Genomic DNA, 47,374 nt, shown 5'->3' with positions numbered 1-47,374 from the left:
AACGATGACCGCTGCTCCGCATTCTATCGACCCTTAAACCTATCTGGATGATTTGCTGGCCGAAGCGTCACCGGATTTGATGCGGCAGTGAAGCGTCCTGGGTTTGGTTCCGATCGTTTCTAGAGAAAGATTGGGATCATGCCAAGGAAGTACAGTGATGAGTTCAAGGCCAAGGCGGTGCGTCTGGCTGGGGAACTTGTTGAGCTTGAAGGGTGCTCGAAGTGAGGTGCGGCGGTTGAGGTCGGTGACAAGCTCGGCGTCTCCGCGCACACGCTTAATAATTGGTTGAAGCCTTCAGGGCCGTCACACGGCGTCGAGGTCAGCTCCGGCGAGTTAGTAGACGATGAACTGAAGCGTCTGCGGCGGGAGAATAAAGAGCTGCGCAGGGCGAACGAGATTTTAAAGACCGCGTCGGCTTTTGTCGCTTAACCCTCCAAAAACAAAAATCTCGAGACAGCGTAGGAACGATGTCTCGAGACAACACATTGTGCCCCGGGTGATGTCTGGTTCCGTGACATCGTTCCGCATGTCTCATGAGATCGTTCCGGTGTCGAGAGCCATTATGTCTCGTCACATCGTTCCGGTGAGAAGCGAGGTGTCCGACAACACACCACAGTTGCCCCACACACGCTGAAACTGATGTCTCGCGACATCGTTCCTCCATGCTGAAGCCATGGAGAAACCAACGCCAAAAATCATCATCGAAATCATGCTCGCCACCGGCATGACCCAAGCCGAAGCAGCCCAACACTTCGGCGTAACAACGCGTTGGATCCGAACACTTCAAAAGCGCTACAACGAAGGCGGCCTGGAGGCACTAACCCCCAAATCAAAACGTCCCCACACAAACCCACGCGCCACTGCCCCCGAAGTAGTCGACCGCATCCTGCAACTACGCAACGAACTAACCAACCGCGGCACCGACGCAGGAGCCCACACCATCCGCTGGCACCTCGAACAAGAAGACACAACCCCGCTGCCAGCAGCAGCAACAATCCACCGCATCCTCAAAAACAACGGACACGTCACACCCCAACCACAAAAACGTCCCCGCAGCTCATGGATACGATTCCAAGCAGACCAACCCAACGAAACATGGCAAATGGACTACAGCGATTGGACCATCGCCGGCCACCAACGCGTCGTCATCCTCACCATCCTCGACGACCACTCCCGCTACGTCCTACGATGCCAAGCCTTTACCAGCGCAACCGTCACCCACGTCATCGAAGCCTTCACCCACACAGCCGCCACCCACGGCTACCCACCATCAACCCTGACCGACAACGGACGCGCCTTCACCACCAGCCACGACCGCACCAACCCAGCACGCAACGGCTTCGAACAACTCCTCCTCGACCTTGGCATCGAACAGAAAACCTGGGACACTTCAGTACAACACCGAACGCATCCAACAACGACTCAAGGGCCTGACCCCGATGCATTATCGGAATCAGACCCTTGAAGCCCTAACCACCTAGAATTAAACCAGTCCAACTTTCGGGGGCCAGTTCATCGCCGTGGCGGTGGTTTTGACGTGTTGAAGCTGTGTTCCGTCGGTGCTCCAATTAGCCTTTCGGCGAGATAGAGTGCTCTCAGGACTTAGCGGGGGTAACCGAATACCAGGTCACTGCTGCATAAACAGCAAAAGCGAAGACCAAAACTAGCGGAACGAATGCCCCTATAGCAATGCAGACCGCAAGCAGGCCGACGGCCTTAAGGCCGCCTTTCGGCTCCGACGATGACCCAATTAGTAGTGCTGTTGGAATGGTAGCGACGAAGAGAAGAGCTACCAACAGAAGCGGAGGAGCTTCTTTTACATACCCCGCAAGCAAAGTCCCGACGCCCGCGCAAATCCACAGGAATTTTCGTAGGCTCATAGAACGGCTCCTCTAATTACTCGTTAGGTGCAATCGCGACAGGAGCGATATTCGCACCAAGGATCGCCGCGGCGAGGCTAAATGCGCCGACTTTCTTGAGGGCGGTGGCGATCATTTGCTAGTTATTCATAATGACTTGAACGAGCTTAGCCTGCTGGGCTCCGGGAATGCAGCCAGTGAGCACACCTGCGAGAGCCCACACAGCACTGTTCGGGTCCTCCCACGATTTTGTAAAGACTGCGCCCCCGATCCCTACCGCGCATCCGATCGCAGCCACGATGACGAGCGGTGCAACCCTCGGAGCTGGTCCGTCGTTGCGCTCAAGCGATTGGAGTTCGGCATCCAGTTCATCCGCCGGTAGGCTAGAAAGGTATTCAAGCTCAGAATCCAGCTGCTCATGGATCTCTTCGGTTTCAGTTTCGGAGGCACCAGAAAAATTTGGTTGCGAGAGGGTTTCGGAGGCTGGTTTGGCGGCTCTTGCAGCGGTGATTTCGGGCGTCGCTGCGTGGGCTGGTTGCATGGCCGCCACTGGCATGGCCACGACAAGACAGAGTGCGAGTAGTCACTTGTACATTGCGGTTTCCCTTCAATCTGGGCGTATTGGCATGGTGTTGGAATACACCTGACATCAAGATAAAGCCCGATGTCTAGTATTTCAGCGCGACTGCTACTCGAAGCACTTTCGTTCACACCTAGATGGGGGCGGGATGTGAACCAATCCCCCCGCCGCTGGTATCGCCCTGGCGGGGGTTGCGTCGTTCTTCACCTACAGCCGCGCGACCACCGCCTCCGCCACCGCGGCGTGACCCACGCTGGTCGGGTGCACCGGGACTGCTTCATCCCCCGTCACCGGCCCCAGCGCAGAGACCCGCCGCGAGCCCGCAGGTGCGCACACGCCGAGCCCGTCGTCCGGCGGGGCCCCTCCGCCGCGGCGGAAATTTGTCAGTTCGTGGCCGGTGAAATTTGTCCTCGGCGAAGGCGAGCGGGGCGGCATTGCTTTCTCCACGCCGCCCGAGGTCACGCTCGATCGCTGGCGGAAAGCACTGCCCGTACTGGAAACGATGCTCGGCGTTGCAGACCTCGATGTCAGCCGCAGCGCGCCCGGCGAGGTCGTGCTGTGGCTACCCCGCGAGATCCGCGTCCGCTTTTGCTACTTAACCCCGTTATACGCTCGGGGAAGTGCTTTATACCAGTAGGTTGCGTCACTTCTTGCTGAAAATAAGAGTGGAGGGGGTTCCGGTGACAGTTTTCCGAACTCTTTCGGAAAAGTTTCCCGAAAACCCTCTCCCGAGATGGTGCCCCAGGTGAGACTCGAACTCACACTGGACGGGTTTTGAATCCGTTGCCTCTGCCAATTGGGCTACTGGGGCGACGCGCGAAAGTGTATCGCAGTTCACCCCGATGTGTGAAATCGCAGGTTGATTAGGTGCGGAAGGTCGTGTCGTGGCGCCCGCTAGACTGGCTGACCGTGACTACAACATCGGAAAAATCCAAGCGTTTGCTGTTGATCGACGGCCACTCGATGGCCTTCCGCGCGTTCTATGCGTTGCCTGCGGAGAACTTCTCCACGTCGGGTGGGCAGCACACGAATGCGGTGTACGGATTCTTGTCCATGTTTGCCAATATTCTTTCCGACGAAAAGCCGACGCACGCTGCCGTCGCGTTCGACGTGGGCCGAAAGACGTTCCGTACGGAGCGTTTCCCGGAGTACAAGGCGCAGCGTGAGGCTACTCCACCTGAGTTTAAAGGCCAGGTTCCGCTGATTGAGGACGTGCTGGGGGATCTCGGCATTGTGACGTTGAGCAAGGAGAACTTTGAGGCGGACGATATCGTCGCCACGCTTGTGACCCAGGCTCGTGCAGATGGTGACTACGAGATTGTTCTGGTCAGTGGTGATCGCGACTACATCCAGCTTGTCGACGACACTACGACCCTCCTGTACCCAATGCGTGGCGTGTCTACGATGACGCGCTTTAACCCGGCGGAGGTGGAGAAGAAATATGGCCTGACGGCTGAGCAGTACCCGGACTTCGCGGCCCTGCGTGGCGACCCGTCAGACAACCTGCCGAATGTGCCGAAAGTGGGGGAGAAGACCGCCACCAAGTGGATTACGCAGTACGGCACGCTCGAGGGGCTTATCGAGCATGCGGATGAGTTGAAGGGGCAAGCAGCCAACAACTTCCGCGAACGCATTGACCAGGTGCGATTGAACCGTGAACTCACCGCAATGGTCACCGATGTGGAACTGCCCGTGGCGCCGGGTGATCTCGAACTCAAGCCAGCCGATGTCGCCCAGGTTGCGGCGCGTTTCGACGACCTCGAGTTCGGCGTGAATCTGCGCGAACGCGTGCTCGCCGCGGTACCGACCGATGGCAGCGCACCCGAACCTGAGACGGTGGAGCTGGCTGACGTGACGGTTGATAACGAGTCTCTGGACACCTGGCTGAAGTCTCATGAAGGTCAAGGCCTTGCCCTGTACCTTTCCGGTACGGCGACGCCTGGATCGGGTGATCTGACGGCGCTGGCTATCGTCGATAAGCAGCGCCACGGCATTGCGAAACTTGCCGCCGATCTGTCGGCTGATGAAGACAAGGCGCTGAAGACCTGGCTCGAGTCGGATGACCCGAAGTTCCTGCACGAAGCCAAGGCTGCCTATCACATGCTGCGTGGCCGCGGCATCGAGCTGCAGGGGATTGCGCACGATACTGCGATCGCTGCCTATCTGTTGCGTCCCGGCCAGCGCACGTATGCGCTCGAGGATGTGTACCAGCGTCACCTGCAGCGCCAGCTCAGCACCAGCTCTGATCAGCTGAGCTTGCTGGATGATTCGGGCGACGTGGATGCGGCTGCGGCGATTCTGGAGCTTGCCGCAGAGTTGTCCAAGGACCTGCGCGAGATCAACTCCTACGAGTTGTACGCGAACCTCGAACTGCCACTGGTCACGGTGCTCGCGGAAATGGAGCACATTGGCATCGCCGTTGATCTGGACGTTCTGGAGGGGCTGCGCAAGGACCTGACGCACAAGGTTGAGCAGGTCGAAGAGCAGGCGCGTCAGCTGGTCGACGAGCCGGACCTGAACCTATCTAGCCCGAAGCAGCTCTCTGTCGTGCTCTTTGACAAGCTTGCGCTGCCGAAGACGAAGAAGACGAAAACGGGTTACTCGACTGCTGCGGCGGAGATTGAAGCGCTCGCAGAGAAGAATCCGCACCCGTTCCTTGATTATCTGCTTGCGCACCGTGAGCACCAGAAGATGAAGTCCACGGTGGAAGGCTTGATTAAGACGGTGCAGCCGGATGGCCGGATCCACACCACGTTTAATCAGACTGTGGCCTCGACGGGGCGTCTCAGCTCGGCGGAGCCGAACCTGCAGAACATTCCGGTGCGTACTGAGGCCGGGCGCAAGATCCGCTCTGCATTTGTAGTTGGCGAGGGCTACGAATGCCTGCTTACCGCCGACTACTCGCAGATTGAGATGCGTGTGATGGCGCACCTCAGCCAAGACGAGGGCCTGATCGAGGCGTACCGGGCTGGGGAGGACCTGCACAACTTCGTTGGCTCCCGCGTGTTTGATGTTCCGATCGATCAGGTCACGCCAGAGCTACGTCGCCGGGTCAAGGCAATGTCCTACGGCCTCGTCTACGGCTTGTCTGCCTACGGCCTGTCGCAACAGTTGTCGATCTCTGCCGGTGAGGCGAAGGGCATTATGGAGAACTACTTCGAACGATTCGGCGGGGTAAAGCGCTACCTTGATGAGGTCGTCGAGCAGGCGCGTCGCGACGGCTACACCTCGACGGTGTTCGGTCGCCGCCGCTACTTGCCGGAACTCACAAGTGACAACCGAATCGCGCGGGAGAACGCCGAGCGTGCGGCGCTGAACGCCCCGATCCAGGGCACTGCTGCGGACATCATCAAGGTTGCGATGCTTCGTGTCGACGACGCCTTGCGCGACTACGCATCACGTGTCCTCCTGCAGGTGCACGATGAGTTGGTGCTCGAGGTTGCCCCGGGCGAGCTAGACGCCGTCCAAGCGATCGTGGAGCGCGAAATGGACAAGGCAATCGAACTCCTCGTCCCGCTAGAGGTGTCTGCAGGTACTGGCGCAAACTGGGAAGAGGCGGCGCACTAGCCGCGAGTACGTTTCGGGAAAGCACGAGGCGGGCATCACGTGAAGCACGCAAACTTCATCTGATGCCCGCCTCGAGTACGGCGTCCCCAGTTACCGTATCCCCCGACGTGGCCCAACCCCCCAGGCCATTTCCTCTTTCTATTTTGTTACCACCTAGCGGCGGGGTTCTCGATTAGGTACCGAGCCTCAGGCAGTGCTTAGATTTCACTCTGTTCTGGGGCTATTCCTCAAGAACCAGGTAAAACCTTAATTGCTACTGAGCGGGCGCACAAGCAATACACAGTAACTGTTAAGCATGTGACGGAATGTCTAATAAGCCGCAGCTTATGTGGACAGGTGAACGGCTTTTTGGATCCTTTAGTTACGTGGGGGTAAGTGCCAAAATTCTACCCCCGACACCTACCCCCGCTGGGGTGTTAGCGAGACCTGATTGGCCTACACGTCACTGACGGTTTTCTCGTCGGAGGCATCCTCGACGGCGTCTTCAACTGCTTCTTTAAATTCATCCTCCTCGAGATTGGAGTCTTCAGCGAGATCTTCAATCTCGTCCGAGGTGTCGTCGTCAAGCGCGGCCTCAACAGCTTGAGCGCGGCGCTCGCCTTCTTCTTTCAGGCGGGTGCGGTGGCGGAAGTAGACGACGGTCATCACTGTCATCACGAACAGGCCGAGGTAGCCCAGGATCGGGTACAGGTTGGAAACGAGCGGCTGGAAGCCGGCGAAGGAAAGGCCAAAACCGACAATGCAGGCGATGGCATAGACCGGGTAGAAGCGCTCTGGGTTCTTTCTGGTGAGTCGCTTTGCCAGCGCGTAGAACATGCCCAAACAGGTGTTGAACACCATGAGGAAGATCACCCAGGTCATGATGAAGCCCAGGACTGGGTGGACGTTATCCAGCACGGTCAAAAGTGGCATGTCGTGGCCGTTTACTGCCTCGACCTGCATGAGCAGCGCGGCTACAAGAAGGGCAAGAAGTGCCACGTAAATGAGTCCACCAAGGACTCCGCCAATCCGCGTGCTCTTAGTGTCAAACTCATCACCGGCCATCACGATCGCCATCGAGACACCGCATAGGGCGTTTAGTCCCGTGTGGTTGAGTGCACCCAAGAACCAGTACGGGGTGCCGTCAGCGCGGTTTACTTCGTTGCGCGCAAAGTTATCCACCTCAGACCAGTCGACGCTGATCTGGGTGAACGAATAGATCGCGCCGATGAGCACAAAGATCACCAGCAGGGGAGTTGCCCAAGCGATGACAGAGGCGACGCGGTCAACGTCGAATCGGCCGACGATAAGCATCAGTGCAAGCATGAGTACCGCGCCCACCCAAATCTGCCAGTCGAATGCTTGGTTCAGGTTCGAGCCTGCGCCAGCAAACATGACGAAGCCAACGGAGAACATGCAGATAACCGCAGACCAGTCCATGAGGAACGCGGCAGGCTTCGATGCCACCTTGTAGAAGACTTCATTGTGTTCGTCGGCGAGGAAATACGACCCGAATGTGACAAACGCGGTGGCGGCTAGCAGCATGGTCACGCCAGCAACGATTACACCCCAAAAGCCCTGGGTGCCGTAGGCGACGAAGTATTGGAGTGCTTCCATGCCGGAGGCAAAACCCGCTCCGACGACGATGCCGACGAACGATGCTGCGACGGCAAGGCTGCGTTTCCACATAGGGTGAACACACTTTCTGAGTTGTAGAGTTATGGACTTACGTCATGGTAGTCCCTTGCTTATAAACTGCGTTGCAGTGCCCGGGATCCAGATCATTTGCTCTAGCTGCGGAAAGTGTCTACACTCGTGCGGGCGTGTCTACGCGCGAGCTTGGCGTCCATCGTAATAGGAGGGTGTGGCGACCAGCCCGCTGCGAGATCAGCACTCGCGAGCGTTTCGGCGCTTACGCTGCTGAGAGAGACGCTTCTGTCCAATCACGATCTCCTATTTTTTCGGAGCACATACTACTTATGCGCACTACCAACGCACCCCAGGTTGCCATCAACGACATCGGTGGCCCTGAGGAATTCCTCGCCGCAGTCGACGAGACCATCAAGTACTTCAACGACGGTGACATCGTCACCGGCACCGTGGTCAAGGTTGACCACGACGAGGTCCTGCTCGACATCGGCTACAAGACCGAGGGCATCATCCTCACCCGCGAGCTCTCCATCAAGCACGACGTTGACCCGGAGGACGTGGTCGAGGTCGGCGATGAGATCGACGCGCTTGTCCTGACCAAGGAGGACAAGGAAGGCCGCCTGATGCTGTCCAAGAAGCGTGCTCAGTACGAGCGTGCTTGGGGCACCATCGAGGAGCTGCAGGCCAACGACCAGCCGGTTACCGGTACCGTCATCGAGGTCGTCAAGGGCGGCCTCATCCTCGACATCGGCCTGCGCGGCTTCCTGCCGGCATCGCTGGTCGAAATGCGTCGTGTTCGCGACCTGGATCCGTACATCGGCCAGGAGCTCGAGGCGAAGATCATCGAGCTGGACAAGCACCGCAACAACGTGGTCCTGTCCCGCCGCGCTTACCTGGAGGAGACCCAGTCTGCGGTCCGCTCCGACTTCCTGCACCAGCTGCAGAAGGGCCAGGTCCGCAAGGGCGTTGTGTCCTCCATCGTCAACTTCGGTGCATTCGTTGACCTTGGCGGCGTTGACGGCCTCGTCCACGTCTCCGAGCTGTCCTGGAAGCACATCGACCACCCGTCTGAGGTTGTCGCTGTTGGCGACGAGGTCACTGTCGAGGTGCTCGACGTCGATCTCGACCGCGAGCGCGTCTCCCTGTCACTGAAGGCGACCCAGGAAGATCCGTGGCGCGTCTTCGCCCGCACCCACGCTGTGGGCCAGATCGTCCCGGGCAAGGTCACCAAGCTGGTTCCGTTCGGTGCGTTTGTCCGCGTCGAAGAGGGCATCGAGGGCCTCGTCCACATCTCCGAGCTGGCTCAGCGCCACGTCGAGGTTCCGGACCAGGTTGTCAACGTCAACGAAGAGGTCATGGTCAAGGTCATCGACATCGACCTGGACCGTCGTCGTATCTCCCTGTCGCTCAAGCAGGCTGACGAGGACTTCGTCGAAGAGTTCGATCCGTCCCGCTACGGCATGGCCGACTCCTACGACGAGCAGGGCAACTACATCTTCCCGGAGGGCTTCGACCCGGAGACCAACGAGTGGATGGAAGGCTACGACGAGGCTCGCCAGCAGTGGGAGGCTCGTTACGCCGAGGCAGAGCGTCGCCACCAGGCACACGCTGCCCAGATCGAGCGTCACCGCGCCGCTGCAGCCGAGGCTGCAGAGCAGGCTGGCGATCAGGCCAATTACTCCTCTGAGTCTGCAGCTGCAGCTCCGGCAGCTGACCAGGCTGAGGAGAACATCGGCTCGCTGGCTTCCGACGAGCAGCTCGCTGCTCTGCGCGACAAGCTTGCTGGCAACTAATCCACGACGAGTTCGTGCTTAGGGATTGCCTTTAAGCAATCAGCGTCAGCGCCCCGCATCACCGTCATGGTGGGCGGGGCGCTTTGCTATCTTCACATGCATGAAGAAAGCTGGACTCACGGGCGGAATCGGCAGCGGCAAATCCACAGTCGCACGAATGCTGGCAGACGAAGGCTTCCCAGTAGTGGACGCCGACCAGATCGCACGAGAGATCATGGAACCAGGCTCACCGGTGCTCGCACAGGTCGCGGAGGTTTTTGGCGAGGACCTTATCGACGACACCGGCGCCTTAAACCGCGCAGAGCTGGCGAAACGCGCTTTCTCTTCGACGGAGCAAACGGAGAAATTGAACGCTTTAACGCACCCGGCCATCCGCGCTGAATCCAACCGGCGATTCGATGAGGCAGAGAAGGCAGGCGCTCGCGCGGTGATTTACGACATGCCGTTGCTTGTGGATCTCGGCCTACACCACGACATGGACATGACGGTCGTCGTCGATGTTGATGTGGACGAGCGGGTACGCAGGCTCGTCGACAAGCGGGGGCTCACTGAAGCGGACGCGCGGGCGCGCATCGCGCAGCAGGTTGACGACGACACCCGACGGGCGGCAGCCGACATCGTTGTGGATAACAACGGGCCGCTCGAGGCACTTGCAGCACAGGTAGAAAAGGTCGTACGGATGATTGACGCGTGAGTTTCTCACTGGAAATACCGCGGAAATTCACTCTATGGCAATCATTGATTTACCTACGCCTTTTAGCGTGACGCGGTATGGGAACTTGGGATACAGGGCCGTTTGATAACGCCCCCGCAATCGAAGCGGTTGACGCAGTGGTCAACGGCACATTCGACATTGCCCAATTCCGTTTCGATTGTGGGCTTGGGTCGCTGGGAACTGATGAGGCTGCATCCGTCATCGCGCTTGCTGCCATGCTTAACGGACATCTCCCCGAGCGACATAGTGGTGCCGGCGTCGATTCGCCGTTCACATTCGACGATCGGCAGTGGATCAGACGGCGCGCCCGTTCGATTCTTCGACCAGGTGGCTCGGAGCTCTACTCCATGTGGGAGGACGCAGGCGAACTTGACCAGTGGCTTGCCGAAGTGCGAAAGTACGCCGTCTGACTGTCCTTACTCAGCGTTTGTGCTCAACGTAGCGCAGAACTGCCAGAGCAACTCGCCGGCCTTTGTCAGGTTGGCCAGGAACTCTTCCGGCTGTTCGGCAGTCGCTGCGTTCCAGGAGACGCAATACTCCGTATCGTCGTGCAGCGGGGTATACGCGATGCCGAACCCTTCTGGCAATGCCGGTGCGAAGCAGTAGCGAACGATCTGAGCTGCGCCGCCGATCGAGGTCGTGGATAAGAAATCGCGACGAGCAGCGGTTACACGCGTGTCGTTGAAGAATGCGTGAGTGTCGTCGATAGTCGCCATCATCTGGATATGTCGGTCGAAGCCGTTGCCAGACTTGCACCGCTTCACCCATGCCCGATGCGCGTTGATGGCGTCCTCGAGGCCAGCCTGTTCAGCCGTACCCTCCACAAGCGCTCGCGCAAAAGCAGCAGCCTCGGGTGTGGCGGCGCGCAAGCACTCCGTGCGTCCGGCACGGAACTCACGCATGTCAACGGCCTCATATGCCGCGCGTACTCGACCGTAGGTCAGTTGCTGCGCGATAGTCATCATTAACTGCGCTGAAGCATCGCGGCTGAACTTCAACGGCAGGTCCGCAGGCTGGTCAAACGGCACGTGCACGATGCGGGTACGCAATTTCTCCGCCGCGCCCGCAACCTCGGCAACGCTCTTCTCGATGCGCGTGGTGAGCGCGTTATCGAGATCCCAGCGCAGTTCCTGCGGCTTTGCGACGAAATCTGCGCCGACACCGATCTCCGCTTCTTGCATGCGCGTGATCGCGGTAACGAGGGTTCCGCCGTCCTGGCACGAGTGCTCAACGTGCACTGCACTCCAGGGATCTGTCAGGCTGAACTGGTAGCTCAGCGGCTTGTACGTCCATGCACCACGGGGGAGGAAGGTCAGTTCGTTGATCCGCTCCTCGTCGGAAGCGTGTGTGGTTACTCCGTAGTCGATCAGGTCGACGGTGAAGAGGAACTCCTGCAGACGTTTGTACACATCGCCGTTGTCGCCCTGTGCCAACATGTCCGGCAGTACTTCTGCAAGCGTTTCGGAGCCGAGCAGCGATGCCGCGTTGAAGTCCACGCTCTGCTTGCGCGGGGCGTCCAGAACCGTCTCAAGCGCGTTTCGCAGGTTCGGAGCTGCAATCGGCTCGCCAGCCTCGTCGGTCACGGGTACTGCGTAAAGGTGCCCATCGACAAACACGCCGATCTCGCGGTTGGCAGTGCCTGCGGTGGCGACGATGATCTCATCCTCACCGGCACTCGGGTGGCGCAGCCCTCCGCCAAAGACAAACCACTGGTCTTGGGTAATGCGGTTGCCGCGCGCGTCCACGTAGTCCGGCAAGTCATCTCCCGCAGCTTGGAGGTGAACAACCAACGCTCGCCGGATGCCGTCAACCACACGGTCCAAGCCAGTCTCCTCAGATGGCAGCGCCAGCTGGAAACCCACGTTCGTCGTCAGTGTCAGTGGCCCACGGGTTGCCAGGTAGCTCGAATACCACTCGTCGGAAAGCCAGTTCGTGCCTTCGGCCTCACGGGTTGCTGCGCGCTGCCGCAGTGCCTCGTCGAGACGCGGGGCTTGCGACTGCGCGAAGTCAGCGACGATCGCCTTCGCTTCTGCAAGCTCGGTCTCGTCGAGAACCGCCTCAAGCGCATGAATGTAAGCCTCGAGCGTGGACGAAAGATCCGGAACTGGCAAAGCTTTCAGATCGCGCGTCAACGGGTGCGGAGTAATGGGCACTTAAAAGCCTTTCTTCAAAGAGAGTTAAAGTTCCGGGATATTTGCTAACAAGGACTTGGTGTACTCGTGCGTTGGCCGCTCAAGAACATCATCGACTGGCCCTTCGTCCACGATAACGCCCTTGTTCAGCACCGCAATACGCGTGGCGGTGTGACGTGCCAGCGCAATGTTATGGGTGACAAACAGCATCGATAGACCGCGCTCTGCGCGAAGGTCTGCAAGAAGCTCGAGGATCGATGCCTGGACCGACACATCGAGAGCCGACGTGATCTCGTCGCACACCAACACGTCAGGAGCATTCACGAGCGCACGCCCAATCGCAGCGCGTTGGCGCTCACCACCGGACAGATCACCCGGGCGACGGTCGTAGAAACTCCGGTCGAGCTGGACAGCTTCCAAGACGTCCTCGACGACCCTGCGGTGCTCCTTCCGCGACAACTTGCCCGACATGACAAGTGGCACGCTCAGCGACTCACCGATCGTGCGCCGCGGGTTCAACGAGGAAAACGGCGACTGGAAGATGTACTGAACGTACTGACGCTGATCCACGGTGCGCTCGCGGCTGCCGTGCTCAAGCAGTTCGCCCCGCAGGCGCACCTCTCCGGTGTAGCCAGGGTTGAGACCTGCGATTGATCGAGCCAACGTTGTCTTGCCGGAGCCAGACTCGCCGAGCAGAAGAATCGACTCACCCTCCTCGAGCGTGAGATCAATGCCGTGGAGGACCTTGTTGTCGCCGTAGGCCATCTCCAGATTGTTCACCTGCAGCAGCGGGGCAGCGCTATCGCGCTCCTCAACCTGGACGGCAGAGGCGATGCCGTGGCCGGTGATGTTCTTTCGACCCGGCAAATCTGGAATCGCGGCGAGAAGCTTTTGAGTATACGGGTGCTGTGGGTTGTACAGCACCGCCTGCGCAGGGCCTTCTTCGACGATGTCACCGCGCAGCATAACCACGACACGGTCCGCCAACTCAGCCACCACTGCAAGATCGTGCGTGATGTACAACGAAGCGATGTCGTTCTTGTGCGTCATCTCGCGCACGGTGTCCAGCACGTGGGCTTGGGTGGATACGTCGAGGCCGGTCGTAGGCTCGTCGAGAATCAGCACGTCCGGGTACATGGCGAACGCCATTGCGATACCGACGCGCTGCTGTTGGCCACCAGAGAGCTGGTGCGGCCAACGGGCCAAGTATTCGTCGGTGTCCGGCAAATCCACGTCGCGCATGACTTCGCGGACACGAGCACCAGCATCGCCATCGAAGGAGTGCACGTCGAGCACTTCACGGATCTGTTCACCGATACGCATCGTCGGGTTCAAACTCAGTGCCGGATCCTGCGGCACATACGCGATGCGGCTGCCGCGAAGTTCCCGCAGATCAGCTTCGCTGAGGTTGAGGACGTCATAGTCGGTTCCGTTTGCGGAATGGAGGGTCACGGTGCCGTCGAAAAGCATCAGTCCCGGGCGAAGATGACCCATAGCAGCCAAACCGGCAGTAGTTTTGCCCGAGCCGGACTCGCCGACTAGACAGACAATCTCGCCCCGTTTCAGCGTGTAGTCCACACCGTGGAGGATCTCAGCGCCTTCCAACGTGCCCAGGCGAAGGTCGCTCACGCTGAGCACAAAATCATCTGACGACTTGGTGTTGCCGTCTTGGTTCGCGGATATCGCGGTAGTCATTCGTCATTCCCCTTTGCTGCTATCCGTTGTGGCGGATGGGCTCGTGCTTCGGCACCCGTTCCGGGTCGATGGTCTGGTTGCGGCCGCGCTTTGGCGGTGTAGCAGTGGTTGCGGTGGCGCGCGCTGTGGCGTCGGCCAACATGTTGGTGCCGATAGTCAGCACAGCAACCGCAGCCACCGGCAGAAGCACGCCCCACGGCTGCAGCGATAGTGCGATGCGGTTCTCGTTGATCATCAAACCCCAGTCCGCAGCCGGCGGCTGGATGCCAAGGCCAAGGAAGGACAGCGAGGCAATCGAACCAATGGAGTAGGTCAGACGCAGACCCGCCTCCACAGCCAGCGGGCCGGTGATGTTGGGCGCGATCTCCTGGATGAGAATTCTCCAGTGCGGCACCGAATACATCTGGGCGGCGCGGATGTAGTCCTCGTTTGTCACGGACATCGTCGCAGCACGTGCCACACGGGCAATGCGAGGCGCGTGCGTCAAACCAATGACCAGGACGAGCACGGTTGCTGAGGGGCCAAAAATAACGATGGCCAACATGGCAAAAATTAGCTGTGGGAACGCCAAAATCACGTCGTTGAGCCGCATCAGCACCGAATCGACTTTGCCACCTGCGTATCCCGCAATCATGCCGATGATGGTGCCGACAACCATGCCGAGGACCGTGGCCAAAAACGCGGTCACCAACAGGATGAGGCCACCGGCAACGAAGCGAGACAGCACCGAACGGCCAAGGTTATCGGTGCCAAACACTCCGATGTCCGTAAATGGCAGGCCGATGAACTCCGTTGTGCTGCGACCGGTGATCTGCTCGGCGAAGAAATACCCGACGACCGCCAACGCGATGACAAGCCCCGTCAAGACGAGTCCGACCTTGCCTTCGGACTGTGCCCAAATTCGGGACAGCAATGGTTCCGGCTTGGACACCGACGTTTTCAGTTCAGAATCGTCGACCACGGGTTTCGGGGTTTTCCCTGGTTCTTGGGGGTGTACTGGTGCAGACATCAGTTACTCCTCAACTTCGGGTTAGCCGCAATGCTGACAAGATCCGCCAGTAGGTTGACCACGACATATACCGCGGCGATCAGCAGTGAGACAGCCTGAACAACTTGTACGTCGCGGTAGTTCACCGCATCGATGAGCGCGACGCCGAGGCCGGGGTAGCGGAACAGATACTCGACGACCACAATGCCGCCAGCCAGCCACGCGAGCTGGATTGCGACGACCTGTGCAATGGGCCCGACCGCGTGGGGCAGCGCATGACGGAACACCACGCGACGCTCGGGCACGCCTTTCAGTCGCGCCATCTCGACGTAGCCCGATTCCAGTGCCTCGATCATCGTTGCGCGAGTCATACGCGCCACATAAGGCGTGACGACGAACGCGAGAGTCAAGGTTGGCAACACCAGCTGCATTGGGAACTCCCACACACGACTGCCCGGAGGTGACATGGTCACTGCCGGCAAAATTTGGAACACCGAGGTAGCGAACAACGTGACCAGTGCGATACCGATGACGAACTCCGGCAGCGCAGCGAGAATCAACGTCACCCAGGTGATCGCCGAATCGCGCTTGTAACCGCGCCACCACGCCGCATACACACCCAGGAGCACGCCGACAGGGATCGAAATTGCCGCGGCGAGCAGCATGAGTACCAGCGAATTCACCAGTGGCTCGCCAAGCAGTTCAGAAACTGGGCCACCGGTGGACGTCGATGTGCCCAAGTCACCGGTGAAAATGCCTCCCAGCCACAGCAAGTAGCGGGTGACCGGAGGCTGGTCGAGATTCATTTCTGCCTCGAGCGCCGCGATACGTTCCGGCGTTGCCTGCTGGCCCAAAATTGCCGTAGCCGGCGAGCCAGGCAGAAGCAACGTCGCGCAGAAAATGATGACGGATACAGCGAACAGGATGAAGACACTCACCCCGAGCCTGCGAAGAATGAACTTGCCCATGTGTGCTTATGCCTCCGCAATCCAAACTCGCTCGAACATGGCCTGGCCCAGCGGCATACCGCCGGGGTGGGTTTGAAGCCCCACCACGTATTTGTGGTACGCGTCAATCTGGTTGGCAAAGCCCCAGATGATGTAGCCGCCGTCGTCGTAGAGACGCTGCTGCAGCTCGTGGATCATTTCGCTGCGTTTTTCGTCGTCGACAATCGTTCGGGCCTTGTTGGCCAACGCAGTGAACTCCGGGTCCACCCAGTGGGTCTCGTTAAACGGTGAATCCGCCGTTGCACACTGGTTGACCTGCTGGAGGAAGTTTCGCGTGTAGTAGAACGACAACGCGAACGGGTACTCCAGGTAGTTGCCGTCGGCGAAGAATGTCGAGGAATCAACCTGGTTAATAGTTACGTTGATGCCAGCAGGACGGACCTGCTCTGCGTATACCTGGGCGCTACGTAACGCGCCGGTCTGGATTTCAGCGGCGTTGAGGGTGACATCGATACCGTCCGGGTAGCCCGCCTCCGCGAGAAGACGCTTGGCCTCCTCGATATTCTGCCCACGCTGGGGAATGTCCTCCGGGTAGGCGGGGTCGTACGGGCTGAACATGTCGTTGCCCACTTGACCTTCGCCGGAGTAGACCTGGTCCACCAATTGCGGGCGGTCCGCGGCAAGGCGCATGGCGCGGCGCACGCGGACATCATCAAACGGTGCAACGTCCACGCGCATCGTCAGCGGCAACCACATGCCGGTCTGCGAAATGAGGGTGTCCAAGCGCGGGTCTGCATCGATCACACGTGCAAGCGAGTGGTTCAGGCTGCCGATTGCGTCAACCTGGGAAGACAGCAATGCGTTGAGCATGGCGTCCTCCTCCTGGAAGTCGATGATGACAACGCTGTCTAGGTAGGGAGTCTCTCCCCAGAAGTTCTCGTTGCGCACCATCTTCGTCGACTGGCCGGGGGAGAAGTGCTCAAGCTTGAAAGGGCCGCTGCCGATCGGGTTCTTGGGATCGTAGTCCTCCGGCACGATGCCCATTTGATACTCGGCAAGACTGTCAATGAGCGTCGCGTCCGGGGCATTGAGGTAGATGCGCAACTCATTCGGTCCGGTGACCTCCATCGATTCGATGTGGTTGATCGATGCAGCACCGGACTTCGGGTTGTCGGGATCGCGAATACGGTCGTAGGAGAATATGACGTCCTCAGGGCGCACCGGTCGACCGTCTGAGAACTGCACACCATCGCGCAGCGTGATGGTCCACACCGTCGCGTCGTCGTTTGGCTCAATAGCCGTGGCGAGGCGGTACTGCAGGTCGTAGTTGGAGTCGTAGCGTACGAGCGAGTCGTACATGTTGATCAAACGCGTGCCGTCAGAAGCACTCGTTGGAATGTGCGCATCTACGGTGTCGGTGGAAGAACCTCCGACGAGCCCCACCCGGAGCCTGCCGCCGCGACGAGGTGGACCAGAGGTGTTTATCTCCTCGACGGGGGCGGTGGTACACGACGCCAAGGCAAGGGTCGCTCCACCCAGCACGGTCGCCCGCAGCATCTGTCTTCGAGTCATCTGCATAGAACGCTTCACCTGTACTTTCCGACGTGCGCTGGTAGTGCGCTGTTAAATCTATAAGTACAAAGGTATTGTCTTTAGTGATTGCCTGCAAGCAGATTTACTTATAGATCCAGTTTTTGGTTTCGTCGATACACTGGCGAGCATGGCTTTTGCTGCTGAACATCCAGTCCTCGCGCAGTCCGAGTTTCGCCCTGTCGGTGAGATTGAGCGGCGCGAAAAACCATTCGAGGTGGTGTCAGAGTTCCAACCCTCTGGCGACCAGCCGCGCGCCATTGCCGAGTTGGATGAACGCCTCAACCGCGGCGAGCGCGATGTCGTGCTACTGGGTGCGACCGGTACCGGTAAGTCCGCAACTGCGGCATGGCTGATCGAAAAGCAACAGCGCCCCACCCTTGTGATGGCGCCGAACAAGACGTTGGCTGCGCAGTTGGCCAACGAGCTTCGCCAACTGCTGCCGAACAATGCGGTGGAGTACTTCGTGTCGTACTACGACTACTACCAACCGGAGGCCTACATCGCGCAGACGGATACCTACATTGAAAAGGATTCGTCCATTAACGACGACGTCGAGCGCCTCCGTCACTCCGCAACCTCCGCATTGTTGTCGCGCCGCGACGTCGTCGTGGTGTCCTCGGTGTCCTGCATCTATGGCTTGGGTACCCCGCAGTCGTACCTGGATCGCTCCGTTGTCCTGCGCGTCGGGGAAGAGGTGGAACGTGATCGCTTCCTCCGCCTGCTTGTCGACGTCCAATATGAACGCAACGACATCGACTTCAAGCGCGGTACCTTCCGCGTCAAAGGCGACACCGTGGACATTATTCCGGCCTACGAAGAAGTCGCGGTGCGTGTGGAGTTCTTTGGCGACGAAGTGGATTCGCTTTACTACATCCACCCGTTGACGGGCGATGTGCTCAGCCAGGAAGACGAGGTCCGGATCTTCCCGGCAACGCACTATGTGGCCACTGACGAGCGCATGGAAAAGGCGATCGAGGCGATTAAAGAAGAGCTTGCAGACCGCCTCGAGGAGTTGGAGAACAAAGGAAAGTTGTTGGAGGCTCAGCGCCTGCGGATGCGCACTGAGTATGACCTGGAGATGATCCAGCAGGTCGGGTTCTGCTCCGGCATTGAGAACTACTCGCGCCACATGGATGGTCGCCCCGCGGGCTCTGCGCCGGCGACACTGATCGACTACTTCCCGGAAGACTTCCTCACCATTATCGACGAGTCGCACGTCACCGTCCCACAGATCGGTGGCATGTTCGAGGGTGATATGTCGCGAAAGCGCAACCTGGTGGAGTTCGGGTTCCGTTTGCCGTCCGCGGTGGATAACCGCCCGCTGACGTTTGATGAGTTCGAAGCGCGCGTCGGCCAGACGGTCTACATGTCCGCGACCCCGGGCGACTACGAGCTTGAGGCAGCGCAAGGCGAGTTCGTCGAGCAGGTCATCCGCCCGACTGGCCTGGTAGACCCGAAGGTCACCGTGAAGCCGACGAAGGGACAGATCGATGACCTTATCGACGAAATCCGCGGCCGCACGGACAAAAACGAACGCGTGCTTGTGACCACACTGACAAAGCGCATGGCCGAGGATCTCACCGATTACCTGCTGGATAACGGCATCAAGGTCCGCTACCTGCACTCGGACATTGATACCCTGCAGCGTGTCGAACTGCTACGCCAGCTGCGCCTTGGCGAGTTCGACGTCTTGGTCGGCATTAACCTCCTGCGTGAGGGCCTCGACCTGCCTGAAGTTTCGCTCGTCGCCATCCTCGACGCCGATAAGGAAGGTTTCCTGCGGTCGACGAAGTCGCTCATCCAGACGATCGGTCGTGCAGCCCGAAACGTCTCCGGCGAGGTCATCATGTACGCGGACCAGATCACCGAATCGATGCAGGAAGCAATCGACGAGACCGAGCGTCGCCGCGAAAAACAAATCGCATATAACAAGGAACACGGCATCGACCCGCAGCCACTGCGCAAAGCGATCGCCGACATTTTGGATCAGGTCTACGAGAACGCGGATGCGGACGCGCCAGCGTCGCTGAGTTCAGACACCGCTGTCGCGGAGAAGCCAGATGTGGCGAACATGGCCTCTGACGAGGTGCAAAAGCTTATCGACGACCTCACCGTCCAGATGCGCGACGCCGCTCGGGAACTGAAGTTTGAGCTGGCGGGACGCCTCAGGGATGAGATCGCTGACCTCAAACGCGAACTGCGTGGTATTAAAGACACAGGAAATTAGCGAAAGGACAGAATCCTCATGCACACCTACACTTCTATCGCCGTCGGTACTGACGGTTCACCGACTTCCATGGTCGCCGTGCGTGCCGCCGCAAGCCTTGCACGCGTGTACGACGCGAAACTCACGATTATCTGCGCGCACTACACGGCGTCTGGGTCGATGCTGAACTCCACCAACGCGGAGCTCAGCCGTGTCGACATCGTGACGGAGACGAACGCGCGCAACATTTTGGCTGAGGCAAAGAAGATTGCTGAAGAGGAGCAGGCGAAGGAAATCAACCTGGTCTCCTCAGGCGGCCAACCCGCGACCGTGCTGGTGGAATCGGTGCAGGAATATGACGTTGATCTGCTCGTTGTAGGTAACAAGGGCATGCGTTCCATGGCGGGCCGGATCTTCGGCAATATCCCGGGCAACGTGGCGAAGAAGGCGCCGGTGGATGTCATGCTCGTCGATACCCGGTCTGAGGGACACAATTAAATCCTTCGTGGGTAGAATGTCCCCGATATCCGCGCCGTAATCTTGAAAGGTGATTTCCACATGGCCGATTCCCCGTACAAGACCATTGTTGTTGGCTCCGACGGGTCCAAGTCGTCCCTCCTGGCCGTAGAGCGTGCCGCTAAGTTGGCTGCTGCATTCGGCTCCACCCTCGTTATCGGCACCGCCTACTACGAGAACGAGGATGAGGCTGCCAAGGCCCTGCGCCAGGACTCCGTGACCATCCTCGGTGACCAGAAGGCTCTAGAGAACCTTGAGGGTGCCGCTGAGCACGCACGTTCCTTCGGTGCACCCGACGTCCAGACCGCGACCCGTCCGGGTACCCCGGTTGAGGCGCTCATGGCGATCGTCAACGACAACAACGCTGACCTGCTCATCGTCGGTAACCGTGGCATCAACTCGCTGACCGGCCGTCTGCTCGGTTCGGTGCCGGCTGACGTCGCGCGTCAGTCCAACTGCGACGTCATGATCGTCCACACCGTGAACTAAGCGGTTTCTCGCTTAGTTCCCGATCACCGTCAGCGTCTGCGTGGCGCGGGTGACAGCGACGTAGAGGTCTTGCCACCCTTGTGGCGAGGCCTCTACGATTTTTTGTGGCTCCACCACGGTGACGTGGTCGAATTCGAGGCCTTTCATCTCGTCGACGTTGTGCACATCGATCACCGCATGCAACCCATCCCGCTTGTCGACGACCTCCGCACCTGCCGGAAGAAAATCAACCGGAATGCCGGTGGATCGGATTGCCGTCGGTGCAGTCGCCTCCGGATCAATTTGTGTCAGAACTTCCGCCGCATAATCTGAGATTTCCTTCGGCGTGCGGTAGTTCACCGTCAGCTCGTGGAGACGGAAGCGCTGACCCACAAAGCGTTCGAGTGCTGCGGTCCAATCGTCCACGCCCGCTGGCGAGGAAGTCTGCGCGGTATCTCCGACAAGGGTCATCCACCTTGCCGGGCACCGGCGAAACACCATGCGCCATTCCATTGGGGATAACTCCTGCGCCTCGTCGACGATGATGTGTCCATAGGCCCATGTTTGATCCGCACTGGCGCGCTGCGCGGTAGAACGATTATCAGTGACCCGCTGACGAGCAGCGAGCGTCTCTGCGTCGATCACGTCAGCCGCAGAAAGAATCTCCGCCTCAAACTGGTCGTCATCGTTATCGGTGGACTCGGACGAGGCAAGGATATCCAGCGCGTCTTCGGCCTCCTCCACGAGTTCGCGCCACTCGGCTTCTTCCTTGCGGCGGGCTTCTTCCGGATCGACGGTGCCGATCAGCACCGCCAGTTCGTCCACAAGTGCAGTATCGGCGGGGGAGAAGTCCTCCTCCGGGGAGCGCAGCAGCGCCGCACGTGTGTAGTCGTCGTAGTCGTAAGCAGCGTGCGCAATCGCATCCTCATCGGTGAGGAACTCACCGAGTACGTCGGTGGGGTCGAGCTCGGGGAAGTGCTCGTCGATAAGCGCTAGCACCTGTGGCTCATCGGCGAGGTCATCGTGGAGCTGATCTATGTCTGCAGCAGACAGCAGGTTGGCACCACCGAGGGGATCTTCACCAATCTTTTGGGCCAAAGCCTCCGCCAGCGATTGGGTGAGGTGTTCTGCAAAGAACGGACGCGCCTGATTGTGCGGCCGGCGGGAGCGACGTGCGCGAGTGCGCGCGGCCTTGATCATGGCGGGCGTGGCCTCAATGGCTACTGAATCAATCGTCAGCACGACCGGCTTGTCGGGCACGGTTTCGTAGGCTTGCACGGCGCGCTTGAGAATCGTCACCATCTCCTCCGACCCCTTCACCTCCCGAGCCGCGATCGAATCGCTGCCCGTAGGCGTAAACCCGGGGACGAGTTGATCAGCAGTGGAAAGCACTACGCCAGTCTCGCCGAGCTCCGGCAACACACGGGAGATGTACTCCAAAAACGCCGGGTTCGGACCCACGATAAGCACGCCGGTGCGGCTGAGCTGCTCGCGCCACGTGTACATCAAATAGGCAATACGGTGCAGGGCAACCGCAGTCTTGCCCGTACCCGGACCGCCCTGTACAACCATCACGCCGCGGGTTGGATCGCGGATGATTTCGTCCTGCTCGCGCTGGATCGTCTCCACGATTGAGCGCATATGACCCGTGCGCGCTTCATTCATCGCACGGCGAAGCGCAGCCTCAGAGCCAACCCCGGCCACCGATGTGTCTGCGTTGTCGCCGGACAGCACCTCGTCATCTACCGCAGTAACCTTGCGCCCCCGCATGCGGATATTTCGGCGCCTCTCCACGCCCTCTGGGTGGGCGGTCGTCGCAAGGTAGAAGGGGCGTGCGAGCGGGGCACGCCAATCGAGCAACAACGTGCGGTAGTTATCCTCGCGGTCGTCAATGCCGAGTCGACCAATGTAGCGCCGGTCCAAATCCTCACGCCCCGGCACTGGATTTTCGGGCTCATCGTCTGCAACGTCAATGCGCCCAAAGACAAGCCCGGCTTCAGCAACGCCAAGCGTGTCCAATTTGGCATTGAGGCCGTGGTACTCAGTTTCTCGCCGCACAAGAGCGTCCGAATCCGGGTTGTCCGGATCAACATCACGCTGAACCTCTTCGAGCCTCGCACGGGCACGAGCCACCTCGGCGTCGAGGTGTGCGAACAACGTATCCGCGTGAGACTGCTCGTCGGCGACGGGGTCAGGTGAAAGATTGTGCTGTAAATCCTGCATCCCCGAAACAAACAACCCCGAGGCGGGAAATATTCCCAACGCCTCGGGGCCGTAACGTTCAACTAAGTTCAGTGCTTAGCTGAGCTTCTTCTGAGCCTTCTTCACCAGCTTCTTCGCGCGCTTCTCAGCCTTCTTGGCCTTACGCTTCCACTTCAGCTTGGTGATCCAGGACGGATCAGCATCGAGCTTGTCCCAAGCCTTCTCCAGCTTGTCGATGGCACCCTGCGCCTTGTCCTGAGCCTTCGCGGTTGCTTTGTTGACCTTGCGCTTCGCCTTGAACTTGTCCAGAGTAGACGGCTGCAGATCGTTGAGCTGATCCTGCAGGTCACCAACAACGCTGTTGACCTTGCGCTTCGCCTTGAACTGCTGGATCTTCGACGGCTTCAGGTCATCGACCTTGCCCTCTGCCTTGTCTGCAGCGTCATCGAGCCAGTCACCAGCGTCGGAAAGGAAGCTCGAAGCCTGCTTCTTAGCGTCGTCGAACCAGTCGCTAGCGGTATCGCCGGCCTTGGAAGCGGCCTTCTTCCAGTCGCCCTTGTTGTCGTCGATGTAATCGGCAACCTGGTCGGTGCGGTCAGAGAACCAGTCACCAGCCTTGTCAAAGGCCTTCTCGGTCTCAGACTTGGTCGGCAGCGCCTGCTTGATGTTCTTCTGCGCAACGGAAGCGGCGTTCTGTGCACGCCACTTCATGTTCGGCTTGCCAGCCGTATCAACAGTTGCCAGCAGCACGCCACCAGCAAGACCGAGGTCGGTCAGGGCGCCACTGCGACGACGAGCCTTCTCTTCCTCGCTGTCGGCCTCCCAGAATGCGTGGCGGCCGATCACCGTCGGGATCGCGGTTGCAGCCAGCAGGGTGGCGGACAGGCGCGGGAACTTGCCGATTGCGAACAGGGAGCCAGCGCCAGCCTTAACGCCGCCGACAATCTTTGCGGCGGATTCCGGATCCTCCGGAACGAAGCCGCGGTACTCGGCTGGAACAGCGGTGCGCAGCTTCTTCAGGACAGTATTTGCGGAGTCCTTGTGGGCTGCCGGGTTCAACAACGTCTCAACGCCGTCGATCACGTAGACCGATGCCAGCATTGGGCGTGCGATTTTGCGAATCATATATGTACCCAAATCCTTACGTTTTGTAGCTGATTGTGCTCCCACCGAGTGTAGCGATTTTGCGCCAGGCCAGCTGTGTCCTATTGCACAACGCCACTTACCAGCGACGCTCCCACCACTCGTCAAGGTGCGGCCGTTCTGCGCCCAGCGTGGTGGGTTTTCCGTGGCCAGGGCGAACGATTGCGTCGTCGGGGAAGGCGTCGAAAAGCTTCTGTTTCACATCGTTGAAGAGTCGCACGAAATCACCCTCGGACTGGGTTTTGCCCAAGCCCCCCGGGAATAGGGAGTCGCCCACGAAAAGGTTCGGGGTGCCGTCGATGTCTACCGCGATAAACGCGCCGCCGGGAGTGTGCCCGCGCAAGATACCCACAGGAATGCGATGGCCGGCGAACTCGATGGTGTCACCGTCGCGCAGTTCCACATCGGGGGCGACGGGAAGTGCAGGGGCATCCAAAAACGGTGCGTAGTGTGTGGCGCCGGTTGCCTCCAGCACTGCTTCCAAAGCGCGAGTGTGGTCGTGGTGGCGGTGTGTGGTCAGTACAGCGGTAATTTCCACACCGGCGTCGCGGGCCATGGCGTGGAGGGTGTCGGGCTCGTCGGCGGCGTCGATAAGCAAACCTTGCTCCCCGGAAGAGAGAAGGTAGCAGTTGTTGTCCATGGCGGATACGGAAACCTGGTGCAGCTTCAGCGAAGTACTCATGCCCGCCACAGTAGTAAGGAATGTTTGTATAGCGCGCGACGTTGGTAGTTTCTTGGGAGTACGAATCGACGAAAGGCGAAGACGTGGCCGACAAACTTATTGTGCGTGGTGCTCGGGAACACAACCTCAAGGGCGTAGATGTCGAGTTGCCCCGCGACAAAATGGCGGTGTTCACCGGACTGTCGGGCTCGGGCAAGTCCTCGCTGGCCTTCGATACCATCTTCGCCGAAGGCCAGCGCCGCTACGTTGAGTCGCTGTCGTCCTATGCCCGCATGTTCCTGGGGCAGATGGACAAGCCCGACGTCGACTACATCGATGGGTTAAGCCCAGCGGTGTCCATTGACCAGAAGTCAACCAACCGCAACCCGCGCTCGACGGTAGGCACGATTACTGAGATCTACGACTACCTGCGTTTGCTGTACTCGCGTGCGGGTACCGCCCACTGTCCGGAATGTGACGCTGTGATTGAGCGACAGACCCCACAGCAGATCGTTGACCGGATCCTGGAGTACGAAGAGCGCACGAAATTCCAGGTGCTTGCGCCGATCGTGCGCAAGCGTAAGGGTGAGTTCCAGGACCTGTTTGCAGACCTCGCCGCCCAGGGTTATGCGCGTGTGAACGTGGACGGGGAGACCTACCAACTCACCGACCCGCCGAAGTTGGAAAAGCAGATCAAGCACAACATCGACGTTGTGGTGGACCGCTTGATGGTCAAGGCGAGCCAAAAGCAGCGTCTCACTGACTCCGTGGAGACAGCGCTGAAGCTGGCGGACGGCCTCGTGGGCTTCGACTTTGTGGATCTCGACGCTGACGACCCGGAGCGCGTACAGATCTTCTCCGAGAAGATGGCCTGCCCGAACGGGCACAAGCTCAACGTGGAGGAGTACGAGCCACGTGCCTTCTCGTTCAACTCGCCATTCGGCGCTTGCCCGGCCTGCGACGGCCTTGGCGTGCGCAAAGAGATTGATGTTGACCTGATCATTCCCGATCCGGATGCGCCTGCGGTTGATGCGTTCCAGCCGTGGAACTCGAGCCCGAACAAGAAATACTTCACCAAACTCATCGAGGCACTGGCGAAGGAAGAGGGTTTCGACGCAAGCGCTCCGCTGAGTTCGCTGACGAAAACGCAGCAGAAACACCTGATTCACGGCTCGTCGACCAAGATCAACGTCCGGTACAAGAACCGCTTCGGCCGTCAACGTTCCTACACCGCCGCCTACGAGGGCATTGTGGGCTACATCGAGCGCAAGCTTGAACAGGCCGAATCGGATACGCAGAAGGAACGGCTTCTCGCATTCACCCGCGAGGTGCCGTGCCCGACCTGTAAGGGTGCCCGCCTGAAGCCTGAGATCCTCGCAGTGCGTCTCGCATCAACGACGCACGGCGAGAAGTCCATCGCGGGCCTGACGGAGCTTTCCATCGAGGACGCCTCCGAGTACCTGGACAACCTCGTGCTGGGCTACCGCGAGGAGATGATTGCTGGTGCAGTGTTGCGAGAGATCCAGGCGCGCTTGCATTTCCTGCTCGACGTCGGCCTGAACTATCTGACGCTCGCGCGCTCTGCCGGCACGCTGTCCGGTGGTGAAGCACAGCGCATTCGCTTGGCGACGCAAATCGGTTCCGGTTTGGCCGGCGTCCTGTACGTGCTTGACGAGCCGTCCATTGGACTGCACCAGCGAGACAACCAGCGCCTGATCGCAACGCTGAAGAAGCTGCGCGACCTCGGCAACACGCTCGTTGTTGTCGAGCACGACGAGGACACGATCCGTGAGGCCGACTGGCTCGTCGATATCGGACCCAAGGCTGGCGAGTATGGCGGTGAGGTGGTCTACCAGGGAGATCCGGCAGGCATCCTGAAGGCGAAGGACTCGCTCACTGGTGATTACCTGGCGGGACGTAAGAAGATTGAGGTTCCGGAGCAGCGACGTGTCGTCGATAAGCAGCGCATGCTCAAGGTTGTTGGTGCCCGCGAGAACAACCTAGACAACGTCGATGTGAGTATCCCGCTGGGCGTACTTGTGGCTGTCACGGGTGTATCGGGCTCGGGCAAGTCGACGCTGGTGAACCAGATTCTGGCGAAAACCCTGCAAAACCAACTGAACGGTGCGCGCCAAGTGCCCGGGCGCGTGAAGAAGGTCGAAGGCCTGGAGCACCTGGACAAACTCGTGCAGGTGGACCAAAGCCCGATCGGGCGCACGCCGCGGTCGAACCCCGCGACATACACGGGCGTGTTTGACAAAATTCGTAACCTGTTCGCCGAGACTCAAGAGGCGAAGGTTCGCGGCTACAAGGCCGGGCGATTCTCCTTCAACGTCAAGGGCGGCCGCTGTGAGGCGTGTCGTGGCGACGGCACGATCAAGATTGAGATGAACTTCCTGCCGGACGTGTACGTCCCGTGCGAAGTGTGCCAGGGTGCACGTTACAACCGCGAGACGCTCGAAGTGCGCTACAAGGGCAAGAACATCGCCGAGGTGCTCGACATGCCGATCTCCGAGGCAACCGAGTTCTTCGAGCCGATCACCTCGATCCACCGCTACCTGCAAACGCTGGTAGATGTCGGTCTCGGCTACGTCCGACTCGGGCAGAGCGCAACCACGCTGTCCGGCGGTGAGGCACAGCGCGTGAAGCTCGCCGCGGAGCTGCAGAAGCGTTCTAACGGTCGCACGATCTACATTCTCGACGAGCCGACCACCGGCCTGCACTTCGAAGACATCCGCAAACTCATGCTGGTGCTCAACGGGCTGGTGGAGAAGGGCAATACCGTGCTGGTCATCGAGCACAACCTGGATGTGATCAAGTCCGCTGACTGGATCATTGACATGGGTCCGGAAGGTGGCTCAGGCGGCGGCACCGTGGTTGCGCAGGGCACCCCGGAGGACGTGGCCAAGGTCGAAGGGTCCTTCACCGGCGAGTTCCTCCAGGATGTGTTGGCAAAAGGGTAGGAGAGCTCGATTTGGTGCACGCGTGTAATGCGTGTACTATTCACTTCGCACCGCCCAGCGTGTCCGTTTGACGGGTACGCGGGCCACAAGAGGAGTGAATCCCACCCCAAGCCGCTGGCGTTGAGCCGAGTTGGATACGGGTCAAACGGTGTGCCAGATGTTGGCATGCCTGGACGATCTCCCGCCACCGTTTTTCGGTGAGCGGGTTTTTCGCGTGAGATCACCCCGAATGTGACCCAGAGCGGCAACGACATTGTTTCTCGAAGTCTCTAGGAGTTCTCATCAGCGCTGAAGCTCGGATTAACGATCGAATCCGCGTCCCCGAAGTTCGCCTTGTCGGCCCGTCCGGCGAGCAGGTCGGCATTGTCCGTACGGATGATGCCCGCAAGCTGGCGTACGAAGCGGATCTCGACTTGGTTGAGGTGGCGCCGAACGCTAAGCCGCCTGTGGCCAAGATCATGGACTACGGCAAGTTCAAGTACGAGCAGGATCAGAAGGCCCGCGAGGCCCGTAAGAACCAGCAGCAGACCGTGGTCAAGGAACAGAAGTTCCGTCCCAAGATCGATGAGCACGACTACCAGACCAAGAAGGGCAATGTTGAGCGCTTCCTGGAGAAGGGCAACAAGGTCAAGGTCACCATCATGTTCCGCGGCCGCGAGCAGTCCCGCCCTGAGCTGGGCTACCGCCTGCTGGAGCGTCTCGCTGAGGATATCGGCGAGTTGGGTGTGGTCGAGTCCCGCCCGAAGCAGGACGGCCGCAACATGACGATGGTCTTCGGACCGGCTCGCAAGGGCAAAAAGTAAGTTTTGAAATAACCGACACTCTGAAGGGCTTTCACCATGAAGCAGAAGACCCACAAGGGCACCGCAAAGCGCATCAAGGTCAACGGCAAGGGCAAGCTGCGCCGCGAGCAGGCTGGTAAGCGCCACCTGAACGAGAAGCTCTCCTCGAAGCGTCGCCGCAAGCTCTCCGGCACCACCGACGTCGCTAAGGCTGACGTCAAGCGCGCAAAGCGCCTCCTCGGCATGTCCTAAGCACTGCCCGATCAATCAACCGATTACGAGATAAGAAAAGGAAGTTTGACTCATGGCACGTGTGAAGCGTTCAGTCAATGCTAAGAAGAAGCGCCGCGCAATCCTCAAGTCCGCGAAGGGCTACCGTGGCCAGCGTTCCCGCCTCTACCGCAAGGCTAAGGAACAGTGGCTGCACTCCCAGACCTACGCTTACCGCGACCGTCGTAAGCGCAAGGGTGAGTTCCGCAAGCTGTGGATCCAGCGCATCAATGCTGGTGCACGCATGAACGGCATCACCTACAACCGCCTCATCCACGGCCTGAAGCTGGCTGAGGTTGAGGTCGACCGCAAGATCCTCGCCGAGCTCGCTGTCAGCGACTTCGCTGCATTCTCCGCCTTGTGCGAGGTTGCAAAGAACGCTCTGCCGGAGGACGTCAACGCTCCGAAGAACGCTGCGTAAGCGCTTTCGCTTTTCGACGACACACCGCCCCGTCCCACCACACCAGGTGGGACGGGGCGGTTTTTGTTCGCGGTAAGGTATCGGCCATGGCATTGGATTTTGAGCAGCCGTTTACTGAGCGCACCCCGCGTGTGGTCAACGCTGCGAAGCTGAAACGCGCGGCGGGTCGTCGCAAAGCAAAAGCTTTTCTCGCGGAAGGGGAGAACGCCGTGGAAGCGGCGGTGGCCACGGGTGCTGCAACGGACTTGTTTGTCACCGAAGCAGCAGCAGAGCGTTTCGAGGAAATCGTTCGCGCCGCTGGCTACATGGATGTCTACACGCATGCCATCAACGACAAGGCTGCTCAGCACCTCGCCGATGCGGTGACCAACACGGGTATTTTCGCGGTGTGTAGGCCGGTGCTGTGGACGGTGCCGTCGATCCTCAAGGGCCGGCCCCGTCTAGTCGCAGTGTGTGTGGAGACCAACGACCCGGGCAACGCAGGCACGATCATCCGCCTAGTAGATGCGCTGGGTGCGGATGCAGTCATCTTCGCTGGGGACACCGTCGATCCAGAGTCGCCGAAAGTGGTGCGTTCCACCGCAGGATCGTTGTTCCACGTACCAGTGGCACGTGACCGTGATGTCCACCGGGTAATTGGGCAGCTGCATTCTGCAGGATTAGCTACGGTGGCAACCTCGGCGTCGGGGGAGACATCCCTCGCGCAAGCGGACGAGGTGCTTGCACGCCCAACAGCGTGGCTGTTTGGCAACGAGGCCCACGGGCTTAGCGATGAGCTTCTCACCAATGCTGATCACCGGATCTCCATCCCGATTAAGGGCAGCGCGGAATCGCTGAATCTCGCTACCGCTGCATCCATGTGCCTCTGGGAATCCTCAAAGGCGCTCGACGCAGACGAAAGGTAATCGCGATATCGACACCTATCGCATGTCCCCCTAGCGCATTCATGTGTCGGCTCCACGGGTAAAGTGGTGGACGCTTTTGAACCGACATCGCTGCAGACGCCCTGAGCTGCAGAGCACTTGTGGAAAGGCGCGGGTGAGCGTAAGCGTGGCCGACAACGCAACACAACTTCCGGATATTGAACTGACCGAGGAAGCCCTGAACAAGGCAGCAGACGACGCGGTTGCTGCGTTCGAGGCTGCTGCGGACCTCGCGGCACTTGAAGATGCGCATCGCGCGCACCTGGGGGAGAAGTCCCCGATCATGCAGGCGCGTAAGTCGCTGGGGTCCATTCCGAAGGATCAGCGTAAGAACGCTGGTCGCTTTGTGAACATGGCGCGTGGCCGCGCCGAAAAGGTCTATGCCCAGCTGCGCCAGGTCCGCGAAGCAGAGCACCGCGAGAAGCAGCTGCGTGAGGAAAAGGTTGACGTTACGTTGCCTACCGCACGCGCTCACGCCGGCGCGATGCACCCGATCACCACACTGTCGGAGCACATCGCCGACATCTTCATCGGCATGGGTTGGGAAGTGGCCGAAGGCCCCGAGGTTGAAGCGGAGTACTTCAACTTCGACGCGCTGAACTTCATTCCGGACCATCCGGCCCGCACACTGCAGGACACCTTCTACATTGGCGAAGAAGGCTCCAAGCAGGTCATGCGTACACACACCTCGCCGGTGCAGGTGCGAACGATGCTTGAGCGCGATGTGCCGATCTACATTGCGTGCCCGGGCCGTGTGTTCCGTACGGACGAACTCGATGCCACCCACACCCCTGTGTTCCACCAGGTGGAGGGTCTCGCTGTGGACAAGGGACTGACGATGGCGCACCTGCGCGGCACGCTCGACCACCTGGCTAAGGTGCTGTTCGGCCCGGAAACCAAGACCCGTATGCGTACGAACTACTTCCCGTTTACCGAACCGTCTGCCGAGGTGGACGTTTGGTTCCCGAACAAGAAGGGCGGCGCTGGCTGGATTGAGTGGGGCGGCTGCGGCATGGTCAACCCGAACGTGCTGCGTGCTGTTGGCATCGACCCGGAGGAGTACACCGGTTTTGCGTTCGGCATGGGCCTTGAGCGCACGCTGCAGTTCCGCAATGGCCTGTCGGATATGCGCGACATGGTCGAAGGCGATGTCCGTTTCACTATTCCGTTCGGCGTGCAGGCGTAAAAGGAGAACCAAGAATGCTTATTTCCAAGAATTGGATCACCCGCCTGCTTAATCAGGCAGGCAACCAGGGCTTCAATCCCTCCGACGAGGAATTGGACGCCGGTTTTGTCCGCGTCGGTTTTGAGACCGAGGGCTACGAGCCGCTGCCTGAGGTGACCGGCCCGCTCGTCATTGGCCGAGTAGCCGAGATCGAGGAACTGACCGGGTTTAAGAAGCCCATCCGCTACTGCCAGGTTGATGTCGGACAGGCCAACGGCACAGGTGAACTGCAGGGCATCATCTGTGGCGCGCGAAACTTCAAGGAAGGCGACCTAGTCATCGTGTCGCTTCCGGGTGCGGTATTGCCAGGTGGCTTTGCTATCTCCGCGCGCAAAACCTATGACCACATTTCGAACGGCATGATGGCGTCCGCAGCAGAACTTGGCCTGGCTACAAAGAGCGAAGGCATCATCACACTGGAGGCGGGGGCAGCGACCCCGGGCGATGACGCTCGCGAGATCCTCGGCTCCGGCGACACCGTGTTTGAGGTTAACGTCACCCCGGACCGTGGCTACGCGCTGTCTGCGCGCGGCCTGACCCGTGAGATCGCATCCGCCTTCGACCTGGCGTTTAAGGATGTCGCGCAGGATCCGTCGATCGCAGGCGTTAATATGTCTGCTGTTCCGGAGCCGGCAGGCGAGAGCATCCCCGTCGAGGTTGAGGCCTCGACGAAGGCGCAGCGCTTCGGCCTGCGCACTGTGAAGGGCATCGACCCGAAGGCACAGGCGCCGTTCTGGCTGCAGCGCGAGCTGATGCTCAGCGGTGTTCGCTCTGTAAACGCGGCGACTGACGTGACTAACTACGTCATGCTGTTGCTTGGTCAGCCGATGCACGCATTCGACGCCGACAAGATCTCCGGCGGCTTGCGGGTGCACAACGCTGAGGCCGGTCAGAAGTTTGAAACGCTCGACCACGTTGAGCGGACGCTGACCGCAGACGATGTGGTGATCAGCGACGACAACGGCATCCAGTCCCTCGCCGGCGTTATGGGTGGCACGACGTCGGAGATTTCCGACGACACCGTGAACGTCCACTTCGAGGCTGCAACCTGGGATCCGCTGACTGTTGCTCGTACTGCACGTCGCCTGAAGCTGAGCTCGGAGGCCTCTCGTCGATTTGAGCGCGGCGTTGACCCCGCCATCGTCGAGGTCGCTCTGGATGCCGCTTGTGCGCTCCTCGTCGAGATCGCTGGCGGCTCGATCGAGGCTGGCCGTACGCTTGTCGGTGACGTTAAACCGCGTGAGCCGATTGCCATGCGTGCCTCGCGCCCGTCGGAGCTCATCGGTGTGGACTACTCCCGCGATACGGTTGTGCGCCGTCTTGAGGAGGTCGGCTGCACTATCGCAGGCGAGGGTGAGAACCTTCAGGTCACGCCGCCGACATGGCGTACCGATATCACCGTTCCGGTGGAACTTGTCGAAGAGGTCGTGCGACTTGAAGGACTCGACGATATCCCGTCGATCCTGCCAACACCGCGTGGTGGTCGCGGCTTGAGCCCGCTGCAGCGTCGCCGTCGCGCGGTCACGCACGCGCTGGCGTACTCCGGCTACGCGGAGATCATCCCGACGCCGTTTATTGCCAACGACACGTTCGATGTGTGGGGGCTCGACGCAGACGATCCGCGCCGCAACACGGTGAAGGTGCAGAACCCGTTGGATGCTGACTACGGCATCTTGGGCACGACGCTTCTGCCGTCGATGCTCGAGGCAGCAGGCCGCAATGTTGCCCGCGGCCGTGGCGATATTGCGCTCTACTCGGTTGCACAGACCTCTGAGAAGCGCGCGGATGTTTCGCCGTTGCCGGCCGTTACCCAGCGTCCAGCAGACGACGTTGTCGCAGAACTTATTCAGTCGCTGCCAAAGCAGAATCTGCATGCCGCAACGGTGGCGCTCGGCAACGTCGAGCTCGAGGGGCCGTGGGGCAATGGGCGCGCCTATGAGTGGTCGGACGCGATCCAGTCTGCGCAGATCGTCGCCCGCGCATGCGGTGTTGAACTCGACATCGTCGCTGCCGAGGTTCTGCCGTGGCACCCGGGGCGCTGTGCGGAACTCTCTGTCCGCGATGCTGCTGGCGAGCGTATCGTCGTTGGCCATGCTGGCGAGCTGCACCCGCAGATTCTGGAGAAGCTAAACCTGCCAGCGCGCACGTGCGCGATGGAGCTCGACCTGACTGCGATCCCGCTGGAGGAGCGTCTTCCGGCGCCGCGCCTGTCGTCGTTCCCGCTGTTGCACCAGGACATCGCGCTCGTCGTCGATGAGGAAGTTCCGGCTGAAGACGTCCGTCGCACTCTCGTTGAGGGCGCAGGTGAGCTTGTCGAGGACGTAACGCTTTTCGACGTCTACCGTTCGGAATCCCTCGGCGAGGGCAAGAAGTCTCTCGCATTCGGCCTGGCCTTCCGTGCGCCCGATCGCACGCTGAAGGAAGAGGAAGGCTCGGAGGCTCGCCTCAAGGCAGCCGAGTTGGCTAAGGAGCGCTTCGGCGCAGAAATGCGCGGGTAAATATTAATCCGTGAATAACTTACGGCGCACTGCATAACTGATACACTGTCCGCTATGTCAGAAAGTGTGATCAAGGTTGCGGTCGCCGGAGCCACCGGGTATGCGGGCGGTGAGATCCTCCGCCTGCTACTCGGCCACCCCGCCTACCTGGCGGGAACGTTAGAGATTGGTGCGCTAACCGGAGCATCAACCGCTGGCCAGCAGGTCGGCGATCTTATGCAGCATCTGCCGGAACTTGCAGATCGGGTCATTGAGCCAACAACAATCGATGTGCTTGCTGGCCACGATGTTGTGTTCCTCGGCTTGCCGCACGGCCATTCCGCCGAGATCGGTCAGGCGCTCGGCGAGGACGTCGTCGTGATTGACTGCGCTGCAGATTTTCGGTTGCGCGATGCCGAGCAATGGAAGCGTTTCTACGGCTCTGAGCATGCAGGATCTTGGCCTTACGGGCTTCCCGAACTGCCGGGTCAGCGGGCCGCCCTGCAGGGGGCAAACCGCGTCGCTGTCCCGGGGTGTTTCCCCACTGGGGCAACGCTTGCGGCCTGGCCAGCACTCCAGGCTGGGCTCGTGGAGCCTGACCTGACCATTGTCGCCGTTTCCGGTGTCTCAGGTGCTGGCAAGAAGGCGAATGTGGATCTCCTCGGCGCGGAAACGATGGGCTCCTTGAAAGCCTATGGCGTCGGCGGGACGCACCGGCACACACCAGAAATCCAACAGAATCTCGAGAGTGTTGCTGGCGCCAGGGTTTCCGTGAGCTTTACCCCGGTACTGGCACCGCTGCCGCGTGGGATTCTCACCACAGTGACCGCACCATTGGTGCAGGGCATTACAGCAGAGGCGGTAAATAGCGCGTACGAACAGGCGTACCAGGGAGAACAGTTTGTCAGGCTGCTTCCGGCAGGCTCGCAGCCGCAGACCCAGCATGTCGTGGGCACGAACATGTGTGCCGTGCAGGTTGCAGTGGACGAGCACGCCGGCAAGTTGGTGGCGACGAGTGCCATCGACAACCTGACCAAGGGCACTGGTGGTGCCGCTGTGCAATGCATGAACCTTGCACTCGGGTGGGACGAAGGGGCAGGACTATCGCGAGCTGCGGTGGCTCCGTAACCGCCACTTCACAACGACTCTCCACCCCTGTTGAAAGGAAAAACGAACAATTCATGACCACCACCGGAGTAACCGCCCCGAAGGGCTTTAGCGCTGCAGGTATCAGCGCCGGGATCAAGGCGTCTGGCAACCGTGATCTCGCATTGGTTGTCAACGAAGGCCCGGAGTTCGCTGGTGCAGCCGTATTTACTCGGAACAGAGTGTTTGCAGCGCCAGTGAAAGTGAGCCGTGAGACTGCAGCTGGCGGCACCATTAAGGCTCTGATTGTGAACTCGGGAAACGCGAACGCGTGTACCGGCGCACAAGGATACGAAGACGCAAAAGCCATGCAGCGCCTGACCGCAGAAGGCATCGGGGTCGACCCAGCCCACGTTGCGGTCTGCTCGACGGGGCTGATCGGCGACACACTTCCGATGGACAAGGTGGAAGCCGGTATCGGTGTCGTCGTCAAGCAACTCGGCGATGATGGAGCGGGTGCTGCAGATGCGATTCGGACGACAGATACGGTGGCGAAAGAAGCCGTCGTCAAGGGCGACGGCTGGACTGTGGGGGCGATGGGAAAGGGTGCCGGCATGATGGCGCCGTCGCTGGCGACGATGCTTGTCTGCATCACCACCGACGCAAAGGCTGACAGCGCCACGTTGCAGGCTGCGCTCGAGCAAGCCTGTGCCATGACGTTTAACACGTTGGATATTGATGGCTCGACTTCCACCAACGACACGGTCGTCGCAATGGCAAGCGGTGCCAGTGGCGTGACCCCAACGCAAGCAGAACTCAACGCCGCAGTGCACGAAGCGTGCGCGAAGCTAGCGGCGATGATGCAGTCGGATGCGGAAGGCGTGACCAAGCGTGTCGCGATCACCGTCCAAGGAGCGCTCGACGATGCACAAGCGCTCAACGCAGCGCGCGCGATCGGCCGTGACAGCCTGGTCAAGACTGCGATGTTCGGCTCCGATCCGAACTGGGGCCGCGTGCTGGCAGCCGTAGGCATGGCCGATGCCGAGATGGATGCGGAGAACATCTCCGTGACCTTCAACGGTCAGACCGTATGCGAACAGTCGACCGGCGCACCGGGCGCCCGCGACGTTGACTTGAGCGGAGCCGACATCGACGTTGTTGTGGACCTGGGCACCGGGGGAGCGGGCAGCGCAACCGTGCGCACAACCGACCTCTCGCACGCCTACGTCGAGATCAATTCCGCGTACTCGAGCTAGGAGGTGGGTGAGTTGATGCCTAATCTAACGAGTGAACAGCGCGCCACCGTCCTTGCCGAAGCACTGCCGTGGCTGCAGCACTACCGCGACAAGATTGTGGTGGTGAAGTACGGCGGTAACGCCATGATTGATGAAGACCTCAAGGCAGCGTTCGCCGCAGACATGGTGTTTCTGCGCACTGTGGGCGCGAAGCCCGTGGTCGTACATGGCGGCGGGCCGCAGATCAGCGCGATGCTCAAGCGTTTGGGCCTCGACGGCGGCGAGTTCGTCGGCGGGTTCCGTGTCACCACGCCGGAAATCCTGGATGTCGTGCGCATGGTGCTGTTCGGGCAGGTGGGCCGAGATCTTCTGGGCAAGATCAATTCCCACGGCCCGTATGCGGTAGGCACCTCAGGAGAGGATGCCGGCTTGTTCACGGCCAAGCGCCGCCAGGTCGAAGTGGAAGGTGAGCTCGTCGATATCGGGCTGGTCGGCACCATCACCGACGTGAATCCGGCAGCGGTGATGGACATCATCGACGCCGGCCGTATCCCGGTCGTCTCTGGCATCGCTCCGGGCGAAAACGGCGAGGTCTACAACATCAACGCTGACGAAGCCGCGGGTGCGCTGGCAGCTGCGATCGGCGCGGAACGCCTCGTAGTTCTCACCAACGTGGAGGGCCTTTACACCGATTGGCCCAACCGCGATTCGCTTTTGTCCAAGATCGAGGCGGCCGAGCTTGAGAAGATGCTGCCGGGCCTAGACACCGGGATGATCCCGAAGATGGAAGCTTGCCTGACCGCGGTCCAGGGCGGGGTGAAAGCGGCACACGTTATTGATGGTCGTGTGGCCCACTCAGTGCTTCTCGAACTACTGACCATGGGTGGTGTGGGCACGATGGTGCTTCCAGACGATTACGACCGCACCCACTACCCAGACGGCACAATCTTTAGGAAGGATGAGGCATGAGCAACTTCGCTACACGCTGGTCGGAGTCACTGCTAGACACGTACCCAGCCCCGCCGGTTGAACTCGTCTCTGGCGATGGCGCTACCGTCACCGATGCCGACGGGAAAACGTACATCGACATGCTCGCAGGCATCGCCGTGAACGCGTTGGGACATGCCAACCCAGCCATCGTGCAGGCGGTGTCGCAGCAGGTGGCCACTCTCGGCCACGTATCTAACCTGTTTGGTTCCCATCCGGTGGTTGAAGTAGCGGAGAAGCTGCGCGCACGCGTCGGCGACGAGACCGCCCGTGTGTTTTTCAGCAACTCCGGCGCAGAGGCCAACGAGGCCGCGTTTAAGCTTGCCCGTCTCACTGGTCGGGGGCGCATCCTCGCAGCCGAGCATGGTTTCCACGGCCGCACCATGGGCTCGCTCGCGCTGACCGGACAGCCAGAGAAGCAGGCCCCGTTCGCGCCATTGCCCACCGGTGTGGAGTTCTACCCGTATGGCGACATTGATGCGCTGACGGCTCTGGTTGAGCAGAACCCTACCGATACTGCCGCCATCATCTTGGAGCCGATTCAGGGCGAAACCGGCGTCATCCCGGCGCCCGAAGGCTTCTTGCAGGCGGTGCGCTCGCTTTGCGACGAGCACGGCATCCTCTTCATCACCGACGAAGTTCAAACCGGTGTCGGTCGCACCGGGACCTTCTTTGCCTTCGAAGACGCAGGGGTCGTGCCGGATGTCATCACCATGGCCAAAGGTCTCGGCGGGGGACTGCCCATCGGCGCGACGATAGCCCGCGGTAAAGCCGCGACACTGTTCACTCCGGGCAGCCACGGCACAACCTTCGGTGGCAACCCCGTCGCGTGTGCTGCGGCAAACGCGGTGCTGGACACGATTGACGATGGGTTCCTGGCCAATGTTCGTCGCAAAGCAGCAGTGCTTATCGACGAAACCACGGACGTTCCCGGCGTCGCGGAAGTGCGCGGCCGGGGACTCATGCTGGGCGTTGTGCTGGAGCAACCGGTTGCGAAGCTCGTCGTCAAGCATGGGCTCGAACACGGCGTCATTCTGAACGCGCCGTCCGACACCGTCATCCGACTCACCCCACCCCTGGTAATTAGCGACAACGAGATCCAGCAGGCGGTTGAGCGTCTCGCAGCCGCAATCGCACAAGCCGCAGAAAGGAACTAGACCAATGGCTCGTCATTTTCTCGCAGACGACGATCTCACCCCAGCAGAACAGGCTGAAGTCCTTGCACTCGCAGCGGAGCTGAAAAAGGCTCCGCTGTCGCACCGGCCGTTGGAAGGGCCGCTTTCAGTGGCAGTCCTGTTTGACAAGACCTCGACGCGTACGCGGTTCTCATTCGACGCCGGTATTGCGCAACTTGGCGGCCAGGCGATCGTGACTGAGACTGGGCACGCACAGATGGGCAAGGGCGAATCCTTCCAGGACACCGGTGCCGTACTGTCCCGCTACGTACAGGCAATTGTGTGGCGCACCTACGATCACCAGAACCTCGTGGACATGGCTGAGGCAGGCACCGTTCCTGTGGTCAATGCACTTACCGATGACCTGCACCCATGCCAGATCCTGGCGGACCTGCAAACCATCATCGAGGAGTTCTGCCCCGAGGAAGGCGCCGCTGGCCTGAAGGGGCTGAAAGCGGTGTACCTCGGCGACGGTGACAACAACATGGCTAACTCGTACCTGATCGGTTTCGCTACAGCGGGGATGGACATCACTGTTATCGCGCCCAAGGAATTCCAGCCGCGTGCCGAGTTTGTCGAGCGCGCCGAGAAGCGCGCCGCAGAAACCGGCGCCCGAGTCACCGTGACTGATGATGTTGCAGCTGCTGAAGACGCGAACGTCGTGATCACCGACACCTGGATCTCGATGGGCATGGAAGAAGATGGCAAGGATCGTCGCACACCGTTCTTGCCCTACCAGGTTGATTCGGACCTGATGGCGCGCGCGGCAAACGATGCAATATTCTTGCATTGCCTTCCCGCGTACCGCGGGAACGAGGTCGCCGCGGAGGTCATTGATGGCCCGCAGTCGCGCGTCTTCGACGAGGCTGAAAACCGTTTACATGCGCAGAAAGCGTTGTTGACCTGGCTTCTGGAGCACCAATAATGTCCCAACCTGTATCCCGTACCGCACGCCAAGCACGGATCCTCGAGTTGCTTGAGCAGACTCGTGTTTCCTCGCAGATTCAGCTGTCAGAGCTGCTGCTCGCAGAAGGCATCGACATTACGCAGGCGACCCTGTCGAGGGACTTGGATGAACTTGGTGCGAAGAAGATCCGCCCATCTGGCGGCGGCCGTGCTTACTACACGATCAACGGCGATGCCGATGGTTTTGAAAACGCGCAGACTGGCCCCCGTGAGAAGCTCCGCCGCATGATCGACGAGTTGGTCGTATCCGCGGATGGCTCGGGTCAACTTGCACTGCTGCGCACGCCCCCAGGTGCGGCGCAGTACCTGGCCAGCTACATTGACCGCGTAGGCCTCGACCAGGTTGTCGGCTGCATTGCTGGCGACGACACAATTTTTGTTCTTGCACGCGAACCGCTCACCGGCGTAGAACTTGCCGTGGAACTCTTCGGCGGACACGCCCGGGGCAGCGACTAAAAAGTTTTACCCTGCAGGTAACCTCATACTATTCATGAAATCTTTTGAAGGAGAATCGTTCTACCATGACTAATCGCGTTGTTCTTGCATATTCAGGCGGTTTGGACACGTCCGTTGCTATCCCGTACCTGGCTGAAATGACCGGCGGTGAAGTGATCGCGGTCTCCCTCGACCTTGGACAGGGCGGCGAGGACATGGAATCAGTGCGCCAGCGCGCATTGGACTGCGGTGCAGTGGAGTCCATTGTTGTGGACGCCAAGGATGAGTTCGCCGAGGAGTATTGCCTGCCCACCATCAAGGCAAACGGTATGTACCAGGGCGAGTACCCGCTGGTTTCCGCGATTTCGCGCCCGCTGATTGTCAAGCATCTCGTTGAGGCTGGTCACAAGTACGGCGGCACCCACGTCGCCCACGGCTGCACCGGCAAGGGCAACGACCAGGTTCGTTTCGAGGTCGGATTCCTGAACCAGGATCCGGACCTGGAGATCATCGCTCCGGCTCGTGACTATGCCTGGACCCGCGATAAGGCCATCGAGTACGCAGAGGGCAAGAACTTGCCGATTGAGCAGTCTGCCGCGTCGCCGTTCTCCATCGACCAGAACGTGTGGGGCCGCGCAGTTGAGACCGGCTTCCTTGAGGATCTGTGGAACCCGCCGACAAAGGACCTCTACGCCTACACCGAGGACCCGGCGCTCGGCAACGCTCCGGACGAGGTCATCATCTCCTTCGAGTCCGGCAAGCCGGTGGCCATCGACGGCCGTAAGGTCACGGTCCTCGAAGCAATCGAAGAGATGAACCGTCGCGCAGGTGCCCAGGGTGTTGGCCGTCTCGACATGGTTGAGGACCGTCTGGTTGGCATCAAGTCCCGCGAGGTCTACGAAGCGCCGGGCGCCGTCGCGCTGATCACCGCTCACAAGGCTCTTGAGGACGTCACCGTTGAGCGCGAGTTGGCTCGCTACAAGCGTCTTATCGATGCACGCTGGTCCGAGGAGGTGTACGACGGCCTCTGGTTCGGCCCGCTGAAGCGCTCCCTGGATGCGTTCATCGAGTCCACCCAGGAGCACGTCACCGGCGATATCCGCATGGTCCTGCACGCTGGCCAGATCACGGTCAACGGCCGTCGTTCCAACCACTCGCTGTACGACTTCAACCTGGCTACCTACGACACCGGCGATACCTTCGACCAGACCCTGGCCAAGGGCTTCGTGCGTTTGCACGGTCTGTCCTCCCAGATCGCGAACAAGCGCGACCGCGAGGCCGGCAAGTAAATGGAGCAGCACAAGACAAACGAAGGTGCGCTCTGGGGCGGTCGTTTTTCCGGCGGCCCGTCGGAAGCCATGTTCGCCCTGTCCGTGTCTACCCATTTTGACTGGGTGCTTGCGCCGTACGATGTGCTCGCATCCAAGGCGCACGCGAAGGTGCTGAACAAGGCAGGTTTGCTTAGCGACGACGACCTTGCCGTCATGCTCGACGGCCTGGACCAACTCGGCCGCGACGTTGCCGACGGCTCGTTCGGTCCGCTGCCGACCGATGAGGATGTCCATGGTGCGATGGAGCGTGGACTCATCGACCGTGTCGGGCCCGAGATCGGTGGTCGCCTGCGTGCTGGACGTTCCCGCAACGACCAGGTTGCGGCCATGTTCCGGATGTGGCTGCGCGATGCCCTGCGGGGTGTCGCACTCGATGTCAGCGATCTGATCGACGCGATCGTCGCACAGGCGGAAGCCCACCCAGACGCGATCATGCCTGGCAAGACCCACTTCCAGGCTGCACAGCCGATCCTGCTTGCGCACTCGCTGTTGGCGCATGCCCAGCCGCTGCTGCGTGACCTGGACCGGATCAAGGATGCCGACAAGCGACTGGCAGTCTCGCCGTACGGTTCTGGAGCGCTGGCTGGTTCGTCGCTGCACCTCGACCCAGAGGCGATCGCAGAGGAGCTTGGTTTCGATTCGGCAACCGACAACTCGCTCGACGGCACCTCCTCGCGCGACTTTGCTGCAGAATCCGCGTACGTCCTGGCACAGATTGCGATTGATATCTCTCGTTTCGCCGAAGAGATCATCGCGTGGTCCACGCCAGAGTTCGGCTACGTCACGCTGCATGACGCGTGGTCGACCGGCTCGTCGATCATGCCGCAGAAGAAGAACCCGGACGTTCCGGAACTTGCCCGTGGCAAGGCTGGTCGCTTGATCGGTAACCTTTCCGGTTTGCTCGCCACGCTGAAGGCCATGCCGCTGGCGTACAACCGTGACCTTCAGGAAGACAAGGAGCCGTTGGTCGACTCGGTCACGCAGCTCTCCATCCTCCTGCCGGCGTTCACTGGACTGGTTTCCACGTTGACGTTCCACGAAGACCGCATGCGCGAACTGGCTCCAGCAGGGTTCACATTGGCCACCGACCTTGCCGAATGGATGGTGCGCCAGGGCGTTCCATTCCGCGAAGCACACGAGGCTTCGGGAGCCTGCGTTCGCATCGCAGAATCCCGTGGTGTCGATCTCGTGGATCTGACGGATGAGGAGCTAGCGGGCGTCGATAAGCGTCTGCTCCCCGAAGTGCGCGAGGTACTTACTGTCGATGGGGCGGTCGCATCCCGCGATACCCGCGGCGGTACTGCGAAACCGCGTGTGGTGGAGCAGCGGGAGCGTGTGCGCGAAGCGAACAAGGCTGCGCGCCAGTGGGCAGAGCAGCCAGTACGGAAGAAGTAAATACACGTTCGCAGAGCGCAGTTCAGAGTTTCCCTTTAGCATTGGGATATGGATGCGCCAAATACCTATGAAGCCAAGCCCCGGGGACGGTCAGTCTCCGTGGTGCTTGGCCTCATTTTTATTGCAGTGGTCATCGCCGCAGTCGCTTTAGGCCGGGGGCTTCTTCCCTTTGGCAGTGATGGCGACGAAAAAGACAGTGGCGGTGAATCAAATCGCCAGTCTCAGGGCAACGTGCAGCAACTCCACGGAGTAATCGGCTCTGAAAAGCGGGCTTTCTTTGAAGACCCCAAGGTCAAGGACAGACTTGCAGCGTTGGGCTACAGCGTCAGCGTGACAACAGCGGGGTCCCGCCAGATAGCTACCACCACGGATATTGCCGCACAAGATTTCGTTTTCCCGTCTTCCGGGCCTGCCACGCAAAAGGTGCGCGAACAGGGCAGTGGCTACTCGGTGGATTTCCCGTTTTTCTCCCCGATGGCGGTAGCGAGCTGGAAGCCGATTGCGGATCTACTGGTAGCTGAGGGAGTCGTGGCTGAGCAGAACGGCGCTTACACACTGGACGTGAACAAGTACATGGACTTGGCCCGCTCCGGAAAACGATGGCGCGACCTCGGGGACGCGTTTCCGTCGCCACGCAATGTACAGGTCCGCTCGACAGATATCCGCACCTCAAACTCCGCCGCGATGTATCTGTCGCTGTTGGCGTGGGAGGTAGCACAGCGAGAACCCGATCGCGCCAATGACGTTGGTTTTCTTGTCGACGAGATCGCGCCCTTCTTCACCGCTCAGGGATACAGCGAAGCCTCATCCTCTGGCCCTTTTGCGGACTACCTCAGCCAAGGCATGGGAGCGGTACCGATGGTGATGGTGTACGAAGCACAGTTCATTGGTGAGCAGATGCGAGATAATTCCCGAATCCGCGACGATATGGTGCTGCTGCAACTCAGTCCGACAGTGCTGGCTAACCACGGCATCGTCGGGGTGAGCGAGGGCGGTAGAGAACTCGGTCGTCTGCTCACCAACGACCCCGAGCTACAAAGGCTGGCCGCGTACCACGGATTCCGGCCCGCGACCTCAGGCAACCTGGCCCAAGAGATGGAGGATCGAGGGCTCGATGCGCCTGCGGATTACGTCAATTCCATCGACCCACCCTCCTACGACAGGCTTGAACAACTCATCGACGGTGTCGGTCAACGCTATGGCGGAGCACCCGCACCGGTGAAGGAGGAGGAATAATGAATCGCCTCGTCGCGGCGCTTGCTGCGTTCATGTCTCTGGTGCTCGTCGCGTGTAGCACTTTCGAAGAAGGCACTTCCAATACTCCTGATACATCCGGCGCAGGGCCCAGCGGTAATGCCGATCTGACCATTGTCGCTGCAACCGAGCTCAAGGACCTCGAAGAATTGGTTGATCGTGCAGCAGAGGAGCTCGGCTTCACTATCGACATGCAGTTCCCCGGCGGAACTTTAGAAAACTCCCAAACGCTCAAACAGGGAGGTTTCGATGGGGAAGTGGATGCCACATGGTTTGCTACGAACCGCTACGTCAACCTGATCGGCGCCTCCGACAAGTTGGACGGTGAGACAAAGATTGCCACAAGCCCCGTCGCGTTCGGTGTATGGGAGGACAGCGCAAAGCGTCTCGGCTGGGACACCAAGCAGCCCACCTGGGCCGAGTTTGCCGACGCTGCCGCAAGCGGCAAGTTCACGTTCGGGATGACCAACCCGCAAGCCTCGAACTCGGGATTCTCCGCACTCGTCTCGGTGGCGACTGCGCTCGCAGACACCGGCGATGCGATTTCCCCTACTGACTTGGAGCGCGTTGGGCCACAGCTCAAGGAAATGTTCGAAGCGCAATCTATGGTTTCCGGTTCTTCCGGGTGGCTGGCTGAGACGTTTGTCAATGATTCGTCCCGAGGCGATGGCATCATCAACTACGAAGCAACACTTCACCAGCTAAAGGCCCAAGGTGTGCCTATTGAGGTTGTTGTCCCCGCCGATGGCGTGATTTCCGCAGATTACCCGTTATCGGCACTGGCTAACCCTGCGCATGCAGACGCGCGGGGTCGGGTAGAAGAGCTGTCGCGCTGGCTCCTAGAACACCAAGAGGACATCGCTCAGACCTATCGCAGGCCTGTGACCGGCGTGGATAACGTGCCGGTGGAGATAGCCAACCAACACGTCATCGAGCTGCCGTTCCCAGCCAACGAGGGAGTCGTCGATGAGCTGCTTTATGCGTACGACAACTCCTACCGCAAACCAGGACGAACAACGTTTGTGCTAGATACTTCCGGGTCGATGGAAGGGCAGCGGTTGGCGTCGCTGAAAAGCATCATGCACTCGCTTATCGACGGCTCCGCTTCAACACTCACCGGTGACGTCTCCCTACGCGACCGGGAAACCGTCACGTTGCAAGCCTTTGATTTCGCACCACACGAACCGTTGACAGTTCGCTTCTCCCGGGAAGATCCGAAGTCTGCTGAAAAACTATCTGACTTCGTCGATGGTCTCCAGGCTGAGGGCGGAACCGCGGTGTATGAAACCTTGCTGAAGGCATTGAGGAATACGGACCCGAACGGAGGTATTCCGTCGATAGTTTTGCTGAGTGATGGTGAAAGCACCGTTGCCCCAGACTATGTCGAATTCAAGAGGCAGTATGAAGCATTGCCAGAACAGCTGCGTAACGTGCCTGTGTTCGTTATCTTGTACGGCGATGCTAATGCGATAGAGATGCAAGCACTTGCAGATCTCACCGGTGGTGAGGTGTTTGACGCGCTTGGTGGCGACCTGGCTGCTGCCTTTAAGGAGATTCGTGGATTCCAATAATTCGTCTGCGGGAAAAGCAGCCCGGTATTTCGCCTCACCCAAGAACCAGCTTGGGTTGGTGCTGGCTACCCTCGTGGTTGTGGTTCATATTGCGGTAGGTATCGGACTGTTCTGGCCGGTCGCCGCGGCGGCCGCGTATGGCGCCGGCGCGGCTCTTGCGCCGTCCCGGAAAACCAAGGAACTTCCAGCAGCACCAACCCTGCCCACGTCGCAAGTTCTCGAGAATGCGCTGCGGCAAACGACTGATCGGTTGGAATCGGCGAAGCCACCACGTCAGGTGATGATGCAGGCGCGAGCGTTTGAAAAAGCCTCCAAGTTCGTATTGTCCGAGTGGGAACACCTCGAGCCGACGCCTAAGCACCGGCAGACGATGTGGAATGTAGTCAATGTGTACTACCCGGAGGTCGTCGATACGTACCTTGATGCCCCTCAGTACCGAGACAAGTCTGCGGTGAGCGTGGTTGTGGACTCTTTAACCACGCTCACTCGCGCTGCTGAGCGGGTGCAGCAGGGGATTTTGGACGACAATCTGCGCGCCATGGATTCACAAGCGCAGTTCCTGCGTCAAGAGCTCGGTGAGTTGCCCGGACTCGACGACAGCTACCACGGAGGCAGCGGGTACGATCCGAAAGCATGAGTCTGGATCCGAAGCTTCTTAACGTCCTCGCGTGTCCCAAAGACAAGGGAACGCTGGAGTATGACCAAGAGCGGGAGCTGCTGGTCAACGAACGCCTCGGCATTGCCTATCGCATTGACGACGGCATCCCAGTTCTGCTCATCGACGAAGCAGAGCCATACATCTCGGCAAAGTAGAAGACGGAGAAAAACCCAATGAGCAAAAACATCATTGATGAGCTTGAGTGGCGCGGGCTGATCAACCAGTCCACGGACCTCGACGCACTGCGGAAGGAAACCGAGCAGCCGATCGTGCTGTACTGCGGCTTCGACCCGACTGGTCCCTCGCTGCACGCCGGCCACCTCGTTCCGCTGCTCATGCTGCGCCGCTTCCAAGAAGCAGGCCACACACCGATCGTGCTTGCTGGTGGCGCGACCGGCATGATCGGTGACCCACGCGACGTGGGGGAGCGCTCCATGAACTCTGCGGACACCGTCCGTGATTGGGCGGACCGCATCAGTGGCCAGCTCAGCCGTTTCGTGCACTTTGATGGCGACAATGCAGCACGCCTGGTCAACAACAACGACTGGATTAAAGACCTTGGCGTTATCGAGTTCCTGCGTGATGTGGGCAAGCACTTCTCGCTGTCCACGATGCTCGGCCGCGACACGGTGAAGCGTCGTCTGGAGAACGACGGCATTTCTTACACCGAGTTTTCCTACATGCTGCTGCAGGCGAATGACTACGTGCAGCTGCGCCGCAACCACAATTGCGTGCTGCAGGTTGGCGGCGGCGATCAGTGGGGCAACCTCGTTGCGGGCGTTGACCTGAATCGTCGTATGGACGGCGAGCAGGTTCACGCGTTGACTGTTCCGCTGGTGACGGATTCCGAAGGTAAGAAGTTCGGCAAGTCCACTGGTGGCGGCTCGCTGTGGCTGGATCCCGAGATGACCAGTCCGTACACCTGGTACCAGTACTTCGTAAACACTGCGGACGCCGATGTCATCCGTTACCTGCGTTGGTTCACCTTCCTTGACCAGGAAGAGCTCAACCGCCTGGAGACCGAAGTGGCGGAGCGCCCATTCAAGCGTGAAGCCCAGCGTCGCTTGGCGCAGGAGATGACCGATCTGGTCCACGGCAAGGAAGCCCGTGAGGCTGTCGAACTCGCATCGCAAGCTCTGTTCGGTCGCGCAGAACTTACTGACCTCGACGAGAAGACCCTCGCATCGGCAGTCTCTGAAACCTCTGTCTTTGAGATCCCAGCCGGCGAAACCACGGATATCGTGGAGCTTCTCGTCGGTGCTGGTCTCGCAGAGTCGAAGGGTGCAGCGCGCCGCTCCATCAAGGAAGGTGGCGTGTACGTGAACAACGAGCGCGTCGAAGACGAGGCGTGGGCGCCGTCTGACCAGGATTTCCTCCACGGCACATGGCTGGTCCTGCGCCGAGGCAAGAAGAACTTCGCAGGCGCTAAGCGCGCATAAGCAACTGCTTATCGACGACACCACCCAGGCAGAAACCACCATCTGCCTGGGTGTTTGTGTTGTTTGTGAGTTCGTGGTTATATCTTC

At 60.0% G+C, this 47,374-nt stretch carries 38 protein-coding genes, 1 tRNA gene and 2 pseudogenes; 30 read left to right on the top strand and 11 right to left on the bottom strand.

The genetic code is table 11. The annotated features are described in order from the left end of the window. Nucleotides 1-673: 673 nt before the first annotated feature. Together HMPREF3120_RS01135 and HMPREF3120_RS11630 are read left to right on the top strand one after the other, a co-directional pair. Nucleotides 674-1,378: pseudogene (locus HMPREF3120_RS01135) on the top strand (DDE-type integrase/transposase/recombinase); the annotation flags it as partial. Nucleotides 1,379-1,394: 16 nt separating this feature from the next. Continuing rightward, nucleotides 1,395-1,481: pseudogene (locus HMPREF3120_RS11630) on the top strand (IS3 family transposase); the annotation flags it as partial. A gap of 517 nt (nt 1,482-1,998) precedes the next feature. Here HMPREF3120_RS11630 and HMPREF3120_RS01125 read toward each other — a convergent pair. Further along, the gene (locus tag HMPREF3120_RS01125; RefSeq protein ID WP_141739325.1) at nt 1,999-2,421 is read right to left on the bottom strand and encodes a hypothetical protein; all 423 of its coding nucleotides are present in this window, start codon (nt 2,419-2,421) and stop codon (nt 1,999-2,001) included. Nucleotides 2,422-2,836: 415 nt separating this feature from the next. Between HMPREF3120_RS01125 and HMPREF3120_RS01120 the strand changes: the two genes are divergently transcribed. Further along, the gene (locus HMPREF3120_RS01120; RefSeq protein WP_070449999.1) at nt 2,837-3,076 is read left to right on the top strand and encodes a hypothetical protein; all 240 of its coding nucleotides are present in this window, start codon (nt 2,837-2,839) and stop codon (nt 3,074-3,076) included. Nucleotides 3,077-3,173: 97 nt separating this feature from the next. On the opposite strand, the gene HMPREF3120_RS01115 is transcribed toward HMPREF3120_RS01120, so the two are convergent. Further along, nucleotides 3,174-3,250 (bottom strand) — tRNA-Leu (locus HMPREF3120_RS01115). A 152-nt stretch (nt 3,251-3,402) separates the two neighbouring features. Here HMPREF3120_RS01115 and polA point away from each other — a divergent pair. Beyond that, entirely contained in the window at nt 3,403-6,006 is a 2,604-nt protein-coding gene (gene polA / locus HMPREF3120_RS01110) for a DNA polymerase I (protein WP_070450079.1), read from the top strand. A 435-nt stretch (nt 6,007-6,441) separates the two neighbouring features. On the opposite strand, the gene HMPREF3120_RS01105 is transcribed toward polA, so the two are convergent. Further along, nucleotides 6,442-7,674: a YkvI family membrane protein gene (locus HMPREF3120_RS01105; protein WP_070449996.1), complete on the bottom strand. Its 1,233-nt coding sequence runs from the start codon at nt 7,672-7,674 to the stop codon at nt 6,442-6,444. A gap of 290 nt (nt 7,675-7,964) precedes the next feature. Between HMPREF3120_RS01105 and rpsA the strand changes: the two genes are divergently transcribed. The 3 genes from rpsA to HMPREF3120_RS01090 all read left to right on the top strand — a co-directional run bounded on the left by rpsA (nt 7,965) and on the right by HMPREF3120_RS01090 (nt 10,553). After that, nucleotides 7,965-9,428, top strand: coding sequence for a 30S ribosomal protein S1 (gene rpsA / locus HMPREF3120_RS01100; protein ID WP_070422931.1), 1,464 nt, complete (start codon nt 7,965-7,967; stop codon nt 9,426-9,428). Between the two features lie 100 nt (nt 9,429-9,528). Then, nucleotides 9,529-10,122, top strand: a complete 594-nt coding sequence (gene coaE / locus HMPREF3120_RS01095) for a dephospho-CoA kinase (RefSeq protein WP_070449993.1) — start codon at nt 9,529-9,531, stop codon at nt 10,120-10,122. A gap of 77 nt (nt 10,123-10,199) precedes the next feature. Further along, nucleotides 10,200-10,553 carry a DUF4259 domain-containing protein gene (locus tag HMPREF3120_RS01090; RefSeq protein WP_070449990.1) on the top strand — a complete coding sequence of 118 codons (354 nt, stop codon included), beginning with the start codon at nt 10,200-10,202 and terminating at the stop codon, nt 10,551-10,553. A 6-nt stretch (nt 10,554-10,559) separates the two neighbouring features. On the opposite strand, the gene HMPREF3120_RS01085 is transcribed toward HMPREF3120_RS01090, so the two are convergent. The 5 genes from HMPREF3120_RS01085 to HMPREF3120_RS01065 are packed head-to-tail and all read right to left on the bottom strand — an operon-like array spanning nt 10,560 to nt 17,477. Then, entirely contained in the window at nt 10,560-12,296 is a 1,737-nt protein-coding gene (locus tag HMPREF3120_RS01085; protein ID WP_083284717.1) for a choline/carnitine O-acyltransferase, read from the bottom strand. 24 nt (nt 12,297-12,320) lie between these two features. Then, a complete protein-coding gene (locus HMPREF3120_RS01080) occupies nt 12,321-13,970 on the bottom strand; it encodes an ABC transporter ATP-binding protein (RefSeq protein WP_070422928.1) in 1,650 nt (549 codons plus the stop codon). A 19-nt stretch (nt 13,971-13,989) separates the two neighbouring features. Then, nucleotides 13,990-14,979, bottom strand: a complete 990-nt coding sequence (locus tag HMPREF3120_RS01075; RefSeq protein WP_070422927.1) for an ABC transporter permease — start codon at nt 14,977-14,979, stop codon at nt 13,990-13,992. Further along, a complete protein-coding gene (locus HMPREF3120_RS01070; protein WP_070422926.1) occupies nt 14,979-15,926 on the bottom strand; it encodes an ABC transporter permease in 948 nt (315 codons plus the stop codon). The genes HMPREF3120_RS01075 and HMPREF3120_RS01070 overlap by 1 nt, the downstream gene beginning before the upstream one ends. 6 nt (nt 15,927-15,932) lie before the next feature. Then, on the bottom strand, nt 15,933-17,477 hold the full coding sequence (locus HMPREF3120_RS01065) for an ABC transporter substrate-binding protein (RefSeq protein WP_246815387.1): 1,545 nt from the start codon (nt 17,475-17,477) through the stop codon (nt 15,933-15,935). Between the two features lie 148 nt (nt 17,478-17,625). Between HMPREF3120_RS01065 and uvrB the strand changes: the two genes are divergently transcribed. The 3 genes from uvrB to HMPREF3120_RS01050 are packed head-to-tail and all read left to right on the top strand — an operon-like array spanning nt 17,626 to nt 20,709. Next, nucleotides 17,626-19,725 carry an excinuclease ABC subunit UvrB gene (uvrB, locus tag HMPREF3120_RS01060; RefSeq protein ID WP_070422924.1) on the top strand — a complete coding sequence of 700 codons (2,100 nt, stop codon included), beginning with the start codon at nt 17,626-17,628 and terminating at the stop codon, nt 19,723-19,725. Between the two features lie 18 nt (nt 19,726-19,743). Further along, complete coding sequence (locus HMPREF3120_RS01055) at nt 19,744-20,202, top strand: universal stress protein (protein ID WP_070422923.1); 459 nt, start codon at nt 19,744-19,746, stop codon at nt 20,200-20,202. 60 nt (nt 20,203-20,262) lie between these two features. Next, nucleotides 20,263-20,709, top strand: coding sequence for a universal stress protein (locus tag HMPREF3120_RS01050; RefSeq protein WP_070422922.1), 447 nt, complete (start codon nt 20,263-20,265; stop codon nt 20,707-20,709). Nucleotides 20,710-20,721: 12 nt separating this feature from the next. On the opposite strand, the gene HMPREF3120_RS01045 is transcribed toward HMPREF3120_RS01050, so the two are convergent. The 3 genes from HMPREF3120_RS01045 to HMPREF3120_RS01035 all read right to left on the bottom strand — a co-directional run bounded on the left by HMPREF3120_RS01045 (nt 20,722) and on the right by HMPREF3120_RS01035 (nt 24,715). After that, nucleotides 20,722-22,911: a HelD family protein gene (locus HMPREF3120_RS01045; RefSeq protein WP_070449984.1), complete on the bottom strand. Its 2,190-nt coding sequence runs from the start codon at nt 22,909-22,911 to the stop codon at nt 20,722-20,724. 75 nt (nt 22,912-22,986) lie between these two features. Next, entirely contained in the window at nt 22,987-24,015 is a 1,029-nt protein-coding gene (locus HMPREF3120_RS01040; RefSeq protein WP_070422920.1) for a DoxX family protein, read from the bottom strand. Between the two features lie 97 nt (nt 24,016-24,112). Further along, complete coding sequence (locus HMPREF3120_RS01035; protein WP_070449980.1) at nt 24,113-24,715, bottom strand: MBL fold metallo-hydrolase; 603 nt, start codon at nt 24,713-24,715, stop codon at nt 24,113-24,115. An 83-nt stretch (nt 24,716-24,798) separates the two neighbouring features. On the opposite strand from HMPREF3120_RS01035, the gene uvrA reads away from it, so the two are divergent. From uvrA to tyrS, 20 genes are all read left to right on the top strand, one after another. Next, nucleotides 24,799-27,657 carry an excinuclease ABC subunit UvrA gene (gene uvrA / locus HMPREF3120_RS01030; protein ID WP_070450075.1) on the top strand — a complete coding sequence of 953 codons (2,859 nt, stop codon included), beginning with the start codon at nt 24,799-24,801 and terminating at the stop codon, nt 27,655-27,657. A gap of 281 nt (nt 27,658-27,938) precedes the next feature. Next, the gene (infC, locus tag HMPREF3120_RS01025; protein WP_083279489.1) at nt 27,939-28,460 is read left to right on the top strand and encodes a translation initiation factor IF-3; all 522 of its coding nucleotides are present in this window, start codon (nt 27,939-27,941) and stop codon (nt 28,458-28,460) included. A 36-nt stretch (nt 28,461-28,496) separates the two neighbouring features. Then, nucleotides 28,497-28,691: a 50S ribosomal protein L35 gene (gene rpmI / locus HMPREF3120_RS01020; protein WP_070422917.1), complete on the top strand. Its 195-nt coding sequence runs from the start codon at nt 28,497-28,499 to the stop codon at nt 28,689-28,691. A gap of 52 nt (nt 28,692-28,743) precedes the next feature. Further along, nucleotides 28,744-29,130, top strand: a complete 387-nt coding sequence (gene rplT, locus HMPREF3120_RS01015) for a 50S ribosomal protein L20 (protein WP_070422916.1) — start codon at nt 28,744-28,746, stop codon at nt 29,128-29,130. Nucleotides 29,131-29,216: 86 nt separating this feature from the next. Beyond that, entirely contained in the window at nt 29,217-30,035 is an 819-nt protein-coding gene (locus tag HMPREF3120_RS01010) for a TrmH family RNA methyltransferase (protein WP_070422915.1), read from the top strand. A 145-nt stretch (nt 30,036-30,180) separates the two neighbouring features. Beyond that, on the top strand, nt 30,181-31,239 hold the full coding sequence (pheS, locus tag HMPREF3120_RS01005) for a phenylalanine--tRNA ligase subunit alpha (RefSeq protein WP_070449973.1): 1,059 nt from the start codon (nt 30,181-30,183) through the stop codon (nt 31,237-31,239). 14 nt (nt 31,240-31,253) lie between these two features. Further along, entirely contained in the window at nt 31,254-33,776 is a 2,523-nt protein-coding gene (pheT, locus tag HMPREF3120_RS01000; RefSeq protein WP_070449970.1) for a phenylalanine--tRNA ligase subunit beta, read from the top strand. A gap of 54 nt (nt 33,777-33,830) precedes the next feature. Continuing rightward, a complete protein-coding gene (gene argC, locus HMPREF3120_RS00995) occupies nt 33,831-34,883 on the top strand; it encodes an N-acetyl-gamma-glutamyl-phosphate reductase (RefSeq protein WP_070449967.1) in 1,053 nt (350 codons plus the stop codon). A gap of 53 nt (nt 34,884-34,936) precedes the next feature. Beyond that, on the top strand, nt 34,937-36,097 hold the full coding sequence (gene argJ / locus HMPREF3120_RS00990; RefSeq protein WP_070449963.1) for a bifunctional glutamate N-acetyltransferase/amino-acid acetyltransferase ArgJ: 1,161 nt from the start codon (nt 34,937-34,939) through the stop codon (nt 36,095-36,097). A gap of 15 nt (nt 36,098-36,112) precedes the next feature. Further along, entirely contained in the window at nt 36,113-37,045 is a 933-nt protein-coding gene (gene argB, locus HMPREF3120_RS00985; RefSeq protein ID WP_371326033.1) for an acetylglutamate kinase, read from the top strand. Beyond that, nucleotides 37,042-38,220: an acetylornithine transaminase gene (locus HMPREF3120_RS00980; protein WP_070449957.1), complete on the top strand. Its 1,179-nt coding sequence runs from the start codon at nt 37,042-37,044 to the stop codon at nt 38,218-38,220. The genes argB and HMPREF3120_RS00980 overlap by 4 nt, the downstream gene beginning before the upstream one ends. 4 nt (nt 38,221-38,224) lie before the next feature. Then, on the top strand, nt 38,225-39,163 hold the full coding sequence (argF, locus tag HMPREF3120_RS00975; protein WP_070449954.1) for an ornithine carbamoyltransferase: 939 nt from the start codon (nt 38,225-38,227) through the stop codon (nt 39,161-39,163). Then, complete coding sequence (locus HMPREF3120_RS00970) at nt 39,163-39,660, top strand: arginine repressor (protein ID WP_070449951.1); 498 nt, start codon at nt 39,163-39,165, stop codon at nt 39,658-39,660. The genes argF and HMPREF3120_RS00970 overlap by 1 nt, the downstream gene beginning before the upstream one ends. A 65-nt stretch (nt 39,661-39,725) precedes the next feature. After that, entirely contained in the window at nt 39,726-40,928 is a 1,203-nt protein-coding gene (locus HMPREF3120_RS00965; protein ID WP_070422906.1) for an argininosuccinate synthase, read from the top strand. Beyond that, complete coding sequence (gene argH, locus HMPREF3120_RS00960; protein ID WP_070422905.1) at nt 40,929-42,365, top strand: argininosuccinate lyase; 1,437 nt, start codon at nt 40,929-40,931, stop codon at nt 42,363-42,365. A gap of 48 nt (nt 42,366-42,413) precedes the next feature. Beyond that, a complete protein-coding gene (locus tag HMPREF3120_RS00955; RefSeq protein WP_070449948.1) occupies nt 42,414-43,601 on the top strand; it encodes a hypothetical protein in 1,188 nt (395 codons plus the stop codon). Continuing rightward, entirely contained in the window at nt 43,601-45,190 is a 1,590-nt protein-coding gene (locus tag HMPREF3120_RS00950) for a VWA domain-containing protein (RefSeq protein WP_070449945.1), read from the top strand. Before HMPREF3120_RS00955 ends, HMPREF3120_RS00950 begins: the two co-directional genes overlap by 1 nt. Beyond that, nucleotides 45,177-45,827 (top strand): hypothetical protein, encoded by a 651-nt coding sequence (locus tag HMPREF3120_RS00945; RefSeq protein WP_070422902.1) that lies wholly within the window; start codon nt 45,177-45,179, stop codon nt 45,825-45,827. Before HMPREF3120_RS00950 ends, HMPREF3120_RS00945 begins: the two co-directional genes overlap by 14 nt. Further along, complete coding sequence (locus HMPREF3120_RS00940) at nt 45,824-46,003, top strand: Trm112 family protein (protein WP_070422901.1); 180 nt, start codon at nt 45,824-45,826, stop codon at nt 46,001-46,003. The genes HMPREF3120_RS00945 and HMPREF3120_RS00940 overlap by 4 nt, the downstream gene beginning before the upstream one ends. 18 nt (nt 46,004-46,021) lie before the next feature. Next, entirely contained in the window at nt 46,022-47,287 is a 1,266-nt protein-coding gene (gene tyrS / locus HMPREF3120_RS00935) for a tyrosine--tRNA ligase (protein WP_070449942.1), read from the top strand. Nucleotides 47,288-47,374 lie beyond the last annotated feature (87 nt).

This window comes from Corynebacterium sp. HMSC11D10, from assembly GCF_001806995.1.
In the GTDB taxonomy this organism is placed as follows: domain Bacteria; phylum Actinomycetota; class Actinomycetes; order Mycobacteriales; family Mycobacteriaceae; genus Corynebacterium; species Corynebacterium coyleae.
The sequence above is the reverse complement of the archived record's forward strand: the minus strand, read 5'-3'. Positions and strand labels throughout refer to the sequence as shown.

Coding starts and splice junctions, on each gene's coding strand:
- polA (WP_070450079.1), top strand. CDS start 3,403: ATGGCCTTCCGCGCGTTCTATGCGTTGCCTGCGGAGAACTTCTCCACG.
- HMPREF3120_RS01105 (WP_070449996.1), bottom strand. CDS start 7,674: ATGTGGAAACGCAGCCTTGCCGTCGCAGCATCGTTCGTCGGCATCGTC.
- rpsA (WP_070422931.1), top strand. CDS start 7,965: ATGCGCACTACCAACGCACCCCAGGTTGCCATCAACGACATCGGTGGC.
- coaE (WP_070449993.1), top strand. CDS start 9,529: ATGAAGAAAGCTGGACTCACGGGCGGAATCGGCAGCGGCAAATCCACA.
- HMPREF3120_RS01090 (WP_070449990.1), top strand. CDS start 10,200: ATGGGAACTTGGGATACAGGGCCGTTTGATAACGCCCCCGCAATCGAA.
- HMPREF3120_RS01080 (WP_070422928.1), bottom strand. CDS start 13,970: ATGACTACCGCGATATCCGCGAACCAAGACGGCAACACCAAGTCGTCA.
- HMPREF3120_RS01075 (WP_070422927.1), bottom strand. CDS start 14,979: ATGTCTGCACCAGTACACCCCCAAGAACCAGGGAAAACCCCGAAACCC.
- HMPREF3120_RS01070 (WP_070422926.1), bottom strand. CDS start 15,926: ATGGGCAAGTTCATTCTTCGCAGGCTCGGGGTGAGTGTCTTCATCCTG.
- HMPREF3120_RS01065 (WP_246815387.1), bottom strand. CDS start 17,477: ATGACTCGAAGACAGATGCTGCGGGCGACCGTGCTGGGTGGAGCGACC.
- uvrB (WP_070422924.1), top strand. CDS start 17,626: ATGGCTTTTGCTGCTGAACATCCAGTCCTCGCGCAGTCCGAGTTTCGC.
- HMPREF3120_RS01055 (WP_070422923.1), top strand. CDS start 19,744: ATGCACACCTACACTTCTATCGCCGTCGGTACTGACGGTTCACCGACT.
- HMPREF3120_RS01050 (WP_070422922.1), top strand. CDS start 20,263: ATGGCCGATTCCCCGTACAAGACCATTGTTGTTGGCTCCGACGGGTCC.
- HMPREF3120_RS01045 (WP_070449984.1), bottom strand. CDS start 22,911: ATGCAGGATTTACAGCACAATCTTTCACCTGACCCCGTCGCCGACGAG.
- HMPREF3120_RS01040 (WP_070422920.1), bottom strand. CDS start 24,015: ATGATTCGCAAAATCGCACGCCCAATGCTGGCATCGGTCTACGTGATC.
- HMPREF3120_RS01035 (WP_070449980.1), bottom strand. CDS start 24,715: ATGAGTACTTCGCTGAAGCTGCACCAGGTTTCCGTATCCGCCATGGAC.
- rpmI (WP_070422917.1), top strand. CDS start 28,497: ATGAAGCAGAAGACCCACAAGGGCACCGCAAAGCGCATCAAGGTCAAC.
- rplT (WP_070422916.1), top strand. CDS start 28,744: ATGGCACGTGTGAAGCGTTCAGTCAATGCTAAGAAGAAGCGCCGCGCA.
- HMPREF3120_RS01010 (WP_070422915.1), top strand. CDS start 29,217: ATGGCATTGGATTTTGAGCAGCCGTTTACTGAGCGCACCCCGCGTGTG.
- pheT (WP_070449970.1), top strand. CDS start 31,254: ATGCTTATTTCCAAGAATTGGATCACCCGCCTGCTTAATCAGGCAGGC.
- argC (WP_070449967.1), top strand. CDS start 33,831: ATGTCAGAAAGTGTGATCAAGGTTGCGGTCGCCGGAGCCACCGGGTAT.
- argJ (WP_070449963.1), top strand. CDS start 34,937: ATGACCACCACCGGAGTAACCGCCCCGAAGGGCTTTAGCGCTGCAGGT.
- argB (WP_371326033.1), top strand. CDS start 36,113: ATGCCTAATCTAACGAGTGAACAGCGCGCCACCGTCCTTGCCGAAGCA.
- HMPREF3120_RS00980 (WP_070449957.1), top strand. CDS start 37,042: ATGAGCAACTTCGCTACACGCTGGTCGGAGTCACTGCTAGACACGTAC.
- argF (WP_070449954.1), top strand. CDS start 38,225: ATGGCTCGTCATTTTCTCGCAGACGACGATCTCACCCCAGCAGAACAG.
- HMPREF3120_RS00970 (WP_070449951.1), top strand. CDS start 39,163: ATGTCCCAACCTGTATCCCGTACCGCACGCCAAGCACGGATCCTCGAG.
- HMPREF3120_RS00965 (WP_070422906.1), top strand. CDS start 39,726: ATGACTAATCGCGTTGTTCTTGCATATTCAGGCGGTTTGGACACGTCC.
- argH (WP_070422905.1), top strand. CDS start 40,929: ATGGAGCAGCACAAGACAAACGAAGGTGCGCTCTGGGGCGGTCGTTTT.
- HMPREF3120_RS00955 (WP_070449948.1), top strand. CDS start 42,414: ATGGATGCGCCAAATACCTATGAAGCCAAGCCCCGGGGACGGTCAGTC.
- HMPREF3120_RS00950 (WP_070449945.1), top strand. CDS start 43,601: ATGAATCGCCTCGTCGCGGCGCTTGCTGCGTTCATGTCTCTGGTGCTC.
- HMPREF3120_RS00940 (WP_070422901.1), top strand. CDS start 45,824: ATGAGTCTGGATCCGAAGCTTCTTAACGTCCTCGCGTGTCCCAAAGAC.
- tyrS (WP_070449942.1), top strand. CDS start 46,022: ATGAGCAAAAACATCATTGATGAGCTTGAGTGGCGCGGGCTGATCAAC.